At 35.7% G+C, this 50,414-nt stretch carries 48 protein-coding genes, 1 tRNA gene and 2 pseudogenes (1 of these 51 cut by a window edge); 27 read left to right on the top strand and 24 right to left on the bottom strand.

What is annotated here, in order from left to right:
• The 5 genes and pseudogenes from BXU11_RS15870 to BXU11_RS15855 form a co-directional block, all read right to left on the bottom strand.
• Positions 1 to 813: pseudogene (locus BXU11_RS15870) on the bottom strand (helix-turn-helix domain-containing protein); the annotation flags it as partial.
• A 103-nt stretch (positions 814 to 916) separates the two neighbouring features.
• Entirely contained in the window at positions 917 to 1,360 is a 444-nt protein-coding gene (locus tag BXU11_RS15865) for a DUF4296 domain-containing protein (protein WP_139363495.1), read from the bottom strand.
• Positions 1,350 to 1,598, bottom strand: coding sequence for an amidohydrolase family protein (locus BXU11_RS18160; protein ID WP_223253752.1), 249 nt, complete (start codon positions 1,596 to 1,598; stop codon positions 1,350 to 1,352). Before BXU11_RS18160 ends, BXU11_RS15865 begins: the two co-directional genes overlap by 11 nt.
• Positions 1,541 to 2,692, bottom strand: coding sequence for a dihydroorotase (locus BXU11_RS15860; RefSeq protein ID WP_223253751.1), 1,152 nt, complete (start codon positions 2,690 to 2,692; stop codon positions 1,541 to 1,543). Before BXU11_RS15860 ends, BXU11_RS18160 begins: the two co-directional genes overlap by 58 nt.
• 8 nt (positions 2,693 to 2,700) lie before the next feature.
• On the bottom strand, positions 2,701 to 3,426 hold the full coding sequence (locus BXU11_RS15855; protein WP_024981888.1) for a polyprenol monophosphomannose synthase: 726 nt from the start codon (positions 3,424 to 3,426) through the stop codon (positions 2,701 to 2,703).
• 103 nt (positions 3,427 to 3,529) lie between these two features.
• Here BXU11_RS15855 and BXU11_RS15850 point away from each other — a divergent pair, with 103 nt between their 5' ends.
• The 3 genes from BXU11_RS15850 (at position 3,530) to BXU11_RS15840 (ending at position 5,806) form a co-directional block, all read left to right on the top strand.
• Positions 3,530 to 4,210 carry a DUF4271 domain-containing protein gene (locus tag BXU11_RS15850; RefSeq protein ID WP_139363524.1) on the top strand — a complete coding sequence of 227 codons (681 nt, stop codon included), beginning with the start codon at positions 3,530 to 3,532 and terminating at the stop codon, positions 4,208 to 4,210.
• Positions 4,211 to 4,212: 2 nt separating this feature from the next.
• Positions 4,213 to 4,962 (top strand): uroporphyrinogen-III synthase, encoded by a 750-nt coding sequence (locus BXU11_RS15845; protein WP_024981886.1) that lies wholly within the window; start codon positions 4,213 to 4,215, stop codon positions 4,960 to 4,962.
• A gap of 373 nt (positions 4,963 to 5,335) precedes the next feature.
• A complete protein-coding gene (locus BXU11_RS15840) occupies positions 5,336 to 5,806 on the top strand; it encodes an Lrp/AsnC family transcriptional regulator (protein ID WP_078213239.1) in 471 nt (156 codons plus the stop codon).
• Positions 5,807 to 5,965: 159 nt separating this feature from the next.
• Here BXU11_RS15840 and BXU11_RS15835 read toward each other — a convergent pair whose 3' ends face one another.
• The 5 genes and pseudogenes from BXU11_RS15835 to BXU11_RS18155 form a co-directional block, all read right to left on the bottom strand.
• Entirely contained in the window at positions 5,966 to 6,652 is a 687-nt protein-coding gene (locus tag BXU11_RS15835; protein ID WP_024981884.1) for a zinc metallopeptidase, read from the bottom strand.
• An 86-nt stretch (positions 6,653 to 6,738) separates the two neighbouring features.
• The gene (locus tag BXU11_RS15830; protein ID WP_078213238.1) at positions 6,739 to 7,305 is read right to left on the bottom strand and encodes a hypothetical protein; all 567 of its coding nucleotides are present in this window, start codon (positions 7,303 to 7,305) and stop codon (positions 6,739 to 6,741) included.
• On the bottom strand, positions 7,292 to 7,786 hold the full coding sequence (locus BXU11_RS15825; protein WP_078213237.1) for an RNA polymerase sigma factor: 495 nt from the start codon (positions 7,784 to 7,786) through the stop codon (positions 7,292 to 7,294). The genes BXU11_RS15830 and BXU11_RS15825 overlap by 14 nt, the downstream gene beginning before the upstream one ends.
• 1 nt (position 7,787) lies before the next feature.
• Positions 7,788 to 8,624 (bottom strand): alpha/beta fold hydrolase, encoded by an 837-nt coding sequence (locus BXU11_RS15820; RefSeq protein WP_078213236.1) that lies wholly within the window; start codon positions 8,622 to 8,624, stop codon positions 7,788 to 7,790.
• 181 nt (positions 8,625 to 8,805) lie between these two features.
• Positions 8,806 to 12,341: pseudogene (locus BXU11_RS18155) on the bottom strand (leucine--tRNA ligase).
• Between the two features lie 304 nt (positions 12,342 to 12,645).
• On the opposite strand from BXU11_RS18155, the gene BXU11_RS15805 reads away from it, so the two are divergent.
• The 4 genes from BXU11_RS15805 (at position 12,646) to truB (ending at position 15,370) form a co-directional block, all read left to right on the top strand.
• Positions 12,646 to 13,521: an ABC transporter permease gene (locus BXU11_RS15805; RefSeq protein ID WP_024981882.1), complete on the top strand. Its 876-nt coding sequence runs from the start codon at positions 12,646 to 12,648 to the stop codon at positions 13,519 to 13,521.
• Between the two features lie 65 nt (positions 13,522 to 13,586).
• Entirely contained in the window at positions 13,587 to 13,829 is a 243-nt protein-coding gene (locus tag BXU11_RS15800; RefSeq protein ID WP_024981881.1) for a DUF3098 domain-containing protein, read from the top strand.
• Between the two features lie 51 nt (positions 13,830 to 13,880).
• Positions 13,881 to 14,675 (top strand): undecaprenyl-diphosphate phosphatase, encoded by a 795-nt coding sequence (locus BXU11_RS15795; protein WP_024981880.1) that lies wholly within the window; start codon positions 13,881 to 13,883, stop codon positions 14,673 to 14,675.
• Positions 14,675 to 15,370, top strand: a complete 696-nt coding sequence (truB, locus tag BXU11_RS15790) for a tRNA pseudouridine(55) synthase TruB (RefSeq protein WP_078213234.1) — start codon at positions 14,675 to 14,677, stop codon at positions 15,368 to 15,370. The genes BXU11_RS15795 and truB overlap by 1 nt, the downstream gene beginning before the upstream one ends.
• A 357-nt stretch (positions 15,371 to 15,727) precedes the next feature.
• Here the strand turns inward: truB and BXU11_RS15785 are convergent, their stop codons facing one another.
• Entirely contained in the window at positions 15,728 to 16,345 is a 618-nt protein-coding gene (locus BXU11_RS15785; RefSeq protein WP_024981878.1) for a thioredoxin family protein, read from the bottom strand.
• Between the two features lie 89 nt (positions 16,346 to 16,434).
• Here BXU11_RS15785 and BXU11_RS15780 point away from each other — a divergent pair, with 89 nt between their 5' ends.
• From BXU11_RS15780 to BXU11_RS15765, 4 genes are all read left to right on the top strand, one after another.
• Entirely contained in the window at positions 16,435 to 17,220 is a 786-nt protein-coding gene (locus tag BXU11_RS15780; protein WP_078213233.1) for a patatin-like phospholipase family protein, read from the top strand.
• 61 nt (positions 17,221 to 17,281) lie between these two features.
• Entirely contained in the window at positions 17,282 to 17,989 is a 708-nt protein-coding gene (pyrH, locus tag BXU11_RS15775) for a UMP kinase (protein ID WP_024981876.1), read from the top strand.
• A gap of 70 nt (positions 17,990 to 18,059) precedes the next feature.
• Complete coding sequence (gene frr, locus BXU11_RS15770) at positions 18,060 to 18,623, top strand: ribosome recycling factor (protein WP_024981875.1); 564 nt, start codon at positions 18,060 to 18,062, stop codon at positions 18,621 to 18,623.
• A gap of 112 nt (positions 18,624 to 18,735) precedes the next feature.
• Positions 18,736 to 21,234 carry a DUF5686 family protein gene (locus tag BXU11_RS15765; RefSeq protein WP_078213245.1) on the top strand — a complete coding sequence of 833 codons (2,499 nt, stop codon included), beginning with the start codon at positions 18,736 to 18,738 and terminating at the stop codon, positions 21,232 to 21,234.
• Positions 21,235 to 21,566: 332 nt separating this feature from the next.
• Here the strand turns inward: BXU11_RS15765 and BXU11_RS15760 are convergent, their stop codons facing one another.
• The gene (locus tag BXU11_RS15760) at positions 21,567 to 23,834 is read right to left on the bottom strand and encodes a cation:proton antiporter (RefSeq protein WP_024982256.1); all 2,268 of its coding nucleotides are present in this window, start codon (positions 23,832 to 23,834) and stop codon (positions 21,567 to 21,569) included.
• A gap of 198 nt (positions 23,835 to 24,032) precedes the next feature.
• On the opposite strand from BXU11_RS15760, the gene BXU11_RS15755 reads away from it, so the two are divergent.
• The 6 genes from BXU11_RS15755 (at position 24,033) to BXU11_RS15730 (ending at position 31,821) form a co-directional block, all read left to right on the top strand.
• Entirely contained in the window at positions 24,033 to 26,453 is a 2,421-nt protein-coding gene (locus tag BXU11_RS15755; protein ID WP_024982255.1) for an RND family transporter, read from the top strand.
• Between the two features lie 9 nt (positions 26,454 to 26,462).
• A complete protein-coding gene (locus BXU11_RS15750; RefSeq protein ID WP_078213232.1) occupies positions 26,463 to 26,945 on the top strand; it encodes a histidine phosphatase family protein in 483 nt (160 codons plus the stop codon).
• A gap of 218 nt (positions 26,946 to 27,163) precedes the next feature.
• Positions 27,164 to 27,649, top strand: a complete 486-nt coding sequence (locus BXU11_RS15745) for a hypothetical protein (RefSeq protein WP_078213231.1) — start codon at positions 27,164 to 27,166, stop codon at positions 27,647 to 27,649.
• A gap of 494 nt (positions 27,650 to 28,143) precedes the next feature.
• Positions 28,144 to 29,589, top strand: a complete 1,446-nt coding sequence (gene asnS, locus BXU11_RS15740; protein WP_024982253.1) for an asparagine--tRNA ligase — start codon at positions 28,144 to 28,146, stop codon at positions 29,587 to 29,589.
• A 94-nt stretch (positions 29,590 to 29,683) separates the two neighbouring features.
• On the top strand, positions 29,684 to 31,147 hold the full coding sequence (rpoN, locus tag BXU11_RS15735) for an RNA polymerase factor sigma-54 (protein ID WP_024982252.1): 1,464 nt from the start codon (positions 29,684 to 29,686) through the stop codon (positions 31,145 to 31,147).
• 86 nt (positions 31,148 to 31,233) lie between these two features.
• On the top strand, positions 31,234 to 31,821 hold the full coding sequence (locus BXU11_RS15730) for a Uma2 family endonuclease (protein WP_189318542.1): 588 nt from the start codon (positions 31,234 to 31,236) through the stop codon (positions 31,819 to 31,821).
• 49 nt (positions 31,822 to 31,870) lie between these two features.
• On the opposite strand, the gene BXU11_RS15725 is transcribed toward BXU11_RS15730, so the two are convergent.
• Positions 31,871 to 32,464: a thymidine kinase gene (locus BXU11_RS15725; RefSeq protein WP_024982251.1), complete on the bottom strand. Its 594-nt coding sequence runs from the start codon at positions 32,462 to 32,464 to the stop codon at positions 31,871 to 31,873.
• A 103-nt stretch (positions 32,465 to 32,567) separates the two neighbouring features.
• Between BXU11_RS15725 and BXU11_RS15720 the strand changes: the two genes are divergently transcribed.
• The 6 genes from BXU11_RS15720 to BXU11_RS15695 all read left to right on the top strand — a co-directional run bounded on the left by BXU11_RS15720 (position 32,568) and on the right by BXU11_RS15695 (position 39,246).
• Positions 32,568 to 33,509: a hypothetical protein gene (locus tag BXU11_RS15720; RefSeq protein WP_078213229.1), complete on the top strand. Its 942-nt coding sequence runs from the start codon at positions 32,568 to 32,570 to the stop codon at positions 33,507 to 33,509.
• An 89-nt stretch (positions 33,510 to 33,598) separates the two neighbouring features.
• On the top strand, positions 33,599 to 34,312 hold the full coding sequence (gene rsmI, locus BXU11_RS15715) for a 16S rRNA (cytidine(1402)-2'-O)-methyltransferase (RefSeq protein ID WP_024982249.1): 714 nt from the start codon (positions 33,599 to 33,601) through the stop codon (positions 34,310 to 34,312).
• A 10-nt stretch (positions 34,313 to 34,322) separates the two neighbouring features.
• Positions 34,323 to 34,673, top strand: a complete 351-nt coding sequence (locus BXU11_RS15710; protein WP_078213228.1) for a HopJ type III effector protein — start codon at positions 34,323 to 34,325, stop codon at positions 34,671 to 34,673.
• Positions 34,674 to 34,789: 116 nt separating this feature from the next.
• Positions 34,790 to 35,980 carry an ATP-binding protein gene (locus tag BXU11_RS15705; protein WP_078213227.1) on the top strand — a complete coding sequence of 397 codons (1,191 nt, stop codon included), beginning with the start codon at positions 34,790 to 34,792 and terminating at the stop codon, positions 35,978 to 35,980.
• 303 nt (positions 35,981 to 36,283) lie between these two features.
• Positions 36,284 to 37,975, top strand: a complete 1,692-nt coding sequence (gene recJ / locus BXU11_RS15700; RefSeq protein WP_078213226.1) for a single-stranded-DNA-specific exonuclease RecJ — start codon at positions 36,284 to 36,286, stop codon at positions 37,973 to 37,975.
• A 2-nt stretch (positions 37,976 to 37,977) separates the two neighbouring features.
• On the top strand, positions 37,978 to 39,246 hold the full coding sequence (locus tag BXU11_RS15695) for an MFS transporter (protein ID WP_078213225.1): 1,269 nt from the start codon (positions 37,978 to 37,980) through the stop codon (positions 39,244 to 39,246).
• A gap of 24 nt (positions 39,247 to 39,270) precedes the next feature.
• Here the strand turns inward: BXU11_RS15695 and BXU11_RS15690 are convergent, their stop codons facing one another.
• The 5 genes from BXU11_RS15690 to BXU11_RS15675 form a co-directional block, all read right to left on the bottom strand.
• On the bottom strand, positions 39,271 to 39,954 hold the full coding sequence (locus BXU11_RS15690) for a GNAT family N-acetyltransferase (RefSeq protein ID WP_078213224.1): 684 nt from the start codon (positions 39,952 to 39,954) through the stop codon (positions 39,271 to 39,273).
• Positions 39,955 to 39,965: 11 nt separating this feature from the next.
• Entirely contained in the window at positions 39,966 to 40,718 is a 753-nt protein-coding gene (locus BXU11_RS15685) for a UDP-2,3-diacylglucosamine diphosphatase (protein WP_024982244.1), read from the bottom strand.
• A gap of 254 nt (positions 40,719 to 40,972) precedes the next feature.
• Positions 40,973 to 41,425 carry a 6-carboxytetrahydropterin synthase gene (locus BXU11_RS15680; RefSeq protein ID WP_078213223.1) on the bottom strand — a complete coding sequence of 151 codons (453 nt, stop codon included), beginning with the start codon at positions 41,423 to 41,425 and terminating at the stop codon, positions 40,973 to 40,975.
• A gap of 34 nt (positions 41,426 to 41,459) precedes the next feature.
• A complete protein-coding gene (locus BXU11_RS17885) occupies positions 41,460 to 41,633 on the bottom strand; it encodes a hypothetical protein (protein ID WP_189318541.1) in 174 nt (57 codons plus the stop codon).
• A 5-nt stretch (positions 41,634 to 41,638) separates the two neighbouring features.
• On the bottom strand, positions 41,639 to 42,406 hold the full coding sequence (locus tag BXU11_RS15675; protein WP_078213222.1) for an enoyl-CoA hydratase/isomerase family protein: 768 nt from the start codon (positions 42,404 to 42,406) through the stop codon (positions 41,639 to 41,641).
• A gap of 115 nt (positions 42,407 to 42,521) precedes the next feature.
• On the opposite strand from BXU11_RS15675, the gene BXU11_RS15670 reads away from it, so the two are divergent.
• Positions 42,522 to 42,595: transfer RNA gene (locus tag BXU11_RS15670), tRNA-Ala, on the top strand.
• Positions 42,596 to 42,650: 55 nt separating this feature from the next.
• Here BXU11_RS15670 and BXU11_RS15665 read toward each other — a convergent pair.
• Together BXU11_RS15665 and BXU11_RS15660 are read right to left on the bottom strand one after the other, a co-directional pair.
• Positions 42,651 to 43,139 carry a dihydrofolate reductase gene (locus tag BXU11_RS15665; protein ID WP_024982241.1) on the bottom strand — a complete coding sequence of 163 codons (489 nt, stop codon included), beginning with the start codon at positions 43,137 to 43,139 and terminating at the stop codon, positions 42,651 to 42,653.
• Positions 43,140 to 43,147: 8 nt separating this feature from the next.
• Positions 43,148 to 43,477: a 2TM domain-containing protein gene (locus BXU11_RS15660; RefSeq protein ID WP_078213221.1), complete on the bottom strand. Its 330-nt coding sequence runs from the start codon at positions 43,475 to 43,477 to the stop codon at positions 43,148 to 43,150.
• A gap of 236 nt (positions 43,478 to 43,713) precedes the next feature.
• Here BXU11_RS15660 and BXU11_RS15655 point away from each other — a divergent pair, with 236 nt between their 5' ends.
• Positions 43,714 to 44,016 (top strand): isoamylase early set domain-containing protein, encoded by a 303-nt coding sequence (locus tag BXU11_RS15655; protein ID WP_078213220.1) that lies wholly within the window; start codon positions 43,714 to 43,716, stop codon positions 44,014 to 44,016.
• Between the two features lie 21 nt (positions 44,017 to 44,037).
• Here the strand turns inward: BXU11_RS15655 and BXU11_RS15650 are convergent, their stop codons facing one another.
• The 4 genes from BXU11_RS15650 to BXU11_RS15635 form a co-directional block, all read right to left on the bottom strand.
• The gene (locus BXU11_RS15650) at positions 44,038 to 44,862 is read right to left on the bottom strand and encodes a thymidylate synthase (protein ID WP_078213219.1); all 825 of its coding nucleotides are present in this window, start codon (positions 44,860 to 44,862) and stop codon (positions 44,038 to 44,040) included.
• A gap of 68 nt (positions 44,863 to 44,930) precedes the next feature.
• The gene (locus BXU11_RS15645) at positions 44,931 to 45,554 is read right to left on the bottom strand and encodes a bifunctional nuclease family protein (protein WP_024982237.1); all 624 of its coding nucleotides are present in this window, start codon (positions 45,552 to 45,554) and stop codon (positions 44,931 to 44,933) included.
• Positions 45,555 to 45,804: 250 nt separating this feature from the next.
• On the bottom strand, positions 45,805 to 46,773 hold the full coding sequence (locus BXU11_RS15640; protein WP_078213218.1) for an electron transfer flavoprotein subunit alpha/FixB family protein: 969 nt from the start codon (positions 46,771 to 46,773) through the stop codon (positions 45,805 to 45,807).
• Between the two features lie 82 nt (positions 46,774 to 46,855).
• Positions 46,856 to 47,602 (bottom strand): electron transfer flavoprotein subunit beta/FixA family protein, encoded by a 747-nt coding sequence (locus BXU11_RS15635; protein ID WP_024982235.1) that lies wholly within the window; start codon positions 47,600 to 47,602, stop codon positions 46,856 to 46,858.
• A 422-nt stretch (positions 47,603 to 48,024) separates the two neighbouring features.
• Here BXU11_RS15635 and BXU11_RS15630 point away from each other — a divergent pair, with 422 nt between their 5' ends.
• Together BXU11_RS15630 and BXU11_RS15625 are read left to right on the top strand one after the other, a co-directional pair.
• A complete protein-coding gene (locus BXU11_RS15630; RefSeq protein WP_223253754.1) occupies positions 48,025 to 49,044 on the top strand; it encodes a pyruvate dehydrogenase complex E1 component subunit beta in 1,020 nt (339 codons plus the stop codon).
• Positions 49,045 to 49,162: 118 nt separating this feature from the next.
• Positions 49,163 to 50,414, top strand: partial view of a DUF5686 and carboxypeptidase-like regulatory domain-containing protein gene (locus BXU11_RS15625; protein WP_078213244.1) — the 5' portion only. The gene runs 1,250 nt beyond the window's last position; 1,252 of the gene's 2,502 nt are visible here — the first part of the coding sequence; it begins with the start codon at positions 49,163 to 49,165; its stop codon lies off the right edge, out of view.

Below are 50,414 nucleotides of genomic sequence, written 5' to 3'. Positions count from 1 at the left end.
TAATTCCGAATTTCAATTTATAAGCCTGAATAAAACTTGATAAACTCTCATATCCTACTTCTAAATATATTTCTGACGATTTTTTTTGTTCTTCTTTGAGTAAATGTTGTGCATACTCCAACCTTTTGTTCAAAAAACCATTTTATAGGCGATTCTGCATACTGTTTTTCAAATTCTCGTTTGAAAGTAGACACACTCATGCTACATAAAAAGGCTAATTCTTTTATTGCCATCTTTTTAAAAACAATTCGCTTCAATAGTTTTAATGAACTTTTGGGTTATGTCACTACTTTTTTCTAACAATGAATACAAAAATTCTGTACCATAAATCCCAATCAAATAAAGCATTATCTCTTCAAACTTTACTTTAAGTAATTTCAATTGTATGTTCTTTGGAAGTTTAGAAATAACTAGTAAACTACTCACATAACCTTGAACAAATCGATCGTTTTCAAATGAAAAAACAGATTTGTATTTAGTAGGTTCGTTTTTATCTAATTCATATTTAAGTACAAATTTTGATAAGGCTTCCGTTGTAAAAAACATAAGAACACTTCTGTAATTACTACTTTCTGAAAGCTTTTCAGTCATTAAACAATGTCCCGATTTCATTATCAGAAATTTTGAATTGTCAATTGATAACGAAGAATTATCAAAAACAACTTCTTTGGTTCCCTCTATTAAAAAACTAAATGTGTTTTGATTTAGAATAATTTGTTGCCTAGAAATTACTTTTGAACTACAGTAGTCAAAAACACCAACGGGTTGTAAATCCTCTAAACTTAAATCATCGGGAAGCGTAATTGTGTCCATTCCTTTCTTTGTTTTTCAACTTTAGTGAAGCTGTACCCACAACTACACCATGGCCGTATTTCTTTTGAAAAAAAACCAAATTAGATTCAAGTATTTTTTACACTTACTGTGCTAATGCTTCAGCTTTACTCTCCGTTTTATCGTTTCTTTTATGCTTTGCTTTTTTCTTAAGTGCCTCTTGTTTTCGTTTGATCAAAGTATCCATTTGGTTGCTTCGGGTTTGCAAACGTTTTTCTACTTCTTGAAACATCGCCTTGTAATCCTCGATGGAAGCGGCATAAAATTGATTGTTTTGTGCGAACTGCACACTATCAATTTTGTATTTTTTAAAAATAAAGGCTTTGGGTGTTGTTTTTTGGTATTCGGTTTTAGACAACATTTGATATTTTGACGCCTCTAAAAGAGCCAAATCATAATAAATAGCAATCATGACCGCTCTGTCAATGGGCTTTTTGGGAGCTTTAACGGTCGAATCCTCTTTACAGCTTACCAAAACCATAAGAGCGGCTAAAACAAACAAGGCTTTTTTCATCATTTTATCTTTCAAACAATAAACGTTTTCCAGCTTTCACTTCACTCACTTGTTCATCGGCATACACTAATTGTCCGTTTACAAAGGTATGCGTGATTTTGGAAGTAAAAGTAAAATCCTCAAACGGAGACCAACCACATTTGGCCAAAACATTTTCTTTAGTAACTGTCCACGGTGAATGACTGTCGACAATGACTAAGTCAGCGAAATAACCGGGCTTAATAAATCCTCTTTTCTCAATTTGAAAAAGCAAAGCTGGGTTGTGACATATTTTCTGTACGATTTTTTCAACGCTAATTTTTCCTTGATGATGCGCCTCAAATAGAGCCACCAAAGCATGTTGTACCAAAGGACCCCAGAGGGAGCTTCGGAATATTTTTTACTTTTTTCTTCTAAAGTATGCGGTGCGTGATCTGTAGCAATTACATCAATTCTATCATCATTCAAGGCTTCCCAAAGCGCTTCGCGATCTTGGGCTGTTTTTACTGCGGGATTCCATTTGATAAAATTCCCTTTGGTTGTTAAATCTTCATCCGTAAACCATAAATGATGAATACAAACTTCGGCAGTAATCTTTTTATCTTTTAACGGAATTTCATTGGTAAACAATTCCATTTCTTTGGCAGTGGACAAATGAAAAACATGCAATCTAGCTCCTGTTTTTTTGGCCAAAGCAATCGCTTTTGAGGACGACAAATAACAAGCTTCTTCACTTCGAATCAAATGATGCGCTGTTACAGGAATATCATCACCGTATTGTGCTTTATAGTTGACTAAATTATTTTTAATGGTAGCTTCATCTTCGCAATGTACCGCAATCAATAAAGGAGTACTCGAAAATATTTTTTCAAGAACCGCCTCGTTATCAACCAACATATTTCCTGTGGAGGAGCCTAAAAAGATTTTTATACCCGCAACATTCCTTGGATTTGTTTTTAAAACTTCTTCTAAATTATCATTGGTTGCTCCCATCATAAAGGAATAATTTGCAAAAGAAGCCTTCGATGCAATTTCATATTTTTGGGCCAACAATTCTTGTGTCACAGCATTAGGAACTGTATTGGGCTGCTCTATAAAAGAGGTTATTCCACCCGCAACCGCTGCTCTAGACTCAGATTCAATATCGCCTTTATGCGTAAGACCTGGTTCTCTAAAATGTACCTGATCATCAATAGCACCGGGAAGTAAAAAATTTCCTTCGGCATCAATGACTGTACATTCAGCATTACTAGCGTTGACAACTTCTCCAACCTCAACAATAAGATCGTTTTCAATCAACACTTGACCGTCAAAAATCAAACCTTCGTTTACAATTTTAGCATTCTTGATTACAATTCTATTCATCATATAATTTTTTAAAGTCTTCCAATTAATTGACGCATACGCAAAGAAATCACTCCGAAAACGGCTTCTACAATGATGGAGTTACTCATTTTGGAAACCCCTTTGGTTCGATCGGTAAAAATGATAGGCACTTCGGTAATTTCTAATTTATTACAATAAGTTCTATATTTCATTTCGATTTGAAAAGCATAGCCCACAAATTTAATCTTATCCAAATTTATACGCTTGAGCACCTCGCTTTTGTAACACACAAATCCTGCGGTAGCATCATGAATCTTCATTCCCGTAATCAACCTTACATAAACAGAGGCAAAGTAAGACATCAACACGCGACTCAAAGGCCAGTTCACCACATTTACTCCTGTTACATATCGAGAACCGATGGCTAAATCTGCTCCGCCAAAATGACAAGCATCGTATAATTTTTCTAAGTCGTTAGGATTATGTGAAAAATCGGCATCCATTTCAAAAATAAATTCATATTTACGCGCAAGAGCCCATTTAAAACCGTGAACATAAGCTGTTCCCAAACCTGATTTTTGAAGTCTTTTTTCTAAAAACAATCGTTCGGGATATTCTTCCTGAAGCAGTACCACCTTATCAGCAGTATGATCTGGAGAATTATCATCAATAATTAGAACATGAAAATTTTTATGTAAAGAAAGCGTAGCTCTTATGATTTTTTCGATATTCTCAATCTCGTTATAGGTAGGAATTATAACTATACTATCATTCATATTTGTAGCAATTTCAGGGCAAAAGTAAACTTTTTAAAGCATTTGATTCATATTAAATCGAGAATAAAAAGATTGAAACAAAAAATTAGTAATTTTGCGAGCTATGATGGATCCTGTACTTCAACTGAGAATAATTGAAAACAAAGACTGGGCAACCGCACTGTTTGTATTGTCCTTACTTTTAATTGCCTTTACCAAATCGGCATTTGAAAATCGCTTTAGTGATTTTACCAAATTGATTTATTCTGACAAATACATAAAATTGTATCGGGACAGCATTCATTTGATGAGTGGTTTTACTATTGCATTATTTATTGTTCAAATTATTGCCTTTTCATTTTTCGTGCAACTCTTTTTGAGTTCTTATGGACGTGCTTCAAAAACCGATTGGATGTTATTTATCCAACTCTTCACCTTTATCACCTATTTTGTTTTAGCCAAATTTTTAATTGAAAAAATTATTGCAACTGCTTTCAAGATAGAAGATTTTATGGAGCAATACAACCTGAGAAAAGTAACCTATCGTACTTATATGGGGCTTTTTATACTGCCTCTTGACTTGATTCTTTACTATTATGATGCCTTTTCAAAAGACCTATTTATACCAATTTTTATTATCGCATTGATAATTAACCTCTTTACTTATTTGCTTACAATAAAAAGCTATCAAAATGCAATTATGAGCAAATTGTTTTATTTTATTTTATATCTTTGCGCACTTGAAATAGCACCCTATTATTTTATGTATTATTGGTTTGCAAAAGGAATACTTAGACAATATTAACTATGAAAGTGAAAACAATTTTGGTCTCACAACCAGAACCCAAAGTAGAAAACTCTCCGTACTTTGAGTTACAACAAAAGCATAAAGTAAAAATTGATTTCAGACCTTTTATTCATGTAGAAGGAGTCAACGCAAAAGAAATTCGATTACAAAAAATCGATCTTCACAATTACAATGCTATCATCTTAACCAGCCGTAATGCAGTAGACCACTTTTTCAGAGTTGCTGAAGAAATGCGCTACAAAGTCCCCGAAGATTTAAAATATTTTTGTCAATCAGAAGCTATTGCTTTTTACCTTCAAAAATATGTAGTGTACAGAAAACGCAAAATCTACGTTGGACCAAAAGATTTTGCTGATCTTTCGCCACTGATTAAAAAATACAAGGACGAGAAATTTTTACTACCTGCTTCAGATCAATTAAATGCCGACATACCGGTTACCTTAAATGCTTTAAAAGTAGATTGGACACCCGCTACTTTTTACAGAACAGTAATGAGTGATTTGTCAGATTTGGCCGATGTGTATTATGACGTTTTAGCGTTTTTCAGCCCAACAGGTATCAAATCATTATACAAAAACTTCCCAGATTTTGAGCAAAACAATACTCGAATTGCAGTTTTCGGAAGCACTACTCAGAAAGAAGCTTTAGATCGCGGATTACGAGTAGACATTATGGCTCCCACTCCAGGAACACCTTCAATGACTATGGCTTTAGAAAAATACATCAACGAGGTTAACAAAGGAAAATAACACATCTCAATTCCAAAATATAAAATCCAAATTCCAACTAAAACGGAATTTGGATTTTTTTTATGCAATCAAAACACTTAATGCCTCAAAATATAGCATTTTATAAAAAATCAAAAACATGTAAGTCATTTCAGTTTCTTTTAGGACAAGGAGAGTAAATAAATAGCTCAATAAAGTAATTCAGATCGTTTTAAAAAGTATATCAATAACTTATATTCACTTTTGACCACGAACATTAGTACACTGGCAAAAAAAACTTAGCTGACTTATATGTTTACAACCAAAAGCTTTTGATTTTGGAAAATAGCACCATGAAATTATATTTACTTTCAAATTAAAACCAAAATGACTATTTTAGTTAAAAATTTACCACATGAAAATCAATTCTCTTATAGTTGAAATTGACGGAATCGACAAAGAAATTTTGCGCTACCTCATGGAAGATGCTAGAAAACCCATTTTGCAAATTGCCAATAAAATTGGGATTTCGGGAGCCGCCATTCATCAACGCCTCCGCAAACTTGAACAATCAGGTGTAATATCTGGTTCTAAGTTCACTGTAAACCACAAAGTTTTAGGCTACAATACGATGGCTTTCGTTGGAGTGTATCTCGACAAAGCCGCCCGAAATTTAGAAGCTGTTCGGGATTTAAAAAAAATTCCAGAAGTACTCGAATGCCATTACACCACTGGTAACTGGTCTATTTTGATTAAAATCATTTGTCGAGATAATGAACACTTAATGCAACTTTTGAATTCAAAAATCCAGACTATAGAAGGTGTTTCTAGAACCGAGACATTCATTTCACTAGAGCAACAAATAGAACGACAGATACAACTTTGAGGACAGTGAAAAGTTAGAGGTGAAAAGTGAGAAGTGAAAGGTGAGAAGTGAAAGGTGAGAAGTGAAAAGTGAAAAGTGAGAAGTGAGAAGTGAAAAAATAAAAAATCCAAACTCCATTGAAAATTGGAATTTGGATTTTATTTTTATTGGATTATTCTTTTATTCCCTTCTACCACCCAAATAGATAGAAACATAGTACAACAAAGTCGCTATAGACCCTAAAGCCGCTACTACATAGGTTCTAGCTGCCCATTTTAAGGAATCTTCGGCCCCATCATACTCGGCACGATTAAGCATGTTCTTATTTTTCAACCAAGCCAAAGCGCGATTGCTAGCATCATATTCTACTGGCAAAGTAACAATAGAAAACAAAGTGGTCGCTGCAAAAATGATTATTCCAATCAACAACAAACTTGGAAACGTTTTAATCATTAGAATTCCCGCCAACAAAATCCATTGTACAAATCCAGAAGCCACACTTACAATTGGCACCAACTTAGAACGCATTTGTAACCATTCATAACCTACAGCGTGTTGTACGGCATGACCACATTCGTGCGCCGCTACAGCAGCAGCTGCCGCATTACGCTGATTATATACCGCCTCACTCAAATTGACCGTTTTATCTACTGGATTGTAATGGTCTGTTAATTGTCCTGGAGTCGAAATGACACGAACATCATAAATCCCATTATCTGCGAGCATTTTTTGAGCAATCTCTGCACCGGACATACCGTTTTGCAATTGTAATTTAGAATAGTGTTCAAATTTACTCTTCAATCTTGAACTTACTAACCAGCTGAAAAGCATAATGGCTCCAGCCAAAATCAAATAACCACTTCCCATATTTTTGTTTTTTAGTTTATATTTTTGGTCTCAGTTGTTGACAACAATTTACGAACCAAACTCCAAAAATGCCATTTTGACACGAGTTAAATATTCTTTAAATATTTTAAATCAGTCAAATCTCTTTTTACAATTTTATATAAAATGAAACTAAAAAAAAATAAAAATCCAAATCCACTAAACTGAATATATAAATAAAACCCATTTGACGTATTTTCTTTAAAGAGAGGCAATATTGAAATGAATCCATAAACATATAAGATATAGATAATTGGAGTTAAAATAAAATGGATCGATCTTCTAAATTTATAGAACAACACTAATTGCTTAGTATAGCTTGTGAAATCAGTTGTGAAATCAATTTTTCTAAATTTGAAAATACTTATCGATTCCAAAATAACCCTTACTATGATAACCATTATCATTATCTCTAATCCTTTAATTTGCTTAGAAATTTGACTATTAAAAATAGAATAATAAAAGTAGCTTAAAACAATAACTAATATCGATAGAATTCCAATTGTCCAATAATAATTATTCTTAAGCTTTTTAGCTTTTTGATTAGATTCATCAATAATGTCATTACTATTTCTATTTGGATCAGCTTCTAATTGCTGATTCCACATAGATTTTATTTCGTTAAACTCTTCCATTTTGTACACATTTTGTTAATTTAGACTTAATTCTATGAATTCTCACTCGTAAATTTTCTTCGGTTATACCTATTACTGTTGCAATTTTATCATATTCTAAATCTTCTAAAACCATCATAATAATTAGCTTATTACTTGGCTCTAATTGATTGATACAATTATACATTTTAGAAAACTTTTCTTCGGTTTCTTGTAAATCGGTTACATTATTAATTTCTGGAAATTCATTTGTAACAACTACTTTTCTATTGGAAGCTTTTCTTAAATACATCAAACAAGTATTAGAAGTAATTTTATAAATCCAAGTGCTTAGATTAGATTCATTTCTAAATTTTGATAGATTCTCCCATGCTTTTATAAAAACTTCCTGTGTGACATCTGATGCTATATCATTATCGCCATTAAAATATCCTTTACACAATCGGTATACTTTTGCATAATACAACTGGTATATTGTATCGAAATTTTTATCTTGTTCCAAACTAATTTAATATTTGTTTTATTTGTTTTAAATACCATTCTGGTTGGTCAAACATTACGAAGTGTGCTGCTTTTTCTGCATATAAAATAGTTGCTGAAGGCAAATTTTTATACTGATCATTATACGTTTTAGTTACCATTTCCAAACTTGGATTTGTTGCTGCCAAAATGGTAACTGGCTTTTTTATTTTAGTAATTTCAGATCTTAAATCTAAATTCAGCATATCAACATAGCCATAAATAAATGTCTTTCTATCGGATTGATTCATCATCTCTGCAAGTAACTTTTGCTTTTCTTTATTATTGCACATATACATCACAGATTGATTGTTCATTTTTTGAAAGTCCGCATCAGACATTTTCAACATACTTTTACTTTGAGGATTATCATAAGGAATAACATCGCCTTTATAATTTGGAATCATTAATGCTGCTGAAGCTGGTAGTGCATCTACAAGAATTAATTCTTTAAACCATTGAGGATTACTAGACGCTAACCATAAACTTAAAGTTCCTCCAATGCTATGACCTAATAAAGTTGATTCTGTTAGTTTGTTTTCAACTATATATTTTTCTAAATCTTTTTTTATAGTTTCAAACCAAGGTGAGTCAATAGGCTTAGAATTACCAAATCCTGCAAAAGTAAAGATATAACATTTGTTTGTTTTTGAAATTGCCGCAACAGTTTCATCCCAAACTTGTCCGGTACAACCAAAACCAGGGAATAACAGAACAGGATTCCCTTTTCCTGCTATTTTAACATTGAACGAATTTTGAGAGAACAAATTTGTTGAGCTTAACATGACTACAATTAGTAGTGCAAAAATGGAGTTTTTCATGATTAAATAATTTAAAATTTTCCTTTTGATGCATTGCTATTAAAATTGTTACATCATTTTTCAACCTGTTTTTTAAAAAAAATAAAAAAAACAATGTTTACTAGCATTTATAACCACAAAAAAATCCAAACCCCAATCGTGAAATTGAAATTTGGATTTTTTAAAGTTACAATTTTATGGTTTATCCCACCAAGTTAATAATTTTTCCTGGTACGATAATGACTTTATTTGGGGTTCTGCCGTCTAATTGTTTTTGCGTTCTTTCGTCTTGCATTACGATTTCCTCGATTTGTTCTTTGGTTAAATCCAAAGGCAATTTGATGGTGAAACGCATTTTCCCGTTGAAAGAAACTGGATATTCTTTCTCGCTTTCTACCAAATAGCTGGCTTCAAAGACTGGAAACGGAACCGTAGCAATAGACCCTTCGTGTCCTAACAACGACCATAATTCCTCGGCAATATGAGGCGCATAAGGCGAAATCACAACCGCCAAAGGTTCTAAAATGGCACGAGAATGACAGTTTTGAGCAGACAACTCATTCACACAAATCATAAACTGAGACACTGACGTATTGAAAGAGAATCCTTCAATGTCTTCCGCCACTTTTTTGATGGTTTTGTGTAATGACTTTAAGTTGTCTTTGGTAGGCTCGTCGTTGTTTACAATCAAACCATTTTCATCAAAATACAAACGCCATAATTTTTTCAAGAAACCAAAAACTCCCGAAATCCCTGCTGTATTCCAAGGTTTGGCTTGTTCCAATGGCCCTAAGAACATTTCATACAAACGCAACGTATCCGCTCCGTATTCTGCACAAACATCGTCTGGACTAACCACATTTAACCAACTTTTAGACATTTTACCTATTTCAGTTGTTGCAAATAATTTTTCATTTGACATTTTAATCGCAAACGGAAACATTGTATCCTCTCTTAGTTTCTCAATAATTATTTCAAATGAAATCGGATCAATACTTTTATATGGTATCCTTTTAGGAGTGACATTTGTCGAACGATTTACTATTTCAAATTTTATATCTTCATCTGAAATTTCTTCGTAATCAAACTTCTTCTTAAATAAATCAAGAAATTTTTCTTTAAATAATTCTTCATCTATTAAAAAAGATGAATCAAAAATTAAATCCTCATTTTTGGTGTTTTCTTGATCTTTAAAAATGTTTGAAACTATTTGCAAATCATTATTTGGATGTTTATTAGAATCGACAGAGATATTTACTGTAAAATCAAAATATGGATAATACGCACTCGTCCCCAAAATCATCCCTTGATTAATCAATTTCTTGAAGGGTTCTTCGGTTGGTGCAAAACCTTTGTCTTTTAAGAATTTGTTCCAAAAACGAGAATACAACAAGTGACCTGTCGCGTGCTCGCTTCCGCCAATGTATAAATCCACGCTTTCCCAATATTTCAAGGCATCGGCAGAAGCAAATTCGGTGTCGTTTTGCGCATCCATATAACGCATCCAATACCAAGAACTTCCCGCCCAACCCGGCATAGTGTTTAATTCTAAAGGGAAAATGGTAGCCTCCCCCGACCCCTCCGAAAGAGGGGAGATAAGCTCATTAGAAACTACTTTGTTATTTACAGTATCCCAAGCCCAAGTCGTTGCATTTCCTAACGGAGGCAATCCGTCTTCGGTTGGTAAATATTTCTCAACTTCTGGTAAAACGATTGGCAAATGTTTGGCATCAATCATTTGTGGCAATCCGTTCACATAATACACAGGGAAAGGCTCACCCCAATAGCGTTGACGAGAAAACACTGCATCACGCAAACGGTAATTGATTTTCCCTTTTCCTTGACCTATCGCTTCAAGTTCTGCAATAACTTTTTGAGTCGCTTCTTTATAACCTAAGCCGTTCAAGAAATCAGAATCGATTAATTGAAACCCTTCTTTGGCAGTAAAAGCGCAATCCTCCCCAGCCCCTCCGAAGGAGGGGAGCCAGCTACTGTTGCTGTTCCCCCTTCGGGGTTAGGGGGCTTATTATATTTTTGATGGCTGGCATTCCGTTTTGCCCTTTGAAGAAATTCGCAAAAGCATAATCTCTTTCGTCTCCACAAGGTACCGCCATTACTGCTCCAGTTCCGTAACCCGCCAACACATAATCACCAATCCAAACTGGAATTGGTTCTTTGGTAAACGGATGTTCTGCATAAGCACCCGTAAATACCCCCGAAATAGTTTTCACATCGGCCATACGTTCTCTTTCGGAACGTTTTGCTGTTTTTTCAATATAAGCTTCTACCGCTTCTTTTTGTTCAGGAGTTGTGATTTGAGCCACCAATTCGTGCTCTGGAGCCAAGGTCATAAACGTTACTCCGAAAATAGTATCAGGACGAGTTGTAAATACACTAATCCCCTAGCCCCCGAAGGGGGAACATCAGCGTTGAGTAATTCATGCTTGATGATATTTAAAACACTATCAATATTATTTAAAACCTCTTTATTATTAAAACGAATTACCTTAAACCCTCTTTCATTAAGAACTTTTGTTCTTTCTGCATCAGCTTCTTGTTGAGAATCATGAATTCCTCCATCAACTTCAATCACTAATTTTTTTGAAAGGCAAACAAAATCTACAATAAAATCAGCGATCAGATGTTGTTGTCTAAACTTAAAATCTAAAGCTTTCGACTTTAAATTTAACCACAATATTTTTTCAGCCTCTGTTAGATTATTCCTCATTTCTTTAGCTCTTTCAAGCAATAAATGTGAATTATTTCCTCCCGTCATATAACCCAAAGTTTTTTTAGACTCCGAGTTCTCTTCCCCTTCGGGAAGGATAGGATGGGGAAAGTTACCATCGCCCCAACCGATTTTCCAATCCAGTTTCTCTGACTTTCTTTGATACTTTCGCTCCAGTCAATATCGTTTAAACCTTGCAACAAACGCTCGGCGTAGGCAGAAATTCGCATACTCCATTGTGTCATTTTCTTGCGAATCACAGGATAACCACCACGCTCCGAAACGCCATTCACAATTTCGTCATTCGCCAAAACCGTTCCCAATCCAGGGCACCAGTTTACTTCAGTTTCTGCTAAATACGTTAATCGGTACTGCAATAAAATTTTTTGTTGCTCATCGGATGAAAATGCGTTCCATTCGCTTGCTGAAAAACTAATGATATTGTCATCGCAAACAGCATTTACAGCAGCATTTCCTTCTTTTTCGAATATAGTTATCAAAGTCGAAATATCTTCGGCTTTGTCGGTTTCGTTATTGTACCAAGAATTGAACAATTGAATGAAAATCCACTGCGTATGTTTGTAATAATCAGGATTGGAAGTTCTCACTTCTCTGTCCCAATCGAATGAAAAACCTATTTTATCCAATTGTTTTCGGTAACCCGCAATTGCATTTCCCTCTTTATCTAAACCTCCGTCAATATTGACACGTGTAGTATCTTCTGGACGCTGTCCCGTTTGTATCGCATATTGTTCAGCAGGTAATCCAAAACTATCATAGCCCATTGGATGCAACACATTAAAACCTTGATGTCTTTTGAAACGCGAATACACATCTGATGCGATGTACCCTAGAGGATGACCAACGTGTAATCCCGCTCCTGATGGATAAGGAAACATATCCAAAACATAATATTTCGGTTTATCAGAGTTGTTTTGCGCCGCAAAAGTCTTGTTGTCAGCCCAATATTGTTGCCATTTGGCTTCGATTTCGTTCGGATTGTATTTCATTCGTACCTAGTTTATTGCTTTTTAAAGGTCTTATGCTTTCACTTTCGCTCAAGTCATCCCTTTTTTATATGGTTTTTTTAATAGAATAATGCTTTAGCTTACTCAAGTCTTTGTTCAGTGAAGATTTTTGGCTGACGATTTATAAATCTGTTTTATGTCGATAACAACGAACTAAAAACTATAAACCACAAACTAAAAATGAGCCGCAAATTTACATTTATTGTACGAAAGTTGAAAGTTTGGACGTTATTAACTTCAAATAAAGAATTTGTTTGTTATTTTTACGGCATAATTTAAGTACACTATGAGTTCTAACTTTGACAAATTTCAAAAAAGAAGACTAATTTCCTCTTATTTCTCTGTAGTATTGAGTGTTTTCCTAGTATTGTTTTTACTAGGAACCTTGGGGCTTTTCATCGTGAATTCTAAAAAATTAGCCGATGATTTTAGGGAAAATATCGCCATGACAGTTTTCTTCAAAAAAGAAGCCAATGACAGTACTTTTCAGGCCTTTGAAAAAGAATTAAAAGCGGCTAAATTTCCGAAACAATTTGTTTTTGTTTCCAAAGAAAAAGCAGCAAAAGAACACACCGATATCATTGGAGAAGATTTCCTGACTTTTTTAGGCGAAAACCCACTACAAAATTCGTACGACATCAATCTAAATGCAGATTATGTAGTGCGTGATAGTATTAGCCGTATAGAAAGTCATTTGAGAAAAAACGCTATGATTTCTGACATTGTGTACGACAAACAATTGGTCAATTTAGTAAATGACAACATCAAAAAAGTCAGCATGTGGATTTTGATTATTAGCGGCTTTCTTACCGTTATTGCTGTTCTTTTAATTAATAGTTCTTTACGTCTGTCTATTCATTCGAACAGATTTATCATTAAAACGATGCAAATGGTAGGTGCTACCAAATCATTTATCCGCAAACCTTTTGTGTATAGAAGCATTAAACTCGGTATGATTGGCGCAGCACTGGCCATTATTGGACTCGTTTCTTTGCTATTATATATTGAAACCAACTTCCCGAACTTAGGAATATTAGAAGACCCCTTATCTATTGGCGTAATTCTTTTGGGTGTATTTGGACTAGGCGTATTAATCACATGGCTGAGCACCTATTTCGCAACGCAACGTTTTTTAAACTTAAGAACAGACGATTTATACTAGCACTTCGTTTACTGCAAAATACATTCGATAAAAAAATATTTACAACAGCTTAAGTTGCACTAAAAATGAAAAATAACGAAATAAAAAAGGAATTCCTTTTTGAAAAAACCAATTACATCACTCTATTAATCGGGATTGCCGTAATCACCCTTGGCTTTATTTTAATGTCAGGCGGAGGTAGCGAGGACCCAACTGTTTTCAACGAAGCGATTTTTGATTTCAGAAGAATTCGTTTGGCGCCTACCACTGTACTTGTGGGCTTTGGAATCACGATTTACGCTATTCTAAAAAAATCTAAAAAACAGTAAGTAGCTTTTAGTCCTTAGTAACTAGCTCTTCTACATTTTATACACATAAAAATGAATACATTACAAGCAATTATTCTTGCTATCATAGAAGGAATAACTGAATTCTTACCTGTTTCTTCGACTGGGCATATGATTATTGCCTCTTCCTTTTTTGGAATTGCAGATCAAGACTTTACCAAATTGTTCACTATCGTAATTCAATTGGGAGCAATTCTATCGGTGGTCATTTTATATTTCAAAAGATTTTTTCAATCCTTCGATTTTTATTTCAAATTATTGGTGGCTTTTATACCTGCAGTAGTTTTGGGATTACTTTTGAGTGATTTTATAGATGGCTTATTGGAAAACCCTGTCACCGTTGCGATCTCGTTGTTACTTGGCGGTCTTATTTTATTAAAGGTGGACCAATGGTTCAACACCTCCACCGACGAAAGCGAAAAAGAAATCACCTATCAACAAGCCTTTAAAATTGGTTTGTTTCAATGTTTAGCGATGATTCCCGGAGTCTCTAGAAGCGGAGCAAGTATTGTAGGTGGAATGTCTCAAAAACTATCCCGTACTTCAGCGGCTGAATTCTCCTTTTTCTTAGCGGTACCAACCATGTTGGGCGCTACAGTCAAAAAATGTTATGATTACTATAAAGCAGGATTTACCCTTAGCGACGATCAAATCAATTATTTGATCATTGGTAATGTAGTTGCTTTTGTAGTTGCTTTATTGGCGATTAAAACATTTATCGGATTTTTAACCAAAAACGGATTCAAAATTTTTGGCTACTATCGCATATTGGCTGGACTTGTACTGCTGATAATTCATTTTTTCATTCATCCACTGACAATTATCTAATGACACCGGAAGACTATTTAGAAGGTCAAATCCTATTGATCGACAAACCGCTACATTTTACTTCTTTTCAAGCAGTAAACAAGCTGAAGTATTTACTGATCAATAAAGTAGGTTTACCAAAAAAATTCAAAATTGGTCACGCTGGAACCTTAGATCCTCTCGCTTCTGGTCTACTATTAATTTGCACCGGAAAATTTACCAAACGCATTACCGAATTACAAGGACAAGCCAAAGAATATACTGGTACTTTTCATATTGGAGCTACTACTCCATCCTATGATTTAGAAACAGAAATAGATCATCATTACCCAACTGATCACATTACAGAAGCGTTGATACACGAAACTTTAAAACAATTTTTGGGTGAGATTGATCAAAAACCTCCTATTTTTTCTGCCATAAAAAAAGAAGGCGTTCGCTTATACGAACACGCAAGAGCTGGAGAAACAGTGGAAATTGCTAGTCGAAAAACTACGATTTACGAATTTGAAATTACTAGAATTGCTTTGCCTGAAATTGATTTTCGAGTAGTTTGCAGCAAAGGCACCTACATCCGTTCCTTAGCTTTTGATTTTGGCAAAGCTCTACAATCCGGCGCACATTTAACGGCTTTACGACGCACCAAAATTGGAAACTACGCGGTTAAAAATGCGGTAACTCCTTCCGTTTTTGAAGAGCAATTAGCCAACAAATAAAAAACACATTACAAAGTCTATCTTTTAGAGCTTGCAATGTGTTTTAAAAAAAATAAACAAAGTACTTTTTAAACCATACTTTTTTTGTTTTTAACGATTGGGGCTACACCGTGAATTAATAATGAATTGTGGTTTTTCCTCCAAACAATAGGGAAGAAACAAAATCATAAAACTTTTCAAAAATCTTTTTCATAAGGATGTTTTTTAAATTGTGATACACTATTTTAAACACCAATAAAAAAGTAAATTAATGAAATAGACTTGGATAGCTTTCGCTAATTTACAACAATTATTCTTCCAAAAGAAAAAAAACAAGTCAAAATTTCAGATTATCAATCTGTTGTAAAGCACTTTATATTACGCTTCAATATTTTCAACTGATGCCACCATCAAATTCATGATTTCGTTTTGGGTAGTTAATCCTTTATCATGTAAATACCATAGTTGCAATTCGGCTTTGGCTGTAGCATCTACAACACCATGTTCCTTTTTGTAATTAATAATTAATTCGGCTGCCGCTTTAGGTCTTGGTCCCCAAGTAGCCACCACCTCAGAGGTTTCTTTATCAATAATTACTAGTTTAGGAATCGATCTGGCGCCATTTGTTAAGAAGTGCTGCATGAAGTCGTCATTATCATCTCTAAAAACCACTTTTAAATCAATTTTATCGGTTTCAAGCGCCATTTTATTCATAATCGGCAATAGTTGAGCAGCATCACCGCACCAACCTTCAGCCAAAACTAACCAAATGTATTCGTTTTGTAGCCCTTTCAACTGAGCTGCAATCTCCGGATCCACTTTGATGGTCTTATCCAAACGGTTCATTCTGGTTTCATTAAGAGAACTATAATGCGTTAAATCTTCGGACTGTTCGTGCCCTGATGACTTTCCTTCTTTCAACAAATCTGAAACAATTTTTCTGAAATTAGTATAGGTATGACTATGAAATAATGCTTTCGCTACTGATGTTTTCATTTTATTCTTATTTTTAGGCAAAATTACACAACTGATCTCATAAATTCAGTGATAAAAATCACTTACATCTCTTTAAAATAAAACATTTGATGCTAAATCACACTAAAACTATTGGTTTAACATTATCGGGCGGTGGCTCTAAAGGAATAGCACATGCAGGTGTGCTTCATTTTTTGGAAGAAATAAAAATAGTTCCTCATCAAATTGCAGGGTCGAGTGCTGGCTCCATTGTAGCGGCCTTGTACAGTAGCGGAAAATCGCCTTTGGAAATCTTGGCTTTCTTTAAATCCATTTACTTTTTTCATTGGAAGCATTTCACTTTTTCAAAAGCAGGTTTAATTGATCCTGACGCTTTTAAAATATATTTTTCGACACTCTTCAAGGATACAACATTGGGGGATTTAAAAATTCCACTTTACATCACTGCAACAGATATCGTTAACGGCAAACTGACAATTTTTGGCGAAGACACCAAAGTTATTGATGCTATTTTGGCTTCAAGTGCTTTTCCTGGCATTATTTCACCATACGAAATAGAGGGAAATTTGTATAGTGATGGCGGCATATTGAACCACTTCCCGACGGAATTGCTTCAAGAAACTACCGATTTTTCTATTGGAGTCTATGTAAGTCCTTTGCAAACCGTGCAACCGTCTGACCTGAAATCCATAAAATCCATCACGACACGAGCTTTTGAATTGCTGACTGCCCATTCAAGCATCCGTAAATTCGACAACTGCGATTGGCTCATTCAACCCGAAGCATTATCGGCCTACAGTACCTTCGAAACCAGCAAAACTAAGATGGACGCCATTTTTAAAATTGGCTACGAAGCCGCGAAGCAAAGTTTTGAAAAACTAAATTTAGATATTTAAGGCTCAATATTTCACTAAATTTAGAATATAACTATATTTGCACAAACAATTCAACTATCAAATGAAATACAAAAGAATTCTTCTCAAATTAAGTGGCGAAGCTTTAATGGGTGATTTACACTACGGAATTGATCCAAAACGTTTAGCAGAATATGCACAAGAGATCAAGAAAGTACATGAGCAAGGAGTAGAAATTGCCATTGTAATTGGTGGAGGAAACATTTTTAGAGGAGTGGCAGGTGCGAGTTCAGGGATGGATCGTGTGCAGGGAGATTATATGGGAATGCTAGCTACCGTAATCAACGGAATGGCATTACAAGGTTCTTTAGAAGATAACGGAATGAAAACCCGTTTGATGACCGCTTTAAAAATGGAATCTATTGCAGAACCGTATATCAAAAGAAGAGCCGACCGTCACTTAGAAAAAGGACGTATTGTGATTTTTGGTGCTGGAACAGGAAATCCTTATTTCACAACCGATACTGCAGCCGTTTTACGAGGAATCGAAGTTAGTGCAGATGTCATTTTAAAAGGAACACGCGTTGATGGTGTATATGATTCTGATCCAGAAAAAAATGCTGCTGCTGTAAAATTTGACTACATCTCATTTGAGGATGTATTAAGCAAAGGATTGAACGTAATGGACACCACAGCATTTACTTTGAGTCAAGAAAACAAATTGCCAATTGTAGTTTTTGACATGAACAAAGAAGGCAATTTATTAAAAATCTGCAAAGGCGAAAACATAGGAACAGTAGTTAACATATAAGTTTATGGTGAAAGATTTGTAGTTTATAGTTGACTGCGAACCACCAACAACAAACAACAAACATAAGATTATGACTGAAGAAATTGAATTTATATTAGATAGTACAGAAGAATCTATGAACGGTTCTATTGCACATTTAGAGAAATCATTTTTGAATATCCGTGCTGGAAAAGCATCCCCTGCGATGTTAGGAAGTGTTTTTGTAGATTATTACGGATCCGCCTCACCCCTTTCTCAAGTGTCGAAAATTAGTGTACCAGATGCGAGAACTATTACTTTGCAACCGTTTGAAAAAAGCATGTTGCACCCTATAGAAAAAGCAATTATGGTGGCTAATTTAGGGTTTAACCCAATGAACAATGGAGACGTAATAATCATTAGTGTTCCACCTTTGACCGAAGACCGTCGTAGAGAATTGGCCAAACAAGCCAAAGCCGAAGCCGAAGACGCCAAAATTGGAATTCGTAACGCTCGTAAAGACGCCAATACCGATATCAAAAAATTAGAAAAAGACGGTACCTCTGAAGACATTTGCAAAAGTGCAGAAGAGCAAGTTCAAAACTTAACCAACACTTTCATCAAAAAAATCGATGAATTGCTAGCCGTTAAGGAAGCCGAAATTATGAAAGTGTAACTTTCGCAACAAACATATACGAAACCGTCTCCAAAAGTATCTTGGAGACGGTTTTTTTATGCTATTTTTGTCAATCTAATACAAAAATCGCTTGGGTTCAAAATACACTTTTATGAAGCAATTGAGTTGGTTGTTGCTACTTTTTACGTTCTCTGGGCAAGCGCAATTCCAATGGAATGGTTTGGTGAAAGACGCGAAGACCAATCTACCCTTGCCCTTTGCAAGCATTACCAGCAACACGGGAGTACAAACCGTCTCGGATGTTGACGGGAAGTTTCTGCTCACAAGTGCCAATCCCATCACGGATTTTATCGTCTCGTATATTGGCTACGCTCCTATTCAACAAAACATCATCCCCAACAAAACGTTTTACGGGATTGTACTAGAAGAAAAATCCAATGCCTTGAATGAAGTCATCATTCCAAATGACAATGACGCATTGCGCATTATTCAGCAGGCGATTGCAAATAAAAACAACAACAACCCAAGAAAAAAAAACAAAAGCTATTCCTTCAAATCCTATAACAAACTCTTAGTTACCGCCAATCCTGACTCCATCAACGGAAAAATTGATTCGATTTTTGTTGAAAAAACCTACGGTAAAGAGCTCATAAAAATAGATTCTTCAAATTATAAGTTCAAAGAAATCATCAGCAAGCAACATTTGTTTCAAACGGAGAAAGTGTCCTTTTTTCAGTACCAAAACACTCATTTGAAAGAAGTTATATTGGGTACCAAAATGTCAGGTTTCAAACAACCTATTTACGAGATTATCGCTTTTAATTTGCATTCCTTTTCGATGTATGATGCCAAATACGAATTGTTTGAAACCAAATACAATAGCCCCATAGCCGATGATGCAACAAAGCATTACCACTACAAACTACTCGATTCGGCAACCATAGATGGCAGGAGTACCTACATGATTTATTTCAAAAACAAAAAAAAGAAAAACGCTTCAGGCTTAGAAGGCGTACTATATATTGATACCAATTCCTATGGTATTGCCAAAGCCATCATGCGCATCAAAGGAGTTTTAGACATTAGCAGTACTCATGAGTTTGCGTATTTCCCGGAGGAGAAAATTTGGTTTCCTATCACCAAAACCTTTCAAATTGTAAAAGGAAAAAATGAAAATGATATTAAGATTCTAGGTGGCACCATACAATTTGATGGAGCTGAAGAGGCCTCGTTTATGCCCAGAAAAAAAGAGGCTACAGACATCAGTTATTTACGATCCAAAAGCTACTATTTTGACATTCAATTTGACAAAGTTGTGGATATAAAACAGCCATCCATTGCGATTGAAGTCGAGACCAACGCCATTAACCCGCCAGAATCGTTTTGGCAAACCTACCGCAAGGAGCCCCTTGACCTACGCAGCCAAAAAACCTATAGCGCGGTGGATAGTATCTCTATCAAAAACGGAATTGAAAACAAACTACTGTTTGGCAGGAAAATCATTAATGGGTATGTACCCATCAGTATCATTGATTTTGATTTAAGGAAGTTTGTGAGTTACAACAACTATGAAGGTTTTCGCTTAGGTGTTGGTGGTATTACCAATGATCGCTTTTCAAAAAAATGGAAAATTGAAGGGTATAGCGCATACGGAACTAAAGACGGAACTTTTAAATACAGTTTAGGTATTGGCAGCAGAATCAATAAGTTTTCGAATACTTGGTGGGGCATTTCGTTTACTGATGATGTGCGAGAAATCGCCAGTACTGCATGGGCTGTTGATAAACGTGGTTTTAAAATATACGACCCAAGACCCATAAACATTAGTACTTTTTACCATTATCAAACTTGGAAAACAAGTGTAGAAACCAAATTTATCCCCAAAACCGAGAGTATCTGGGAAATTTCCAACACTTTTGTGGAACCGCGTTTTGATTATGTTTATAATTTAAATGAAAAATTATTCACAAAATACAATTTGACTACAGCCATGGTTTCGTTGCGATGGAATCCGTTTAGCGACTATATGCAAACGCCGACCGGAAGAATTGAAACCGAAAAACGATATCCAAAATTTACGTTTCAATTTACCAAATCGTTACCCAATGTAGGCAATAATGATTTTGAATTTAGCAAAATCGACTTTAGAACCGAGTATCAAAAAAACTATTTGAATGGCCAAAAAACAAGTTTGCTTTTTGAAACCGGTTACGTAGTGGGCGATTTACCTTTGACACATTTGTATAACACCTCGCCCAATAACTTGAATAAAGAAACCATTTTTCAACGGATTACTTTTGGCGGAAAAAACAGTTTTGAAACCATGTTTTTTAACGAATTTTTCTCCAGTAAGTTTGCTTATTTTCAATTCAAACATCAATTCAATCGGATTCCTATCTTGAAAAAAGTGAAGCCAGTGTTGGTATTGGTGAGCCGAATGGGATGGGGCGACATGGAAAAACCAGAGCAACATGTGGGTATTGATTATAAAACCTTACGCGACGGTTTTTTTGAATCGGGTATTGAATTGAATCAGATTATTAATGGTTTAGGCTTGAGTGGTTTTTACCGATATGGCCCGAATCAATTGCCAAAATTTCAAGACAATATTGCGGTAAAAATTAGCTTTATTTTGAATTTAGGATTTTGATTGTTTGCAGGGTTAAGCGAGGGATGTAAGCCAATGCCATTAAGTAAAGAGATTTTTGATTGAAGAGCAACGATTCTTGATTTTTGATTTTGTGCTAATAAATAAGAAAAACTAGTTTTTTCAATGGTTTACACATCAGCAATCAAAAATCGTTATTCAAAAATCAGCAATCAAATTATTGATTATTTCTTAACTTAATGACATCGTGATGGAAGCGGGATCCTCGTAACGCAGCGGAGAGATATAGCGTAAAGCCCGACAGCATAAAAAAGAGAGCCATTCACCGGCAGGGATGAATGGCTCTCTTTTTTATGGTGGCACGCCCAATTTACCTAAGGTTTTAGTATAAGTACTGAGGGTACGCCGCTCAACCAAATACTTCGGGAATCAACTAGGGCTTTCCAACTTTCGAGACTGATCATCATTAAATCTTGATCGGCCAGGAACTCTTTTTTGATGATTTTTTCGCCATACAACGTGATGTTGTTAGGGAACTTATGTTCTAACGAACTGATGGCGCTTCCGATGACGAAATTGGACTTGATGTGTCCGTTTACATCTAACACTACCACTTTGGATTTATTATTGTGAATCATTTTTTGAGCATAATCGATCAAAAAGGCATCTTCGGAATTGAAGATCGGGATAAAAACAGTGTTGACTTTTTGTAAATCTTTATCGATCAAAATTCCTACTGGCATTTTGGCTTTGAGTAATATTTGTCGGGTGCGCTCGTCAAAAGGAGAATTGGCAAACAAGCCTTCTTTGCCAGTGAATTTGTCCATTAATCGTTCTGGATTAATGATTCGGGTGGTAAACCCAATGACTTTGCCGAGTAAAGTGCCTTCGAAAATAGATTTTCCGAGTCCAATTAACAACAAATCGTATTCGCCATGATTGGCCGTATCGGTGATTTCGGATTCGATGTCCAAAGTGGCTTTGAACAAAGTCGTAACTTCCTGTTTTAGCAGTTTGGATTCTTCTTCTATGGGAAGAAAAGCAGCGGTTTCTTTATCTTCGATGGCAAACGAATGCATTTCGTTGCTCAAAGAAAGGTGCATAGCGGTAACCGAGGCGTCTTTTTGTTTTCGAACAAAAGCATTCGCCAAACGAAGCAATGATCTTCCTTTTTCGTTGTTCCCAAAAGATAGCAAGATACGATAGACTTTGACTTGCTCGCTTTCTTCAGAATCGACATCGTCTTTGGTTTTGAAAATAAAATTAATAAGGTTCAACGCTGGCCCAGTCATAAACGTAGTAAACAAGGCCATAATTACCATCATGGTAAAGACAGCCGGAGTTAAAACCCCTAACTCTAGCCCAATGTTGAGAACAATTAATTCCATCAAGCCACGTGTATTCATTAATGCGCCGATGGTAAGGCTATCTCTCCAGTTTTGCCCCACAAATTTAGCAGCAATGGCACTCCCGAAAAACTTTCCAACAACTGCGACTAAAATGATGCAACCGGTGACTTTCCATAAATAAGGATCATTTATCAATCCGATTTCGGTTCGCAATCCGGTAAAAACAAAAAACAAAGGCAAGAGCAAAATGACGGATACGTCCTCTACTTTTTCAATGAATAAAATTCGGAACTTGGTAACATCAGGCATGATTACACCCGTCATAAAAGCACCAAAAAGGGCATGAATTCCAATAACCTCAGTGGCATATGAAGCAATAATTAAGGTTACAAAAAAGATGGCTACTACCGGTTTACTAATGTTTTCTTTAGTGGCGTATAAATCACCAATTCGTTTTAGAAACGGTTTTACAATAAGCAACATAATCAGTACAAAACCTACCGATAATGAAATCACATACAACGAACTCACAAAAGAGCCTGCTTTTACAATAGCAATAACGGCTGCCAACAAACACCAAGCCGTGATATCATCGGCAGCAGCGCAAGTGATGACAATGGCACCTAATTTGGTTTTATGAATGCCGCGTTCTTGAACAATACGTGCCAAAACGGGAAACGCAGTAATACTCATTGCAATTCCCATGAACAAACTGAACGAAAGGAATTTTACCCCGTCGGGAGCAAATTGATCATACACAAAATACGCCAAACCAATTCCGAGGGTAAACGGAAAAATAATACTCGCATGACTAATAACAACCGCTTCGTTGGCTTTGTTTTTCAGTACTTTCAAGTCTAGCTCCATTCCAATTACATACATGAAAAGTATCAAACCGATTTGACTCAGAAATTTCAAATTACCCAGTGAAGCATCGGGAAACAGTACTTGAGAAAACTCCGGAAAATACATACCTAACAAGGACGGCCCCAAAGCAATTCCGGCAATAATTTCGCCAATTACAGACGGTTGTCCAATTTTTTTAAATACCCAACCAAAAATTCTTGCTACAACAATAATGGTAATAATTTGGGCCAACAATATCGCTAAGGGCTCCTGAAAACTGTGTTGCATGGTCTCTATAAAATCCAACCAAGCGTCCTTTGAACTTATTTTGGTTTTCACCACATCATTGCCTTCTAGAAGTTTTCCATTTTGAATAATCCAATACATTAACACGGAAAAACCACCCGTAACCGTGATATAAAAAATAGAGTTCCTGTACTTTTTCATTGATTTAATTTAATACGTAATGAGTGACTTGTTATAGCAAAGATGAGAAAATCAAACAAAAGTATTGCACTACAGTGAAAAATAGTAACCAAAAAATAATAGTAATTCAATATTTATTAAAAAAAACCGACACGGCACCAAAGAATTTTAATTTTTCAGTATGCATTTGTTACCTTTGCTGCCTTTTAAATACAGAAAATGATTAAATGGTTTAGTTTAGGATTTTGGGAACTCATAGCCCGTATTGTCCTTAGAAATAGATTGCTAATGATCGCTATCATTGCAGCCCTCACGGTCTTCTTGGCGATGCAATGGAAAAACATTCACTTTACGTTTACCGAAGCCAATATGTTGCCCGAAGACAACATTGCCAACATAGAATACAATGCCTTTTTGGATAAATTTGGAGAAGAAGGAAATCTGATTATTATTGGCGTTAAAGATGCTACTTTTTTCACCCCAAAGGCCTATAAAGCTTGGAGCACCTTAATGAATAGCATTAAGAATGATCCTACCATTGATTTGGTGGTTTCAATAAATGATTTGAAAAAACTTCAAAAAAATGAAGCATTAGAAAAATTTGAATTGATTCCGTTTGTCGACGAAGCCAAGGTACTAGATCCGGATTACTTAAAAACGATCAAAAAGGAGCTTTTTCATGATCTGCCGTTTTATGAAGGTTTGTTATTTAATAAACGTTCAGGAAGTATTCGCTCGGCAATTTACATGGACAAAAAAATTGTCAATACAAAAGCTCGTAAAGAATACATCTTACAGCGCTTAATTCCTGCTATTGAAACTTTTGAAAAACAAACCAATATAGACCTTCGCGTTTCAGGAATGCCCTACATAAGGACTATGAATACTAAAACGATAACAGGCGAAATTAGTATTTTTATTGGCGCTTCCTTGTTGATTACCTCGTTGTTATTTTTCTTCTTTTTTAGAAGCTTCAAGGCGACTTTAATTTCTATCATTATCGTAGTGATTGGCGTAATGTGGTCGTTTGGATTCTTGGGATTATTCAATTACGAAATCACTATTTTAACTGCTTTAGTTCCTTCCTTGATTATTGTGATTGGGATTCCGAATTGTATTTTCTTGACCAATAAATACCATCAAGAATTTAAGGTGCACCGCAACAAAGCCAAAGCCCTGCAAAGAGTCACCACCAAAATTGGCATGGCTACTTTGATGACCAATTTGACCACAGCTATCGGTTTTGCAACCTTCGTTGCTTCGAACAATGACTTACTCATAGAATTTGGCGTGGTGACTTCGATCAATATCATGGCGCTCTTTTTCCTGAGTTTGGTTTTGATTCCTATTTTTCATAGTTACTCGAATCCTCCCAAAGAAAGACATCTTAAACATTTGGATCGAGGCACGGTTCAAAAATTCATGAACTGGATTTTGAATACAATCAAAACCAATCGTTTTTCTATTTATGTGGCTTCAATCGCGTTACTGATATTCAGTATTATTGGAATTTACGAGATGCGTATTTCAGGCAGTTTGATTGAAGACATGCCCAAAAAAGAAGCCTTCTTTCAGGATATTGTTTTCTTTGAAAAAGAATTCGATGGTGTGATGCCGCTCGAAATCATGATTGATACCCAACGTAAAAAAGGCGTCATGAAATTGTCGACCCTAAAACGAATGGAAGAATTCGAGGAAGCAATCGCTGAAATTCCGGGATTATCCAAACCCATTTCGATTGTGAATTTGGTGAAATATTCCAAACAAGCGTATTACAATGGCAATCCTGAATATTACGACTTACCCACTGCTCAAGAACAAGCTTTTATCCTTTCGTATGCAAAAAATGCCGCTGGAAACGGAAAAGAAAACATCATGAAAAGCTATGTGGATAGCACGGGGCAATATGCCCGAATCACCACCTTTATGCGCGATGAAAATGGCGCACAAATTGCCGAAATTGAAAAACAAGTTAAAGAAAAAGCTGCAAAACTATTCCCAAAAGAGCGCTTCAAAGTGACCATTACTGGAAAAGCGCTAGTTTTTCAAAAAGGAACGGGTTATCTCCTAGACAACCTGCTTAGTTCCTTATTGTTTGCTCTTTTCTTAACGGCAGTGCTAATCGCTTTTATGTTCCGTTCTGTAAAAATGGTAATCGTTGCCATTATTCCCAATTTATTACCACTATTTTTAACCGCAGGATTGATGGGCTTTTTGGATATCCCATTAAAACCTTCGACTATTTTAGTGTTTGGGATTGCCTTTGGACTATCTGTAGATGACACCCTTCGATTCTTGTCGCAATACCGTGAGGAATTGAAGAAGAACAATTGGAAAATCAAAAAATCAGTGTATGCTACGTTTAAAGAATCGGGATTAAGTATGTTTTATACATCAATTGTATTGTTTTTTGGATTCTCGGTATTTATGCTGTCCAGTTTTGGTGGAACAATTGCTTTAGGCGGATTGATTTCGTTGACTTTATTATTTGGTATGTTATCGAATTTGATGTTGCTACCCGCTTTGGTGTTGACTTTGAATAAAACCTTAGCCAACGAGCAAGAATTCATTGAACCTAAAATCGACCTGATCGAACCGAGTGACGAGAAAATTGACACATTAACAGCCCAGAAAAAATAGAGAACTGTCATGAGAAAATTAATTATATCACTACTGTTTTTGGTTCTTTCAGCAGGTGCTTGGAGTCAAACGACTACTATTTATTTGATTCGTCATGCCGAAAAAGTAGACAATTCTAAAAATCCTGATTTATCAAAATCAGGATGGGAACGCGCCGAACATTGGAAAACGATTTTGAATCAGGTTCCACTAAAGGCAGTGTACAGCACTGATTATTTGAGAACGGTACAAACCGCTACTCCTACAGTTACAAGCAAAAATTTGGAGATTATAAAATATGACCCAAAAACTCTCGACCTTGAAAAACTCAAAAATGAACACAAAGGTCAAGCTATTTTGATTGTAGGCCATAGCAATACGACGCCTGATTTAGCAAACAAAATTATTAATCAAAAGGTGTATGCGCCAATTGATGATACTGTTTTTGGAAATTTATACATCATTACCATTAGCGGAAATGAAGTAAGTCACCAATTGCTGCAAGGGTTGTAAATCAAGAAACGACTGGTTTCCCTACTGCCCTAGACCCCAATGTCATTAAGTTAAGGATTAAATGATAAAATGATTGCTGATTTTTGATTAACGATTTTTGATTGCTGATGTTTAAAATACTTAAAATCAAATGATTTTTACTCACTTTCCCCAAAATCTAAAATTAAGAATCGTTAATCTTCAATCTAAAATCTCTTAACTTAATTAAACTAATTAAAATGAAAATTACCAGAATTTATTATGGACTCATAATTATTTGTTGCTTACTGACTCCTTTTTTTGCTTTTACTGTTTATCGTCAATATTGTTATGTAACTGGTAATTATTCAGAAAAAATGATGCGAGTTGAAAAACTTACACGAGATCCCTCAAGTTCAAAACGTATTTCAACTACTATTTATGGGCAAATTGATAAGCAAAAAGTATACTTTAATTCATATGATGATGAGGCATATGATTTTATGTCATATATTAATACTAAAACAGAACAATCAATTGATTACAATAATTTAACACCCTTAAAGTTGTATGTACAAGTCGTTAAATTTGGAACTTCAAAGTATGTATTATACATAAAAAAAACACAGTCCAAAGAGGAAGCAATTAAAGAAAACTTACACTCTTGGATTTTTACAGAAATCTTAAGTTATGGTTTACTATTAACGTTTTTTATTTTAAAAAAGAAGTATGAAAACAAGAATTAAATTATTTTTCTAATAAGTTTATTACATCAATCTGGGTATTGCCAAAAAGTTAATTTTGCCCCCCCCTGCTAGTGGGCGCAATGTCATTAAGTTAAGGATTAAATGATAAAATGATTGCTGATTTTTGATTAACGGTTTTTGATTGTTGATATTTAAAATACTGAAAATCAAATGATTTTTACTCACTTTCCCCAAAATCTAAAATCAAGAATCGTTAATCTTCAATCTAAAATCTCTTAACTTAATGACATAGCCCTAGCCCCGATTGTAGTAGAAATCCTTGTGAAAATAAAGACTAATTTTTCTTGACAAAAAAGAGCGACCAGCGGAAGCTCCTTTTTTGGCTTAGAAAAATAGTATTTATTGAACAAGATTGTAACGAAAAGCGGGAAATAGCTCCTAAAAAATAAACACAAAACAATTATATTTGCATAACGCTTAAAGCACCGATTTTTGTTTTGAGCGCGTATTTAAATCTATAATCTAAAATGAAGATGAAACACACAAAAGTTAAAGACTTATTAAACAGCACTACTACGCTGCAAGAGATCAATGCTAAAGGTTGGGTAAGAACGTTTAGAAATAATCAGTTTATTGCGTTGAATGACGGGTCGACTATCAATAATATTCAATGTGTGGTTGATTTTGAAAACACACCAGATGAGACACTAAAACGCATTACCACTGGCGCTGCCGTTTCGGTAACTGGAACATTGGTGGAGAGCCAAGGTGCGGGACAAAAATATGAAATTCAGGTAAAGCAATTGGAAATTTTGGGCGACTCAGATGCGGAGAAATTCCCAATGCAGCCTAAAAAACACTCTTTGGAATTTTTGCGTGAGAATGCGCATTTGAGAGTAAGAACGAATGCTTTTGGCGCGATTATGCGTGTGCGTTCGGTTTTGGCTCACGCAGTGCACACGTATTTTCAAGAGAAAGGTTTTGTATATGTGAATACGCCAATTATTACTGGATCGGATGCGGAAGGTGCGGGTGAAATGTTTAAAGTGACCGCTTTGCCTTTTGACAACACACCAAGAACGGAGGAAGGTAAAGTTGATTACAAAAAAGATTTCTTTGGTAAAGAGACCAACTTGACGGTTTCTGGACAATTAGAAGGTGAAACGTTTGCCATGGCTTTGGGTCAGATTTATACTTTTGGCCCTACATTTAGAGCTGAAAACTCAAATACTTCTCGTCACTTAGCAGAATTTTGGATGATTGAGCCAGAGGTGGCTTTCAATGATTTGGAAGACAATATGGATTTGGCTGAGGATTTCATTCAATTTGTGATTAAATATGTAATGGATAAATGTCCAGAGGATTTGAAATTCCTAGAAGGGCGTTTGTTAGAAGAAGAAAAATCAAAACCCCAAGCCGAAAGAAGCGAAATGGCTTTGTTGGAGAAATTGAACTTTGTATTGGAAAACAATTTCAAACGCGTTTCGTATACGGAAGCCATTGATATTTTGAGAAACAGTACCCCAAACAAAAAGAAAAAATTCCAATATATTATCAACGAATGGGGTGCTGATTTACAATCAGAACACGAACGTTACTTGGTGGAAAAACACTTTAAATGTCCAGTGATTTTGTTTGATTATCCAGCCAACATCAAAGCATTTTATATGCGTTTGAATGATAATACAGAACCTGGAAAAGAGACAGTTCGCGCCATGGATATTCTTTTCCCAGGCATTGGAGAAATCGTAGGTGGTTCTCAAAGAGAAGAACGTTTTGATGTTTTAGTCGAAAAAATGAAAGCCTTAGGTATCGATGAAGAAGAATTGTGGTGGTACTTAGATACCAGACGTTTTGGATCAGCCGTACACTCTGGTTTTGGTCTTGGCTTCGAAAGATTGGTATTGTTTGTAACTGGAATGACGAATATTCGTGACGTAATTCCTTTCCCAAGAACACCAGGCAGTGCCGAGTTTTAAAAAGTTTACTGTTGTTTAAAATGGTTTAAAGTTGTTACCTACAACACAACAACTTTAACCCTTTAAACCTTAAACCTTTAAACTATTAAAAAAAATGCTAAAGCAATTTTTAAATTTAAAATTATCACAGAAATTATCTCCACAACAAATTCAGTTGATGAAGTTAATTCAATTGCCTACGCAAGCCTTTGAACAACGTTTATTAGAAGAAATGAACGAAAATCCGGCTCTAGAAGCAGGCAAAGAAGACGACTACGAGAAAGACGAATTTGAATCTGAAGACTACGACGATTATGATGATCCCGAATCAGATCGTATAGAAGCCGACGATATCGACGTGGACGACTATTTGAATAGTGACGATATCCCCGATTACAAAACACAAGCTAATAACTACAGTGACGATGATGAAGAGCGCGAGACTCCCTTTGCTGCTCCTATTAGCTTTCATCAAGATTTAATCAATCAGCTCAATACTTTTATTTTAAACGATGAGGACCGAGAAATCGCGGAATTCTTAGTGGGAAGTATTGATGATATGGGATACATCCGAAGAAGCATCGCTGACATTGTAGATGATTTGGCCTTTACACAAGGCATTTATACTGATGAAAAAAACGTAGAACGCTTGCTTCACGTTGTTCACGAATTGGAACCCACAGGAGTTGGTGCAAGAGACCTACAAGAATGTTTGCTTTTGCAACTCAAACACAAAACGCCTACAGAATATATTGAATTAGCCATTGATATAATCGAAAATCAATTTGATGCTTTTACCAAAAAACACTACGAAAAATTGATTCAAAAATACAATGTTTCCAACGAGCAATTAAAAAAAGGCATTCACGAAATTGAAAAACTAAACCCAAAACCGGGAGGATCACTGGCTGGAAACAACAAAGTTACCGAAAATATTGTTCCTGATTTCGCCATCAGAATTATTGAGGGCGAACTCGAACTAACGTTAAATGGTCGAAATGCACCTTCGCTTCATGTATCTAAGGACTATCAGGAAATGATGCAGACCTATAAAGATTCTAAAGACAAATCCAACCAACAAAAAGAAGCCGTTCAATTCATCAAACAAAAATTAGATTCCGCCAAATGGTTTATTGATGCCATTCGACAACGTCAAGAAACACTTTTTGTAACCATGAATGCCATCATGCATTACCAAGAAGAATTTTTCCTAGATGGCGATGAGACCAAGTTAAAACCAATGATTTTGAAAGACATTGCCGATTTGGTTGGTCTTGATATTTCGACAATTTCTAGGGTGGCCAATAGCAAATATGTAGAAACACCCTACGGCACCAAATTGATTAAAGAATTTTTCTCCGAAGCGATGATGAACGATCAAGGTGAAGAAGTTTCAACTTTAGAAATCAAGAAAATTCTAAAAAATACGATCGAAGAAGAAGACAAACACAAACCACTTCCCGATGACCAATTGGCTGAAATTTTAAAAGAAAAAGGCTATCCTATTGCCAGAAGAACAATTGCAAAATATCGAGAACAACTTGATATTCCAGTGGCGAGAATGCGGAAGAAAATGTAGTAGTTTTCAAGTTTTATGTTTCTAAAAAAAGCATATTTGCAAGCCTTTTAAGGTAACAACTCTTTTTTTGTAAGTTTACTACGATTATGATAACGGATATTAACGAATTAGACTTAAATAAAACCTATACTTATGCTGATTATTTAACTTGGCAGTTTGATGACAGAGTAGAGCTATTGAGCGGAAAAATTTTCAGTATGGGGTCAACCCCAAATACTACTCATCAAAGAATATCTGGGGAGTTAACAGGTGTACTTTATAATTTTTCTAAACAACATCAATGCAATTTATTTGCTGCACCTTTTGATGTTCGATTGATAGATAAAAAAAAATCGACTTTAGACCAAGATATTTTTTCAGTTGTACAACCCGATTTATTTGTGATTTGTGACGAAACAAAAATTGATGAAAGAGGTGCCATTGGAGCTCCTGATTTGGTCATTGAAATTTTATCGCCAGGAAATTCCAACAAAGAAATGAAGTATAAATTTGACTTGTATGAAGAAGCGGGAGTTCTAGAATATTGGATTGTAAACCCCGCAGATAAAACCCTTTTTATTTATGTTCTGAAAGAAAATCAATTCATAGGAATGCATCCATTAATTGAAGAAGATTCGATTCAAAGTAAATTATTTCCCGACTTAGATTTTCAATTAGCCGAAATATTCAATTAAAAAAAGAACCCTTTCAAGTATGTACTAGAAAGGGTTTTATGTTTTTAGATTATTTCTTTTCTTTAGCATCATGCATCGCATGATAATAAGCGGCTCGACTCAAAGGTTCATATTCCTCGGTTTCCCCTAGCATAACGAGCTTATCATTGTCGGTTTTTCTGAAACTGTAATTCGCTAAATTCCCTGTTCGGGTACATACGGCATGCACTTTCGTAACATACTCCGCAGTGGCCATCAATGCAGGCATCGGACCGAAAGGATTGCCTTTAAAATCCATATCCAAGCCCGCAACAATTACGCGAATACCTTGATTCGCTAAATCATTACAAACAGCGACAATTTCGTCATCAAAAAACTGAGCTTCATCAATACCTACCACATCACAACCTTGAGCCAACAACATAATATTGGCTGCAGCAGGAACTGGCGTAGAACGAATCTCGTTCTCGTCATGAGACACCACCATTTCCTCGTGATAACGTGTATCAATGGAAGGCTTAAAAATTTCGATTTTTTGTTTGGCAAACTGAGCGCGCTTTAAACGACGAATCAATTCTTCTGTTTTACCCGAAAACATGGAGCCACAAATGACTTCGATCCAACCAAATTGTTCTTTATGATTTACTGTATTTTCGAGAAACATTTTGTATTTTTCTACCTTTAAAAATGAATAGTTTTTATTACTTTGTACTGTCGACAAATTTATTAAAAAAGACACACCCTATTCATTATAAATTCCAAAAGTTATGAAAAAAAGATTGGAAGCTGATTTAGTTAGCATTGCGCATAGAATTCTAAAACTCAAAAACAAATCTGATGTGAATGTCCTACTTTTAGAAACCCAAAAACTACATGAAAAACTAGCGGTTTTAAAATTTATACAGGATAATTTCGGAGAAGTCAAACCAACCATTGGACAAGCGGCTTTAGAAATAGAAGTTGAAAAAGCTTTTGACAAACTCGAGAGCTCTCCTGAAATTGTGCTTCCTGCATCTGCTGCAACAATCGAAAAAGTGCAAACAGAAAATGATCTTCCGAAACAAACATTCGTTACTGAAATTTTAGAAGAAGTTGCTCCAAAAAGTACTATTGAAGAAACAATTTTATCCGAAATTGAAGCGACTGAAAATGAAATTCCAAGTATTGAAGACGTTCTAAAAGAAGAAGAGAAACCAATACTTGAAGCTATAGTAGAAGAAGTTGTCGCAACAGAAGAAATGAAAATCCAAGAACCAGAAACTGTTTTACCTTTAGAAGAGATTAAACAAGAAGTAATCCAAATTTCTTTTGAAGAATTATTAGGAGGAAGCTTTACTGAACCTCAATTTGTAAAAGCAGATAGTATCGAAGCAGGTAAAACCAATGCAACCGTTTCGCCTTTTGATTTAGCTTTTGATAAAGTAGAAACACTAACCGAAGAAAAAGAGAACAAACCTAAATCATTAAACGAGAAGTTAAGCAAAGGTATCGCCATAGATTTGAACGATCGTATTGGATTTGTAAAACATCTTTTCAACAACAGTAACGAGGAATACAATCGAGTTTTGAGTCAACTGAATAGCTTTACTACTTTTCACGAAACCAAAGCCTTTATTGATGAAATGATAAAACCTGAATACAACAACTGGGAAGGTAAAGACGATTATGCCCACCGATTCATCGAAATCGTAGAGAAAAAATTCTTGTAATCCACTCTATTTTACCGCTCCCTTCAATACCTCATCATCAAACACGAACTTCGTATTCTTGCGGATTTCGTGTTTTAACTTTTTAAAATATGTCTAAACTTTATATCGTACCCACTCCAATTGGCAACCTCGAAGACATGACGTTTCGAGCGATACGCATTCTAAAAGAAGCTGATTTGATTTTGGCCGAGGACACCCGAACCAGTGGGAAATTGCTCAAGCATTTTGAGATTAGCACGCACATGCACAGCCATCACATGCATAATGAACACAAAACCATCGAAAACTTGATTGCTAGATTGCAAGCTGGCGAAACCATCGCTTTGATTTCGGATGCTGGAACACCCGCCATCTCGGACCCTGGTTTTTTGATTACTAGAGCTTGTATTGAAAACGGTATTGCGGTAGAATGCTTACCTGGAGCAACCGCATTTGTACCTGCTTTAGTCAATAGTGGTTTGCCGAATGACAAATTTGTTTTTGAAGGTTTTTTACCTGATAAAAAAGGAAGACAAACTCGCTATTTGGCTTTGGCCGAAGAAACGAGAACGATGATTCTTTATGTTTCTCCACACAAATTAGTAAAGACTTTAAGTGAATTTATTACTTATTTTGGTGAAGACCGTCCCGTTTGTGTTTCGAGAGAATTATCTAAAATGCATGAAGAAAACGTACGCGGAACGGTAAAAGAAGTGCTAGCTCACTTTGAAAAAACCGCACCTAGAGGCGAAATTGTAGTGGTGGTTGGGGGAAAACCCATAACCAAAGAAACCAAAAAAAGTAAATTTTCAGAAGAACAATAAAATAGAAAATATGAGCCTAACTACCTTTTTAGAAAAAGTAAAAAACACCCCAAACGCGATTACCTTTCAAGAAACTATCGCGGTTATTGAAGCGCATTACGATTTTGAACCAACAGCTTTCGAAAACGGCTTACAACATAATGCTGCCAACGAGAACAACGGCTCTTGTAAATTGTTTGCTTTTGCTGAATTACAGCAATTATCTCCAGAAGCAACATTAGCTTGTTTTGGAGCGTATTATACTGAAGACGTCTTGAAAAATCCAGAAGGAACAGACCACCAAAACATTCGTAATTTTATGAAAACAGGTTGGGATGGCATCGCTTTTTACGGAGAGCCTTTGACATTGAAACAACAATAATTATTATTTTTAGATAACATTTTTTATAAAAATTGTTATTTGTAGATAACAAAAATAGCAAATAATGTTATTTACAAATAACAATTTCCATATATTTGTTTCTTAAAAAGCATAAAATGGAAAATCTTTTATTAGAATTTCAGCAAAAAATAGCCCGAACTACCTTAGACTTTCAGCGGTACTTAATAGATGAAATCGATTGGAACAATCAATTGATTGCCATAAAAGGCGCAAGAGGTTCAGGAAAAACCACACTGTTATTACAACACATAAAAAAACATTTGAATCTAAAGACTACACTATTTGTTAGCTTAGACAATTTATACTTTATAGAGCATACGGTAATTGATTTAGCCAAGAATTTTTCAAAGATTGGAGGAACACATTTGTTACTAGATGAAGTACACAAATATGCCAATTGGTCGAGAGAACTGAAGCTTATTTATGATGATGTCCCAGAACTAAAAGTAGTGTTTACCTCTTCGTCTATGCTAGAAATCTACAAGTCAGAATCGGATTTGAGCAGAAGAGCGGTGAGTTATGATTTGAAAGAAATGTCATTTCGGGAATTCATTGTTTTTGAAACGGGAATTAATCTAAAACCGATTGATTTTACTACTATCATAGAAAATCACACTGAAATTGCAAGTAGCCTTTTGCAACAAATAAAGCCTATTCCTCTGTTTTTGAAATATTTGGAATTTGGAGCTTACCCTTACTATAAAGAAAACAGTAAGTTGTACCACCAAAAACTGATTAACACGATCAATTTAATTATCGAAATTGACATCAATGCAGTAGACCATATTAGCTACGAATTGATTGTTAAACTCAAAAAATTGCTTTTTGCTATCGCTACAAGTGCGCCTTTTACACCAAATATCACTAAATTGAGCGAGAGAATTGGCGCATCAAGAGCGGTTTTAATTCAAGCCATAAAACAATTAGAGCGAGCCGGTTTGGTCAATGAATTGTACCGCCCCACAAAAGGAATTGGTGCGCTTACAAAACCTGAAAAATTATTTTTGAACAATACGAATTTGATGTATGCCTTAGCAAAGGAAAATACGAATGTGGGCAATTTAAGAGAAACATTTTTTGTCAATCAATTCAAGAATCTTGCAGTAATTCATTTAGCTGAGCAAGGTGACTTTTTGATTAATGAAAAGTATACTTTTGAAATTGGTGGGAAAAACAAAAAACAAGTTCAAATTCAAAATATTGACAACAGTTTTATTGCCAAGGACAATATTGAAATTGGTGTAGGAAATGTAATTCCTGTTTGGCTTTTTGGCTTTCTGTATTAAATAGAGCATAGAAAATAGAACAAATAGAAAAGACGTATTCAGAAGCTATTTTGCTCAGAAAATGTACCAATAAATAGTTGTTTTTGCTTAATAGCGAAAAAATAAAAGCACAATTAAAATACCAACAAAAAGGCAATTTGTGGCTCTTTAACCCCGATAGCAGCGGCATCCTTTGTTTTTTTTCTTTAAAAAAACAAAGATATAGCGGATAGCGGGACCCGTGTTTCCTGAAAAGCCTTTTGCTTTGGTTTCTAAAAAAATAAATTATACGCCTAATTAACAAGTTATAAAACCTAAAATACAATGCGTTGGACACTCAAACCCAAACCCGAAGAAGAAAAAATAAATGAATTAGCAACAGCCTTACAAGTTTCTAGAACGATTGCCGCATTATTACTGCAAAGAGGCATCGCTTCATTTGAGGAAGCGCGACAATTTTTTCGTCCCTCACTAAACGATTTGCATAATCCCTACTTGATGAAAGATATGGACAAAGCGGTGGAAAGGCTTGAAAAAGCAATAGAAAATGAGGAATATATTTTGGTTTTTGGAGATTATGATGTGGATGGAACTACGGCTGTTTCTTTGGTTTCGGGCTATTTGAGAAGTTTTTACCCCAATGTTGCGACTTATATTCCGGACCGTTATGATGAGGGTTACGGAGTGTCGTTTAAAGGAATTGATTTTGCTGATGACAACGGTTTTTCGCTAATTATAGCGCTAGATTGTGGGATAAAATCTATTAATCACGTGGCGTATGCCAAAGAAAAGAATATCGATTTTATTATTGGCGACCACCACCGTCCTGGTGACAATTTACCTGATGCCGTAGCAATTTTAGACCCGAAACGAACTGATTGTGAGTATCCGTACGACGAATTGTGTGGTTGTGGAATTGGTTTTAAACTCATTCAAGCCTTGGCAGCTAACCGCAATCAAACCATAGAAGATTTGATTCCGTATCTGGACTTGGTGGCTACCGCAATTGCAGCTGATATTGTTCCGATGACGGGTGAGAATAGAGTTTTGGCACATTTTGGATTACAGGTGATTAATAGCGATCCACGCCCTGGAATTAAGGCGATGACGCATCAACTCAAGAAAAAAACACTCGATATTACGGATGTAGTTTTTATTATTGCGCCGAGAATTAACGCTGCAGGTCGCATCAAACACGGAAATCATGCCGTAGAATTGTTGACCGAATTTGATTTTGAACAAGCCCAGCAATTTGCCTCTGAAATTGAAGCCTATAATGCCGAACGCAAAGATTTGGACCAGCAAATCACCAAAGAAGCGCTGACACAAATTGAAGAAAACGGCGAACAAAACCGATTTACCACAGTGGTTTTTCAGGAAACTTGGCACAAAGGCGTGATTGGCATTGTCGCTTCTCGATTGATAGAGACCTACTATCGCCCTACCTTGGTGTTTACCAAAAGTGGCGATAAATATGCCGCATCAGCCCGTTCGGTAAAAGGATTTGATGTTTACAATGCGCTAGAAGCTTGCGCAGCACATTTGGAACAATTTGGAGGACACATGTATGCTGCAGGCATGACGTTGAAACCTGAAAATTATGCCGCATTTAAGGAAGCCTTTGAAAAAGTAGTTCAAGAAACCATTGCCCCCGAATTACTTCAACCCGAACTTTCTATCGATGCTGTTGTCGGTTTTGAAGAAATTACCCCTAAATTTACACGCATTTTAAAACAATTTGAACCTTGTGGTCCTCAAAATATGACTCCTGTTTTTGCGACCAAAAATGTATTTGATACGGGCTACGGAAAACCGATGGGAAAAGAAGAAGAACATCTGAAACTTTTTGTGCGCCAAAATAATTCGGAAGGAATTCCTGCTATTGGTTTTGGATTGGGAAGCAAACATGCAATAGTAAAAAACAAACAACTTTTCGAAGCCGCTTATTGCATAGACGAAAATGAATGGAACGACAAAATAGAATTACAATTGCGATTGAAAGACATTAGAAACTAAAAATGAAAACAAAAAACGACCCATACGCTGCCTTGCGTTATAGAGAATTTAATACCTTTTTACTGTTACGATTTGCTATGGTTTTTGCTTGGTCCATGCAATTTATCATTATCGAATGGGAAGTATATCGCGTAACCAAAAGTGCTTTATCCTTGGGGATTATTGGGTTGATGGAAATCATACCTGCGGTTGCCATGGCGCTGTTTGCTGGTCATATCGTGGATCAAAAGGAAAAAAAAGGCATGCTAATCAAATGTATTTTGGGATTTCTTTTTATTAGTTCAGGATTATTTTGCTTGACTATTCCAAGTTTTTCTTCCCAGTTTGAAGGCAGCACCATTCTGTACCTCATTTACTTATTTGTCTTTTTAGGTGGTCTTGTCCGTTCGTTTTTGGGGCCTACTATTTTTTCTCTTTTAGCCTTAATCGTACCCAAAAAAGCCTATTCCAATGCCGCTACTTGGAGCAGTTCGGTTTGGCAAGTAGGATCGGTAATTGGACCTGCGGTTGCTGGATTTTCAATTACTTTTATAGGCGTTCATTGGTCTTTAGCCCTTGTCGTTGCCTTTGCTTTTGCTGCTTTATTAGGCTTAACTTTCATAGAAAAGAAACCCATTTTAAATCCAAAAATTGGAGAACCTGTTTTGGATAGTTTGAAAGAAGGTGTAAAATTTGTGTACAACAACAAGATGATTCTTGGAGCCTTAACCTTAGATATGACTGCGGTATTATTTGGTGGCGCAGTAGCGCTGTTACCTATTTTCGCTTTAGATATTTTGCAAGTAGGTTCGCAAGGTTTTGGCGTTCTAAGAGCCGCTCCTGCAGTTGGAGCGATACTAACCATGCTTTTCACCGCTTATGTTCCAGTAAATAAAAATGCCGGAATGAAATTGCTAACCGCTATTTTCTTGTTTGGTGTTTGTATCATCATTTTTGGCCTTTCTACCATCTTCTGGGTTTCCTTGTTAGCCTTATTCTTTAGTGGCGTTGTGGATGGCATTTCAATGGTGATTCGTTCGACTATTTTACAATTAAAAACTCCAGATCACATGCGTGGCCGTGTGGCTTCGGTAAATTCAATTTTTGTTGGCTCGTCGAATGAATTGGGTGCTTTTGAAAGTGGTTTAACTGCCAAATTAATGGGAACCGTTCCTGCAGTGGTATTTGGAGGATGTATGACGTTGATGATTGTACTCGGAATGGGAACCTTTATGCCTTCTTTCCGAAAATTGGATTTACAAAAAGATCTCGATGCACATGAAAATTCCTAAAAAAGCGGCAAATTAAGGGCTATGCTACTTTTTAACCAAATGCCAAATATTAATTTCTTTACGCGTGCTAAATCCTAATGATTCATACACATGAATCGCTCTACTATTGCGCCTTGCGACATGCAAAAAAGGAAATTTATTTTGATCAAAAATAGCGTTTGCAGTATGTGTTACTAACTGTTTAGCATACCCTTTTCCTGTGTGATCCGGATGCGTAATTACAGCACTGACCTCTATAAAATCGTTCATTTGCATGCGCTCACCTGTAACAGCAACTAATTTACTGTCTTTATAAATACCGTAATAATTTCCCATAGCTGTGGTTTGAGGCTTGAAGTACTCTGGATAAACCAAACGTACCAAACCCAACAAATCGTCTAACTTTTCAGGGCCTAATTTGATGATAGTTTCAGTAATAGGATGCTTAATTCGACAAGTTAGAATCATTTGACAACAACGTAACGCTCCTTTATTTTCTATACACGAAGGGACTTCAGGTAAGTTACCAAAAATGTAAAAAGAAGATGTTAATTTTAAATACTGTTCTAAAATAGAAGCTGCATTTTCAAAAGAAGAAAAGTCCCCAAAAGGACAATAGTCAGGAAGATAAAAATGCCCATTTTGAAAATCTAATCCATACTGACTATGGCATTCTTTAATGGAATTCCCAATAGGATAATCTAGTTTATCAAAATCTATTGGCACCATATCACTTTAATTTAGTTGAATGTTTTGACCTCAAAAGTTTCACCATCAAAAACGCCATAAGTAAAATAAGTAATCCAATCGCCTAGATTTACGTATTCAGCGTTTTCACCAACGGTGTATTTCATGGGCAAATGACGGTGTCCAAAAACCAAATAGTTATAATGCTTGGTTTCTAGTTTTCGTTTGGCATATTGAATTAACCATTCGTTGTCTTCGCCTAAAAAAGTTACATCTTCGGCTCCAGAAATTAACTTGTTTTTTACCGAAAGATATTGTGCTAGTCCAACACCAAGATCAGGATGCAACCAACGAAACAGCCATTTAGAGAACGGATTGGTAAACACTTTTTTCATGCGTTTGTAGCCCAAATCGCCAGGTCCTTTTCCGTCTCCGTGTCCTACTAAAAAAGTTTTTCCATGAAAAGTATATTCTTGATTGTCATGAAAAACCGGAATATTCAGTTCTTTTTCAAAATAATCGTTCATCCATAAATCATGATTCCCGACGAAAAAATAAATCGGAATTCCACTATCGCGAATCTCGGCCAATTTACCTAAAACGCGAACAAATCCTTTGGGCACGACGGTTTTGTATTCGAACCAAAAATCGAATAAATCACCCAATAAAAAAATAGCTTCTGCATCTTTCTTTACTTCGTCTAGCCATGCTACAAATTTTTGTTCTCTAGGAAAACTCAACTCAGGCGTAGGCGCACCAAAATGTTGATCAGAAGCAAAATATATTTTTTTGGAGATTGAAGTCATGCAATTTAATTTGGATTTTGATCCCGAAACTTTGGGTTAAATTATTTTTTTACCACATAGAATCATAGAATTTGTAGTTTTCTAAGAGAAAGAAAATAGACGTTTTACTATTCACATAGTTATCTATCGTGGAAAATAGAACTTTTTCTCTTTTTTCTATATTGATTTTCTTTTAATCTATGGCTCTAGCCTGCACTGAGGCATCGAAGTGTGGTTAAATTTTTATTTGAATTTGACTAATGGGTTATCTATTTCTATACATTGTCGCTGGCAAACCATTCTGCGAAAGAAGATTCCGTTTCTTGTAATTTTAAAGAGTATAAGTTAATTCCCTCTGGCAATCGGCTTTTGATTCTTGCCGCAAAATCAACAATCATGTTCTCGCTGGTAGGCTGATAATCGACCAAAATTACGTGATGTCCACGGTCTTTTAATTCTTTTGCCAATTCAATATGAGGAGTCGTTTGGTTGAAAACAGTAGCGTGGTCAAATTGATCTACTACTTCTTCTTTTACAATTTTTTTCAAATCGGTAAAATCAATCACCATTCCTAATTTTACGTTCGATCGATCGGTTATAGGTGAGCCAATTACCGTTACTGATAATTTGTAACTGTGTCCGTGTACATTTTTGCATTTCCCATCATAACCATACAAAGCATGACCGGTTTCGAAACTAAATTTTTTGGTGATTCTGATATTACTCATCTGTATTGAATTTGAGTGGCAAATTTAAGGATTATTAACGGTTTTCGTCTCTTTTTTTTGCTCGGTAATACATCCAATACGCAAATCCAACCAAAACCACGAAAGGCAAATACGAGCCAATTACCACGCCTATTTCGTAACTTTTGTCTGGTGCTTGGGCTATTTTTTGGGCTACATCTACTTTTTGAAGTAAAGAAAAAAAAGTCATTGTTGTTATTTTTTAAATTGAAGTAAAGCGTTTTTGGTAAAATCAGAAAGAACCAATTGTCCGGAAATCGCAGCACGTTCTAGCAATAAAGTTGCCCAATGATCGGTGCCTTCCCAAAATACTTTCTTGATTTCGAGTAAAGCTTGGGGATTGTAGCTGGCTAGTTGTGTGGCCATTTGTTGCACGGCTTCGTCCAATTCTGGAAGGGTTTCAAAAATAGCGGCATACAAACCTTGTTGTTGTGCCCACTCGGCCGATTTCCATTCTTGAGCCGCCAAGGTCATTTGAGACATCGCCATTTTTCCGATTTTACGACTCACCGCAGGCTCAATCACAAAAGGACCAATTCCGATGGCGAGTTCTGATAATTTGATACTAGCCTGACGTGTAGCCAAGGTATAATCACAAGCTGCCGCAATGCCAACTCCACCGCCTATGGCTTTGCCTTGAATGCGACCAATAATCACTTTCGGACAAGCTCTCATTGCATTAATGACATTAGCAAACCCAGAAAAGAAGGCTGCTCCTTCGGCTTCATTGCTGACCGCCAAAAGTTCGTCGAATGAGGCACCTGCACAGAAAACTCCGATTCCTTCACTTTTCAAAACCACTACTTGCACAGCTTCATTGGTTCCTACCTGTTCAATAGCTTCAGTAAGTTGTTGTAATAGTTCTTTAGGAAAAGAATTACTAGCTGGATGCCCAAAGGTAAGCGTAGCAATTCCATTAGAAATATTGATCGATAAGATCCCGGGAGAAGTACTCATTGACATGCTGGTTGTTTTTGGGTAAAGTTAAAACTATTTCTAGACCTAGCTTCTTTTTTATTTTGTGATGAATATATTTGTATAATCAATAATTAAAATACTATATTTGCGCCATAGTCATGGGGATGTAGCTCAGTTGGCTAGAGTGCTTGACTGGCAGTCAAGAGGTCGTGGGTTCGAGCCCCATCTTCTCCACAAAAAAGCCTTAAAAACTTCTGTTTTTAAGGCTTTTTTTTATTCTCTTCAAAGATTACTTTTGAATTTTCGCATACGTTTCAAAAGTATACTCATAAAGATGTTTCTCGTCTCTAGGTTGTTTTTCCGCACTGGTTAACTTCCATTTATTCACATCAATTTCAGGAAAAAAGGCATCTGCTTCAAACTCATGATGCACACGTGTTAGATCTAATTGATCTGCAAAAGGCAATGCCAACGCATAAATTTCGCCTCCTCCAATCACATAAATTGGCGCTTCAGAAGGGCAAACTGCCAAGGCTTTTTCCATCGAATCCACCACAATACAACCTTCAACTTCATAATCCTTCTGTCTAGTTATAATCACATGCGTTCGATTGGGTAATGGTTTAGGAAAGCTTTCAAAGGTTTTTCGTCCCATTACAATATAATGCCCTGAAGTGATGGCTTTAAATCTTTTGAAATCATTAGGCAAATGCCAAAGCAGCTCGTTGTTTTTACCTAAAGCCCAATTCTCTGCTACGGCAGCAATAAGTGTAATCATTTGTGTCTTTATTTTGATTCGTTTTCAATTTGCCTTTCTAGTTGGCTGATTTTTTTTTGCTGTAAAGCTACCAATCGATCAATTTGGTCGCGTTCCCAATTTTTATTCATAAAACGATCTGTAATAAACACTTTTACAAAATGAAGCACAAACAGAAAAGCCCACATGGTAACTGCCCATAACGTCCAATTGTTTTCAATTCCTACGTCAAAAAAACGATAAGCCACAAATAGAAAAAGACTACTTAATGAAAAAAGCACAAAATGATAGTACAGTCTTTTCTTTTGCTTGATTCTTTTTCTAGCATATTCATATTGTTCGTGTTGCTCTAAATCCATAGTTGATTATTTTTTTTAAAGATAAAATATTTTTTAAACTATTAAAATACTTCAAGACCAAAACCCTGTTATAGCTCACAGATAATTTTTAGAATACCTTTTTTATTCCATGAAAAAAAACAGAATATAAAATTAACTAAGGGCTATTTTCAAAAATTCGTAAAAATAAAACAATGCTATTTATAGTTTACAAGATTCTAATTAACTTGTACTAAAATATTAAAAAACAATATATTATGGCAATCAAAAAACAATTTACAAAAACGAAATCATTGTGTAAAGTTACCTTTTCAATTACAGCAAAAGAAGCACAATCGGCAGCAGTAATTGGTGACTTCAATAATTGGAACACACAAGAAGGCACGTTAACCAAATTAAAGAACGGGACCTTCAAAGGCATCTTTGATTTACCAAAAGACGCCACTTTTGAATTCAAATATTTAATAGATGGTGTATACCTTAACGAGCCTGAGGCTGACGGATTCAAATGGAATTCGTATGCTGGAGCAGAAAACTCAGTATTGGAGCTTTACAATTAAAATTACTGTTTTTTCAACTTACTAAACAGCTACACTTCCTTTTATAGTAGGATGTGGATTATAGCCTTCTAAAGTAAAATCTTCATAGGTAAACGCAAAAATGTCTTTTACCTCGGGGTTTAGCTTCATTATCGGCAATGCTTTTGGCGTTCTTGAGAGTTGCAATTCAATTTGTTCAAAATGATTGTTATAGATGTGTGCGTCCCCAAAGGTATGAATGAATTCGCCTGGAGCTAAGTCACACACTTGAGCAATCATCATCGTCAACAAGGCATAAGAAGCAATATTAAAAGGAACACCCAAGAAAATATCGGCGCTGCGTTGATACAACTGACAGGATAACTTTCCGTCTGCTACATAAAATTGAAAAAAGGCGTGGCATGGTGGCAATGCTGCCTTATTATTGGCTACATTTTCTTCGAAGGACTTTGTAGTATCTGGCAAAACCGAAGGATTCCAAGCTGAGACCAAAAGTCTTCGGCTATTGGGGTTGGTTTTTAGTTCCGTAATTAAATCGGAGATCTGATCTATTTCCTCACTGTTCCAATTACGCCATTGATGACCATACACAGGTCCTAAATCCCCTTTACTATCGGCCCATGCATCCCAAATTTTTACACCATTTTCTTGTAGGTAAGCAATATTGGTTTCTCCTTTTAAGAACCATAACAACTCATGAATGATGGATTTTAAATGAAGCTTCTTGGTGGTCACCATCGGAAATCCTTCTGCCAAATCAAAGCGCATTTGATAACCAAAAACACTTTTGGTTCCTGTTCCAGTTCGATCTCCTTTCTGTGTGCCGCTTTCCAAAACGTGCTTTACTAAGTCATGGTATTGTTTCATTGTGGGAATATTTCATTAGTAAACCTATTGCATGCGCAAGTAAACAAATGTTGTTATCGCAATAAGTTTTATCGTTTTGATATTTCGTCTCTTATTTTGGCTGCCGCTTCATAATCTTCATGTTCCACCGCCTGCTCTAAAAGTTCGTTTAATTCTTGTAGGGTATGATTGGCATAAGCTGTACCAGATTGATTACTCTCTTCTTCATTACCAAACGTTTGAGGATTAGACAATATCGCATCAATTTCCTCAGCTCCTGCATCGGCATTAGAAAGGTTTGATTTCAGATAAATACCTGCCTTATCTAAGATGTTTTTATAGGTAAAAATTGGTGCATGAAAACGCAGCGCCAAAGCAATTGCATCGGAGGTTCTGGCATCAATAATTTCTTCAATTTTGTCTCTTTCACAAATAATACTTGAATAAAAAACACCATCGACCAACTTGTGAATGATCACTTGTTTTACCACAATATCAAAGCGTTCTGCAAAATTTTTGAACAAATCGTGTGTCAAAGGGCGTGGCGGTTTGATTTCTTTTTCCAAAGCAATGGCAATAGATTGCGCTTCAAAAGCACCAATAACAATGGGTAACTTTCTCTCGCCGTCTACTTCGTTCAAAATCAAAGCATAAGCTCCGTTCTGTGTTTGACTGTAGGATATTCCTTTTATGGTTAATTTTACTAAGCTCATGGATTTTTTTATAGAAAAAACAACTATTGATTCTGCAAGTTATTTGATGTTTTTAAAGGTGCAATTTTAATCAAAAAAAGGGATAAAAAAAAGAGCTACCTAAAGCAAAGATACGATTATCTTGTTTTTAGGTAGCCTTATTGTGATTTAAATTAGCACTTAGTTGCTAGTCCTTAGTACTTAGTTCTTTTTCTTATTGTTAAGAAACGTTACTTTATTAGATTTAGGACTAAAAGCTGGGCACTAAGAACTATGAATGTTGTGCTTTGAAAGCTTTGAATTTTTCAATCAATTGCGGTACAATTTCGAAAGCATCTCCAACAATACCATAATCAGCTACCTTAAAGAAAGGCGCTTCTGGGTCACTATTGATAACAACTTTTACTTTTGAAGAGTTGATACCCGCAATATGCTGAATCGCTCCAGAAATACCTACTGCAATGTACAAATTAGTCGCAACTGGCTTTCCTGTTTGTCCAACGTGTTCTCCGTGAGGTCTCCAACCTAAGTCGGATACTGGTTTTGAACAAGCAGTTGCAGCGCCTAAAACTCCTGCTAATTCCTCTATCATTCCCCAGTTTTCTGGACCTTTCATTCCGCGTCCTGCTGAAACTACAATATCAGCATCCGCAATAGAAATTTTTCCAGAGCTTTTTTCAACTGAAGTCACTTTTACACCAAAGTCGTTCGCGTCAATGCTTGGTGTAAAATCTTCTTCTGTAATTGCTACTGCATTTTCAAAAATACCATACGAATTTTTGGCAATTCCTAATACTTTTACCTCAGTGCTAATTTCGGTGGTATTGAACGCTTTGTTAGAAAAAGCAGTTCTTTTTACTTGAAATGGAGCGGTACTTACTGGTAATCCAACAACGTTTGAAGCAAAACCTGCTTCTAAACCTACAGCTACTAATGAAGACAAATAGATACTATCAGTAGTTGATGAAAGAATTACCACTTTTGAACCTTCTTTTTGCGCAGCTTGTTTGATTACGTCGGCGTAAGCTTTTGCTGAAAAAGCAGCCAATTGATCATTGGTTACTTTTAAAACTTTGTTCACACCATATTTTGACAATTCCGAAACATCTCCCGCATTAACGGTTACAGCCGTTACGGTAGTATTTAATGTTTCAGCAACTTTAGCAGCATAAGAAGCCAACTCTAATGCTACTTTTTTAAATTTTCCTTCTGCAGATTCTGCATATATTAATATTGACATAATTTTTTTGTTTAAGAGTTTATAGCTTAAGATTAAAAGTTTTGCAACTTAAAAACCGATACTAAAAACTGATTACTGAATACTAAATTACTTTCGCTTCGTTGTGTAACAAACTGATTAGTTCATCCAAGTTATCCGCTGCTACTAACTTAACTGCCGATTTTGGAGCTGGTTTGTCAAACTTTACCGCTTTAGTAGCTACATTAGCTTCTACAGGCTCTAAAATAGTTAAGGCTTTTGTTCTTGCAGTCATAATTCCTCGCATGTTTGGAATACGCAAATCTTTCTCTTCAACTAAACCTTTTTGACCACCTATAATTAATGGTAATGTTGTAGCAACAGTTTCTTTTCCACCATCGATTTCTCTGGAAGCAGTAACAGCATTTCCGTCAACAGTTAAGCTTACGCAAGAGTTCAAAAAGTTGTACCCTAAGATTCCAGCAATCATCCCAGGAACCATTCCACCGTTGTAATCTAAAGATTCTTTTCCGGCGATTACTAAATCGTATCCGCCATTTTTAATTACTTCTGCCAATTGTTTGGCTACGAAGAAACCATCCGTTGGATTGGCATTAACACGAATTGCTTCGTTGGCTCCAATTGCTAAAGCTTTTCTTAAAGTAGGTTCTGTATCTGGTCCACCCACATTTACAACAGTTACTGTTGCGCCTTGTTGTTCTTGAAACCAGATGGCTCTAGTTAATCCAAACTCATCATTTGGATTGATAACGTACTGAACGCCATTGGTATCGAATTCTGAATCACCGTTAACGAAATTGATTTTTGAAGTAGTATCAGGAACGTGACTGATGCAAACTAATATTTTCATAAGACATTTTTTTTTGATAAGCTTGACAAATTTAGAATAATAATTCATATATATACTATGCACGCATAATATTTTTGAAAAAACTATTACGATTTCGCTGATTGCTAGGAATGCACTTATCAAATAAAAACCAAAGGGTTACCTGTGACCTGACTTGTGTAGTGCCTAACAATAAAAACCTTGTAGTTTTGACTGTTTATACGCATTACAAAATCACATCTTAACCTCTATTTGTTTTAAATATAATACACTAGAGCCTTTACTCTACTTATGAAAACACTCTTTTTGCATACTGAATCCTAGCCCAGATAGGAGCGGCATCCTCTAGTGGCGGGGTTCGCCACTAGAGATATAGCGGATAGCTGGAAATAGCTCCTGATAATTTTAAACTTAATATTGCTTTAAAGTGGTTTAAAATATTTATTTTTGCTGTTCGAAAAAACACACATAGAAAATATAATATGAGAACGATACAATTTAGAGAGGCAATTTGCGAAGCGATGAGTGAAGAAATGCGTCGCGATGAGTCCATATACTTAATGGGTGAAGAGGTTGCTGAATACAACGGTGCCTACAAAGCATCGAAAGGGATGTTGGCCGAGTTTGGCGAAAAACGAGTAATCGACACTCCTATTGCAGAGCTTGGTTTTACTGGTATTGCCGTAGGTTCAGCCATGAATGGATGTCGCCCGATTGTAGAATACATGACCTTCAACTTTTGTATGGTGGGTATTGATCAAATTATTAATAATGCGGCCAAGATGCGTCAAATGTCTGGTGGGCAATTTAACATTCCTATCGTTTTTAGAGGACCAACAGCTTCTGCTGGACAATTAGGAGCGACGCACTCTCAAGCTATCGAGAATTGGTTTGCGAATACTCCAGGTCTTAAAGTTGTAGTACCTTCGAATGTTTATGATGCTAAAGGATTGTTGAAATCAGCCATTCGTGATAACGACCCTGTTATCTTTATGGAATCAGAGCAAATGTACGGAGACAAAGGCGAAGTACCAGACGGAGAGTACACTATTCCGTTGGGAGTAGCTGATGTGGTGAGAGAAGGAACCGATGTAACCATTGTTTCTTTTGGAAAAATTATCAAAGAAGCGTTCAAAGCAGCTGATGATTTGGCGAAAGAAGGAATTTCTTGTGAGGTAATCGATTTGAGAACGGTTCGCCCAATGGATACTGAAGCGATTTTGAAATCGGTGAAGAAAACGAATCGTTTAGTTATCTTAGAAGAAGCTTGGCCATTTGCAAGTATTTCTTCTGAAATTACGTATTTAGTACAAGAACAAGCGTTTGATTTCTTGGATGCGCCAATTCAACGTATTACCACTGCCGATACTCCTGCACCTTACTCCCCTGTTTTGTTAAAAGACTGGTTGCCTAATGCAGATGATGTTGTGAAAGCAGTTAAAAAAGTAATGTACAAAAAATAATCTGAAGTAAACCTTGCATTTTTAACAGTCAAAACGACTTGTTTTATCTGCTACTTACTCTCTTAATTATTATATTTGAGGCTTCATCGAAACTACTTCGATGAAGCCTTTTTTTATTATGAAAAAATTCTTTCTATATCTTTTTTTTAGCGCCTTTTTTAGCGCCTCGCTGCTACAAGCGCAAACCAAAGTAAGCGGAATTGTAGTCGATAAAACCAACCAACCCATTCCGTATGCCAATGTTGTTTTTAAAAATTCAAATACAGGTATTGTTACGAATGAAGACGGACGGTTTTACATTGAATCCGACAAAGATTATACTACGTTAGTGGTTACCTCTGCTGGTTTTTCAGACAAAGAAGTTACCTTAGAAAAGGCCGTAAATTACAACTTCAAAATTGTTTTGAAAGAAATGCAAGAATTGAATGAAGTGGTTATTTTTACTGGTAAAACTTCTAAAAAAAACAATCCTGCCTTGGATATTTTGCGCAAAATATGGGAACGTAAACGCAAAAACGGCCTGTATCAGTTCAGTCAATATCAAATGGAAAAATACGAGAAAGTAGAATTTGACATGAACACCATTGACAGTGCGCTGATGAAAAACAAAATTTTCAAAGGCATGGAGTTTATTTTTAACCAAGTGGATACGTCTAAAATTACTGGAAAAACCTATCTACCTATTTTTATCAACGAAGCCTTGTATGATGTGTATGGTGACAACACCATCAAAAAAATCAAAGAAATTAATAAAGCCAACAAAACCTCAGGTTTTAATGGTAACCAACAAATTCTGGCATTCATCAAGGATTTGTATGCAAACTATGACATCTACGATAATCACTTGACTTTTTTTGACAAAAGTTTTACGAGTCCGTTATCCAAAACAGGAATCGATGTGTATAACTATATATTGAAAGACAGTGCTTTTATCGATAACAAATGGTGTTTCAATATTGTATTTTATCCTAGACGCAAAAACGAATTGACGTTCAAAGGCGATTTTTGGGTGAACGACACCACTTTTGCTATCAAAAAAATCAATATGGCGGTAACCAAAAGCGCCAATATTAACTGGGTAAAAGACATTTACATCGAACAAGAATTTGACGTTATGAACGACTCCATTTTCCTGCTCACAAAAGACTACTTGATGTCGGATTTTGCCTTGAACAAAAAAGAAAAATCTAAAGGCGTCTATGGCAAACGAACATCGTATTACCGCAATCACGAATTCAATAAACCCAAAGAGGCTAAATTTTACAAAGAAGAAGTTAATTTTATTGACAACGAAGTCTATAACCGACCCGAAACGTATTGGGATGAAAACCGTTTTGAAAAATTGTCCAAAGACGAAAAAGGCATTTACA

Source organism: Flavobacterium sp. LM5, from assembly GCF_002017945.1.
Taxonomy (GTDB): domain Bacteria; phylum Bacteroidota; class Bacteroidia; order Flavobacteriales; family Flavobacteriaceae; genus Flavobacterium; species Flavobacterium succinicans.
Note: the sequence above shows the minus strand (reverse complement) of the source record. Positions and strands in the feature narration are given on the sequence as shown.

Excerpts from the sequence above, each read along its gene's own strand:
- BXU11_RS15860 (WP_223253751.1), bottom strand. The coding sequence starts at position 2,692 with ATGATGAATAGAATTGTAATCAAGAATGCTAAAATTGTAAACGAAGGT.
- BXU11_RS15855 (WP_024981888.1), bottom strand. The coding sequence starts at position 3,426 with ATGAATGATAGTATAGTTATAATTCCTACCTATAACGAGATTGAGAAT.
- BXU11_RS15850 (WP_139363524.1), top strand. The coding sequence starts at position 3,530 with ATGATGGATCCTGTACTTCAACTGAGAATAATTGAAAACAAAGACTGG.
- BXU11_RS15845 (WP_024981886.1), top strand. The coding sequence starts at position 4,213 with ATGAAAGTGAAAACAATTTTGGTCTCACAACCAGAACCCAAAGTAGAA.
- BXU11_RS15840 (WP_078213239.1), top strand. The coding sequence starts at position 5,336 with ATGAAAATCAATTCTCTTATAGTTGAAATTGACGGAATCGACAAAGAA.
- BXU11_RS15835 (WP_024981884.1), bottom strand. The coding sequence starts at position 6,652 with ATGGGAAGTGGTTATTTGATTTTGGCTGGAGCCATTATGCTTTTCAGC.
- BXU11_RS15830 (WP_078213238.1), bottom strand. The coding sequence starts at position 7,305 with ATGGAAGAGTTTAACGAAATAAAATCTATGTGGAATCAGCAATTAGAA.
- BXU11_RS15820 (WP_078213236.1), bottom strand. The coding sequence starts at position 8,624 with ATGAAAAACTCCATTTTTGCACTACTAATTGTAGTCATGTTAAGCTCA.
- BXU11_RS15805 (WP_024981882.1), top strand. The coding sequence starts at position 12,646 with ATGAGTTCTAACTTTGACAAATTTCAAAAAAGAAGACTAATTTCCTCT.
- BXU11_RS15800 (WP_024981881.1), top strand. The coding sequence starts at position 13,587 with ATGAAAAATAACGAAATAAAAAAGGAATTCCTTTTTGAAAAAACCAAT.
- BXU11_RS15795 (WP_024981880.1), top strand. The coding sequence starts at position 13,881 with ATGAATACATTACAAGCAATTATTCTTGCTATCATAGAAGGAATAACT.
- truB (WP_078213234.1), top strand. The coding sequence starts at position 14,675 with ATGACACCGGAAGACTATTTAGAAGGTCAAATCCTATTGATCGACAAA.
- BXU11_RS15785 (WP_024981878.1), bottom strand. The coding sequence starts at position 16,345 with ATGAAAACATCAGTAGCGAAAGCATTATTTCATAGTCATACCTATACT.
- BXU11_RS15780 (WP_078213233.1), top strand. The coding sequence starts at position 16,435 with ATGCTAAATCACACTAAAACTATTGGTTTAACATTATCGGGCGGTGGC.
- pyrH (WP_024981876.1), top strand. The coding sequence starts at position 17,282 with ATGAAATACAAAAGAATTCTTCTCAAATTAAGTGGCGAAGCTTTAATG.
- frr (WP_024981875.1), top strand. The coding sequence starts at position 18,060 with ATGACTGAAGAAATTGAATTTATATTAGATAGTACAGAAGAATCTATG.
- BXU11_RS15765 (WP_078213245.1), top strand. The coding sequence starts at position 18,736 with ATGAAGCAATTGAGTTGGTTGTTGCTACTTTTTACGTTCTCTGGGCAA.
- BXU11_RS15760 (WP_024982256.1), bottom strand. The coding sequence starts at position 23,834 with ATGAAAAAGTACAGGAACTCTATTTTTTATATCACGGTTACGGGTGGT.
- BXU11_RS15755 (WP_024982255.1), top strand. The coding sequence starts at position 24,033 with ATGATTAAATGGTTTAGTTTAGGATTTTGGGAACTCATAGCCCGTATT.
- BXU11_RS15750 (WP_078213232.1), top strand. The coding sequence starts at position 26,463 with ATGAGAAAATTAATTATATCACTACTGTTTTTGGTTCTTTCAGCAGGT.
- BXU11_RS15745 (WP_078213231.1), top strand. The coding sequence starts at position 27,164 with ATGAAAATTACCAGAATTTATTATGGACTCATAATTATTTGTTGCTTA.
- asnS (WP_024982253.1), top strand. The coding sequence starts at position 28,144 with ATGAAACACACAAAAGTTAAAGACTTATTAAACAGCACTACTACGCTG.
- rpoN (WP_024982252.1), top strand. The coding sequence starts at position 29,684 with ATGCTAAAGCAATTTTTAAATTTAAAATTATCACAGAAATTATCTCCA.
- BXU11_RS15730 (WP_189318542.1), top strand. The coding sequence starts at position 31,234 with ATGATAACGGATATTAACGAATTAGACTTAAATAAAACCTATACTTAT.
- BXU11_RS15725 (WP_024982251.1), bottom strand. The coding sequence starts at position 32,464 with ATGTTTCTCGAAAATACAGTAAATCATAAAGAACAATTTGGTTGGATC.
- BXU11_RS15720 (WP_078213229.1), top strand. The coding sequence starts at position 32,568 with ATGAAAAAAAGATTGGAAGCTGATTTAGTTAGCATTGCGCATAGAATT.
- rsmI (WP_024982249.1), top strand. The coding sequence starts at position 33,599 with ATGTCTAAACTTTATATCGTACCCACTCCAATTGGCAACCTCGAAGAC.
- BXU11_RS15710 (WP_078213228.1), top strand. The coding sequence starts at position 34,323 with ATGAGCCTAACTACCTTTTTAGAAAAAGTAAAAAACACCCCAAACGCG.
- BXU11_RS15705 (WP_078213227.1), top strand. The coding sequence starts at position 34,790 with ATGGAAAATCTTTTATTAGAATTTCAGCAAAAAATAGCCCGAACTACC.
- recJ (WP_078213226.1), top strand. The coding sequence starts at position 36,284 with ATGCGTTGGACACTCAAACCCAAACCCGAAGAAGAAAAAATAAATGAA.
- BXU11_RS15695 (WP_078213225.1), top strand. The coding sequence starts at position 37,978 with ATGAAAACAAAAAACGACCCATACGCTGCCTTGCGTTATAGAGAATTT.
- BXU11_RS15690 (WP_078213224.1), bottom strand. The coding sequence starts at position 39,954 with ATGGTGCCAATAGATTTTGATAAACTAGATTATCCTATTGGGAATTCC.
- BXU11_RS15685 (WP_024982244.1), bottom strand. The coding sequence starts at position 40,718 with ATGACTTCAATCTCCAAAAAAATATATTTTGCTTCTGATCAACATTTT.
- BXU11_RS15680 (WP_078213223.1), bottom strand. The coding sequence starts at position 41,425 with ATGAGTAATATCAGAATCACCAAAAAATTTAGTTTCGAAACCGGTCAT.
- BXU11_RS17885 (WP_189318541.1), bottom strand. The coding sequence starts at position 41,633 with ATGACTTTTTTTTCTTTACTTCAAAAAGTAGATGTAGCCCAAAAAATA.
- BXU11_RS15675 (WP_078213222.1), bottom strand. The coding sequence starts at position 42,406 with ATGTCAATGAGTACTTCTCCCGGGATCTTATCGATCAATATTTCTAAT.
- BXU11_RS15665 (WP_024982241.1), bottom strand. The coding sequence starts at position 43,139 with ATGATTACACTTATTGCTGCCGTAGCAGAGAATTGGGCTTTAGGTAAA.
- BXU11_RS15660 (WP_078213221.1), bottom strand. The coding sequence starts at position 43,477 with ATGGATTTAGAGCAACACGAACAATATGAATATGCTAGAAAAAGAATC.
- BXU11_RS15655 (WP_078213220.1), top strand. The coding sequence starts at position 43,714 with ATGGCAATCAAAAAACAATTTACAAAAACGAAATCATTGTGTAAAGTT.
- BXU11_RS15650 (WP_078213219.1), bottom strand. The coding sequence starts at position 44,862 with ATGAAACAATACCATGACTTAGTAAAGCACGTTTTGGAAAGCGGCACA.
- BXU11_RS15645 (WP_024982237.1), bottom strand. The coding sequence starts at position 45,554 with ATGAGCTTAGTAAAATTAACCATAAAAGGAATATCCTACAGTCAAACA.
- BXU11_RS15640 (WP_078213218.1), bottom strand. The coding sequence starts at position 46,773 with ATGTCAATATTAATATATGCAGAATCTGCAGAAGGAAAATTTAAAAAA.
- BXU11_RS15635 (WP_024982235.1), bottom strand. The coding sequence starts at position 47,602 with ATGAAAATATTAGTTTGCATCAGTCACGTTCCTGATACTACTTCAAAA.